General features: G+C 41.6%; 47 protein-coding genes (1 of these 47 only partly in view). 27 read left to right on the top strand and 20 right to left on the bottom strand.

The window, feature by feature from the left end; all coding sequences use genetic code 11:
- Positions 1 to 208: 208 nt before the first annotated feature.
- The 6 genes from G603_RS0109115 to G603_RS0109090 form a co-directional block, all read right to left on the bottom strand.
- On the bottom strand, positions 209 to 475 hold the full coding sequence (locus G603_RS0109115) for a hypothetical protein (protein WP_026670032.1): 267 nt from the start codon (positions 473 to 475) through the stop codon (positions 209 to 211).
- Positions 476 to 582: 107 nt separating this feature from the next.
- A complete protein-coding gene (locus G603_RS0109110) occupies positions 583 to 2,610 on the bottom strand; it encodes a lysozyme inhibitor LprI family protein (protein WP_081669876.1) in 2,028 nt (675 codons plus the stop codon).
- An 81-nt stretch (positions 2,611 to 2,691) separates the two neighbouring features.
- Positions 2,692 to 3,483, bottom strand: coding sequence for a class I SAM-dependent methyltransferase (locus tag G603_RS0109105; protein WP_026670030.1), 792 nt, complete (start codon positions 3,481 to 3,483; stop codon positions 2,692 to 2,694).
- 313 nt (positions 3,484 to 3,796) lie between these two features.
- Positions 3,797 to 5,224 carry a rhamnulokinase gene (rhaB, locus tag G603_RS0109100; protein WP_026670029.1) on the bottom strand — a complete coding sequence of 476 codons (1,428 nt, stop codon included), beginning with the start codon at positions 5,222 to 5,224 and terminating at the stop codon, positions 3,797 to 3,799.
- Entirely contained in the window at positions 5,224 to 6,072 is an 849-nt protein-coding gene (gene rhaD / locus G603_RS0109095; protein WP_026670028.1) for a rhamnulose-1-phosphate aldolase, read from the bottom strand. Before rhaD ends, rhaB begins: the two co-directional genes overlap by 1 nt.
- A gap of 90 nt (positions 6,073 to 6,162) precedes the next feature.
- Positions 6,163 to 7,413 (bottom strand): L-rhamnose isomerase, encoded by a 1,251-nt coding sequence (locus tag G603_RS0109090; RefSeq protein WP_026670027.1) that lies wholly within the window; start codon positions 7,411 to 7,413, stop codon positions 6,163 to 6,165.
- A 218-nt stretch (positions 7,414 to 7,631) separates the two neighbouring features.
- Here G603_RS0109090 and G603_RS0109080 point away from each other — a divergent pair, with 218 nt between their 5' ends.
- From G603_RS0109080 to G603_RS0109060, 5 genes are all read left to right on the top strand, one after another.
- Positions 7,632 to 8,633: an AraC family transcriptional regulator gene (locus G603_RS0109080; protein WP_026670025.1), complete on the top strand. Its 1,002-nt coding sequence runs from the start codon at positions 7,632 to 7,634 to the stop codon at positions 8,631 to 8,633.
- A 52-nt stretch (positions 8,634 to 8,685) separates the two neighbouring features.
- Positions 8,686 to 9,564 carry a helix-turn-helix transcriptional regulator gene (locus G603_RS0109075; RefSeq protein WP_026670024.1) on the top strand — a complete coding sequence of 293 codons (879 nt, stop codon included), beginning with the start codon at positions 8,686 to 8,688 and terminating at the stop codon, positions 9,562 to 9,564.
- Between the two features lie 103 nt (positions 9,565 to 9,667).
- The gene (locus G603_RS0109070) at positions 9,668 to 10,342 is read left to right on the top strand and encodes an amino acid ABC transporter permease (RefSeq protein WP_035792635.1); all 675 of its coding nucleotides are present in this window, start codon (positions 9,668 to 9,670) and stop codon (positions 10,340 to 10,342) included.
- A gap of 12 nt (positions 10,343 to 10,354) precedes the next feature.
- Entirely contained in the window at positions 10,355 to 11,095 is a 741-nt protein-coding gene (locus G603_RS0109065; RefSeq protein WP_026670022.1) for an amino acid ABC transporter ATP-binding protein, read from the top strand.
- Between the two features lie 33 nt (positions 11,096 to 11,128).
- Positions 11,129 to 11,920 (top strand): transporter substrate-binding domain-containing protein, encoded by a 792-nt coding sequence (locus tag G603_RS0109060; RefSeq protein WP_026670021.1) that lies wholly within the window; start codon positions 11,129 to 11,131, stop codon positions 11,918 to 11,920.
- Between the two features lie 44 nt (positions 11,921 to 11,964).
- Here G603_RS0109060 and G603_RS19820 read toward each other — a convergent pair whose 3' ends face one another.
- Positions 11,965 to 14,427, bottom strand: coding sequence for an adenosine deaminase (locus tag G603_RS19820; RefSeq protein WP_035792632.1), 2,463 nt, complete (start codon positions 14,425 to 14,427; stop codon positions 11,965 to 11,967).
- 192 nt (positions 14,428 to 14,619) lie between these two features.
- On the opposite strand from G603_RS19820, the gene G603_RS19815 reads away from it, so the two are divergent.
- Positions 14,620 to 16,113, top strand: coding sequence for a glycosyltransferase (locus tag G603_RS19815; protein WP_051207674.1), 1,494 nt, complete (start codon positions 14,620 to 14,622; stop codon positions 16,111 to 16,113).
- A gap of 60 nt (positions 16,114 to 16,173) precedes the next feature.
- The gene (locus G603_RS0109045; protein WP_026670020.1) at positions 16,174 to 17,826 is read left to right on the top strand and encodes an alpha-glucosidase; all 1,653 of its coding nucleotides are present in this window, start codon (positions 16,174 to 16,176) and stop codon (positions 17,824 to 17,826) included.
- Positions 17,827 to 17,917: 91 nt separating this feature from the next.
- On the opposite strand, the gene G603_RS0109040 is transcribed toward G603_RS0109045, so the two are convergent.
- Positions 17,918 to 18,523, bottom strand: coding sequence for an ECF transporter S component (locus G603_RS0109040; RefSeq protein ID WP_026523945.1), 606 nt, complete (start codon positions 18,521 to 18,523; stop codon positions 17,918 to 17,920).
- A gap of 111 nt (positions 18,524 to 18,634) precedes the next feature.
- Between G603_RS0109040 and pdxR the strand changes: the two genes are divergently transcribed.
- The gene (gene pdxR, locus G603_RS0109035; RefSeq protein ID WP_026670019.1) at positions 18,635 to 19,720 is read left to right on the top strand and encodes a MocR-like pyridoxine biosynthesis transcription factor PdxR; all 1,086 of its coding nucleotides are present in this window, start codon (positions 18,635 to 18,637) and stop codon (positions 19,718 to 19,720) included.
- Here pdxR and G603_RS0109030 read toward each other — a convergent pair.
- The gene (locus G603_RS0109030) at positions 19,717 to 21,390 is read right to left on the bottom strand and encodes a M3 family oligoendopeptidase (protein WP_026670018.1); all 1,674 of its coding nucleotides are present in this window, start codon (positions 21,388 to 21,390) and stop codon (positions 19,717 to 19,719) included. The two genes, pdxR and G603_RS0109030, sit on opposite strands and share 4 nt — an antisense overlap.
- Positions 21,391 to 21,682: 292 nt before the next feature.
- Between G603_RS0109030 and G603_RS0109025 the strand changes: the two genes are divergently transcribed.
- Positions 21,683 to 22,987: an ABC transporter substrate-binding protein gene (locus G603_RS0109025; protein WP_026670017.1), complete on the top strand. Its 1,305-nt coding sequence runs from the start codon at positions 21,683 to 21,685 to the stop codon at positions 22,985 to 22,987.
- Between the two features lie 15 nt (positions 22,988 to 23,002).
- Positions 23,003 to 24,766 (top strand): methyl-accepting chemotaxis protein, encoded by a 1,764-nt coding sequence (locus G603_RS0109020; protein WP_026670016.1) that lies wholly within the window; start codon positions 23,003 to 23,005, stop codon positions 24,764 to 24,766.
- Positions 24,767 to 24,855: 89 nt separating this feature from the next.
- On the opposite strand, the gene G603_RS0109015 is transcribed toward G603_RS0109020, so the two are convergent.
- The 3 genes from G603_RS0109015 to G603_RS0109005 form a co-directional block, all read right to left on the bottom strand.
- The gene (locus tag G603_RS0109015; RefSeq protein WP_026670015.1) at positions 24,856 to 25,722 is read right to left on the bottom strand and encodes a methylenetetrahydrofolate reductase; all 867 of its coding nucleotides are present in this window, start codon (positions 25,720 to 25,722) and stop codon (positions 24,856 to 24,858) included.
- A 526-nt stretch (positions 25,723 to 26,248) separates the two neighbouring features.
- Entirely contained in the window at positions 26,249 to 26,611 is a 363-nt protein-coding gene (locus tag G603_RS0109010) for a response regulator (RefSeq protein WP_026495631.1), read from the bottom strand.
- A gap of 406 nt (positions 26,612 to 27,017) precedes the next feature.
- Positions 27,018 to 27,383: a hydrogenase maturation nickel metallochaperone HypA/HybF gene (locus G603_RS0109005; protein ID WP_035792628.1), complete on the bottom strand. Its 366-nt coding sequence runs from the start codon at positions 27,381 to 27,383 to the stop codon at positions 27,018 to 27,020.
- A gap of 1,756 nt (positions 27,384 to 29,139) precedes the next feature.
- Between G603_RS0109005 and G603_RS0109000 the strand changes: the two genes are divergently transcribed.
- From G603_RS0109000 to G603_RS0108990, 3 genes are all read left to right on the top strand, one after another.
- Complete coding sequence (locus tag G603_RS0109000; protein ID WP_026523952.1) at positions 29,140 to 29,925, top strand: ParA family protein; 786 nt, start codon at positions 29,140 to 29,142, stop codon at positions 29,923 to 29,925.
- Entirely contained in the window at positions 29,925 to 30,521 is a 597-nt protein-coding gene (locus tag G603_RS0108995) for a hypothetical protein (RefSeq protein WP_026670013.1), read from the top strand. Before G603_RS0109000 ends, G603_RS0108995 begins: the two co-directional genes overlap by 1 nt.
- Positions 30,522 to 31,401: 880 nt before the next feature.
- A complete protein-coding gene (locus G603_RS0108990) occupies positions 31,402 to 32,607 on the top strand; it encodes a replication initiation protein (protein WP_026670012.1) in 1,206 nt (401 codons plus the stop codon).
- Here G603_RS0108990 and G603_RS19810 read toward each other — a convergent pair whose 3' ends face one another.
- Positions 32,608 to 32,853 (bottom strand): hypothetical protein, encoded by a 246-nt coding sequence (locus G603_RS19810; protein ID WP_035792625.1) that lies wholly within the window; start codon positions 32,851 to 32,853, stop codon positions 32,608 to 32,610.
- Positions 32,854 to 33,083: 230 nt separating this feature from the next.
- Here G603_RS19810 and G603_RS19805 point away from each other — a divergent pair, with 230 nt between their 5' ends.
- Both G603_RS19805 and G603_RS0108975 read left to right on the top strand, forming a co-directional pair.
- Positions 33,084 to 33,737 carry a GDSL-type esterase/lipase family protein gene (locus G603_RS19805; protein ID WP_051197674.1) on the top strand — a complete coding sequence of 218 codons (654 nt, stop codon included), beginning with the start codon at positions 33,084 to 33,086 and terminating at the stop codon, positions 33,735 to 33,737.
- A 324-nt stretch (positions 33,738 to 34,061) separates the two neighbouring features.
- Entirely contained in the window at positions 34,062 to 34,619 is a 558-nt protein-coding gene (locus G603_RS0108975; RefSeq protein ID WP_026523955.1) for a GNAT family N-acetyltransferase, read from the top strand.
- On the opposite strand, the gene G603_RS0108970 is transcribed toward G603_RS0108975, so the two are convergent.
- Complete coding sequence (locus G603_RS0108970) at positions 34,616 to 35,986, bottom strand: MATE family efflux transporter (protein ID WP_026670011.1); 1,371 nt, start codon at positions 35,984 to 35,986, stop codon at positions 34,616 to 34,618. The genes G603_RS0108975 and G603_RS0108970 overlap by 4 nt on opposite strands.
- 118 nt (positions 35,987 to 36,104) lie before the next feature.
- Here G603_RS0108970 and G603_RS0108965 point away from each other — a divergent pair, with 118 nt between their 5' ends.
- Positions 36,105 to 37,070, top strand: a complete 966-nt coding sequence (locus tag G603_RS0108965; RefSeq protein WP_026670010.1) for a tRNA-dihydrouridine synthase family protein — start codon at positions 36,105 to 36,107, stop codon at positions 37,068 to 37,070.
- 101 nt (positions 37,071 to 37,171) lie between these two features.
- On the opposite strand, the gene G603_RS22335 is transcribed toward G603_RS0108965, so the two are convergent.
- Entirely contained in the window at positions 37,172 to 37,324 is a 153-nt protein-coding gene (locus G603_RS22335) for a hypothetical protein (protein WP_155830962.1), read from the bottom strand.
- A gap of 173 nt (positions 37,325 to 37,497) precedes the next feature.
- Between G603_RS22335 and G603_RS0108955 the strand changes: the two genes are divergently transcribed.
- From G603_RS0108955 to G603_RS0108940, 4 genes are all read left to right on the top strand, one after another.
- Positions 37,498 to 37,776 carry an HU family DNA-binding protein gene (locus G603_RS0108955; RefSeq protein WP_026495623.1) on the top strand — a complete coding sequence of 93 codons (279 nt, stop codon included), beginning with the start codon at positions 37,498 to 37,500 and terminating at the stop codon, positions 37,774 to 37,776.
- Positions 37,777 to 37,923: 147 nt separating this feature from the next.
- Complete coding sequence (locus G603_RS0108950) at positions 37,924 to 38,436, top strand: hypothetical protein (RefSeq protein ID WP_026670009.1); 513 nt, start codon at positions 37,924 to 37,926, stop codon at positions 38,434 to 38,436.
- 73 nt (positions 38,437 to 38,509) lie between these two features.
- Complete coding sequence (locus tag G603_RS0108945) at positions 38,510 to 39,934, top strand: MATE family efflux transporter (protein WP_035792621.1); 1,425 nt, start codon at positions 38,510 to 38,512, stop codon at positions 39,932 to 39,934.
- A 162-nt stretch (positions 39,935 to 40,096) separates the two neighbouring features.
- On the top strand, positions 40,097 to 40,753 hold the full coding sequence (locus G603_RS0108940; protein ID WP_026523960.1) for a hypothetical protein: 657 nt from the start codon (positions 40,097 to 40,099) through the stop codon (positions 40,751 to 40,753).
- Positions 40,754 to 40,906: 153 nt separating this feature from the next.
- Here the strand turns inward: G603_RS0108940 and G603_RS0108935 are convergent, their stop codons facing one another.
- Positions 40,907 to 43,339, bottom strand: coding sequence for a GH36-type glycosyl hydrolase domain-containing protein (locus G603_RS0108935; RefSeq protein WP_026670007.1), 2,433 nt, complete (start codon positions 43,337 to 43,339; stop codon positions 40,907 to 40,909).
- A 329-nt stretch (positions 43,340 to 43,668) separates the two neighbouring features.
- On the opposite strand from G603_RS0108935, the gene G603_RS0108930 reads away from it, so the two are divergent.
- The 5 genes from G603_RS0108930 (at position 43,669) to pap (ending at position 50,013) form a co-directional block, all read left to right on the top strand.
- Positions 43,669 to 44,694, top strand: a complete 1,026-nt coding sequence (locus G603_RS0108930) for a LacI family DNA-binding transcriptional regulator (protein ID WP_026670006.1) — start codon at positions 43,669 to 43,671, stop codon at positions 44,692 to 44,694.
- A 22-nt stretch (positions 44,695 to 44,716) separates the two neighbouring features.
- Positions 44,717 to 45,622 carry an ABC transporter permease gene (locus tag G603_RS0108925; RefSeq protein ID WP_026523963.1) on the top strand — a complete coding sequence of 302 codons (906 nt, stop codon included), beginning with the start codon at positions 44,717 to 44,719 and terminating at the stop codon, positions 45,620 to 45,622.
- Positions 45,623 to 45,647: 25 nt separating this feature from the next.
- Positions 45,648 to 46,571, top strand: coding sequence for a carbohydrate ABC transporter permease (locus G603_RS0108920; RefSeq protein WP_026523964.1), 924 nt, complete (start codon positions 45,648 to 45,650; stop codon positions 46,569 to 46,571).
- Between the two features lie 68 nt (positions 46,572 to 46,639).
- The gene (locus G603_RS0108915) at positions 46,640 to 48,253 is read left to right on the top strand and encodes an ABC transporter substrate-binding protein (RefSeq protein WP_026523965.1); all 1,614 of its coding nucleotides are present in this window, start codon (positions 46,640 to 46,642) and stop codon (positions 48,251 to 48,253) included.
- A 275-nt stretch (positions 48,254 to 48,528) separates the two neighbouring features.
- Positions 48,529 to 50,013: a polyphosphate:AMP phosphotransferase gene (gene pap, locus G603_RS0108910; protein ID WP_026523966.1), complete on the top strand. Its 1,485-nt coding sequence runs from the start codon at positions 48,529 to 48,531 to the stop codon at positions 50,011 to 50,013.
- Between the two features lie 152 nt (positions 50,014 to 50,165).
- Here the strand turns inward: pap and G603_RS0108905 are convergent, their stop codons facing one another.
- The 4 genes from G603_RS0108905 to G603_RS0108890 all read right to left on the bottom strand — a co-directional run bounded on the left by G603_RS0108905 (position 50,166) and on the right by G603_RS0108890 (position 55,120).
- The gene (locus G603_RS0108905; protein ID WP_026523967.1) at positions 50,166 to 51,992 is read right to left on the bottom strand and encodes a sugar ABC transporter substrate-binding protein; all 1,827 of its coding nucleotides are present in this window, start codon (positions 51,990 to 51,992) and stop codon (positions 50,166 to 50,168) included.
- A gap of 216 nt (positions 51,993 to 52,208) precedes the next feature.
- Positions 52,209 to 53,132: a carbohydrate ABC transporter permease gene (locus G603_RS0108900; RefSeq protein WP_026523968.1), complete on the bottom strand. Its 924-nt coding sequence runs from the start codon at positions 53,130 to 53,132 to the stop codon at positions 52,209 to 52,211.
- A gap of 13 nt (positions 53,133 to 53,145) precedes the next feature.
- Positions 53,146 to 54,054 carry an ABC transporter permease subunit gene (locus tag G603_RS0108895; protein WP_026523969.1) on the bottom strand — a complete coding sequence of 303 codons (909 nt, stop codon included), beginning with the start codon at positions 54,052 to 54,054 and terminating at the stop codon, positions 53,146 to 53,148.
- Between the two features lie 16 nt (positions 54,055 to 54,070).
- On the bottom strand, positions 54,071 to 55,120 hold the full coding sequence (locus G603_RS0108890) for a LacI family DNA-binding transcriptional regulator (RefSeq protein WP_026670005.1): 1,050 nt from the start codon (positions 55,118 to 55,120) through the stop codon (positions 54,071 to 54,073).
- Between the two features lie 258 nt (positions 55,121 to 55,378).
- Here G603_RS0108890 and G603_RS0108885 point away from each other — a divergent pair, with 258 nt between their 5' ends.
- The gene (locus G603_RS0108885) at positions 55,379 to 57,379 is read left to right on the top strand and encodes a right-handed parallel beta-helix repeat-containing protein (protein ID WP_026670004.1); all 2,001 of its coding nucleotides are present in this window, start codon (positions 55,379 to 55,381) and stop codon (positions 57,377 to 57,379) included.
- Positions 57,380 to 57,524: 145 nt separating this feature from the next.
- Positions 57,525 to 57,671 carry the 5' portion of a DUF3160 domain-containing protein gene (locus G603_RS19800; protein ID WP_051207670.1) on the top strand. It continues 2,202 nt past the right edge of the window, so 147 of the gene's 2,349 nt are visible here — the first part of the coding sequence; the start codon lies at positions 57,525 to 57,527; its stop codon lies beyond the right edge, outside the window.

The raw sequence follows: 57,671 nt of genomic DNA, 5'->3' as shown, positions 1-57,671 counted from the left end.
AAACACTGGGTTTGTTCATATTCTGTTTACATGATTGCTGTGGATTACTGTGTTTTACTTCACTTTTAACTTAAATGTGTACAGAGCGGAAGATCCGCTCTTATTTGCTGTCCAGAAGATGGTTTTGCCTGAAAGCTTTGGCATTTCGCATGGATTGAGGCAGGCATCCCCGGCAAATCCGGTGATCGTCTTGCCGATTTTGCCGTTCTTATCCTGTGTATGATGCTCTTGCCTCATCAATCGGTTCGTATGCAGGATATTCGCCCCAGTAATTCATCCGGTCCTCATAGCTCTGGTAATAAGCTTCATACTCTTCTTCAGTCATCTTATCCTCTGTAGGAGTAATAAAAGACACAGAAAATGCACGCTGATAGGCATCTCCCTCGCTGGCAAAAATAAATCCATCCTGATAGGGAATCGCCCTCTGGGCAAAGGAATGCGAGTTGTAGTAGTCATCCATCTGCATAAGCTGCATGGGCAGATATCCCGACGGAAAGTGTCATTGCAAAAGCAACAGCTGTTATTTTGCAAAAAGCTCTTAATACCGAACAAAACCTACTCTTCATAAATAAGTCCCCCTAATCACTGGGATACGGACACCTCATTCATGGAATCGAGGGATTGACCGTACGCCAACTCTACATTCCCTGCAATGTTGAAGCGAAGCTGATAATAAGCATCAAAACTTCCATAAGGTAGTTTAAAAGTTATGGTTGTATCCGTAAAATCTATGACATTCAGGTCTGAAAGCGTATCGCCTCTGGTCTCCCATACTGTCCAGGTACTGCCTTCCACACCATAATCACATTCAGATGATCTCTCAACGCCGATGCAGGCACCATTTTCAGGATTTGTTATCCACTGACCTTCGAACTTTTTAAATACTTCGTCAAGACTTACGTCCACATCTGCCAAATCCTCTGCAACGGACACAGGAATCTGGAATTTCTCGCCTCTTATATCTGCAAGAATTTCAGCAAGCTGATAAGCTCTTTTTCTCGTATAGCGCTCGGCTGTGCCGTTTTCAAGCTGTGGCTGAAGTGAGCCACCCTCTGCTTCTTTTCCGGCAGCCTTGATGGCAGCTTCTTTTCTCTTAATCCAGGCTCTCTGCTCTGAAACAAGCTCGTCCTTCTTTTCAGGATCTATCTCTTCGATAATTCTTTTCCAGAGTATGTTCAGTTCATCATCCCAGAACTTGTACCACTCCCCGGTCTGGTAGTTCATGTCCTGCTGACCCATCATTGCCCAGTCCATTGAAACGAACGCCTCATGCATTATCTCTGCACCTGCCAGCTCATCCTGAATAGTTTCATAGTCTGCAGGGTTGATGAAGCTAATGAAAACTTCGGTTGAAGGGTCATAATTCGAAACAGGCTTATATTCAAGATATCCGCCGTTCATTATTCTGCTTGTGAGACCGATCTCTTTAAGATGCTCGTCCTTCAGGCTTTCAAGGTCTTTCATGGACATGAATTCAACATCCTCGAAGCTGTCCATAATATCTTTGTACTCACTGTCAGTATAAAGGTTAGGAATCTTCTTTTGTTCATAGGTCTCTTTGTCAAAAACATCATAAGTGTAGTAGAACTGCTTATAATCGTCGGAAAGTGCCACTTTGTAGACGTTTACAGCGTCATTCAGGTTCTGAAAATCTATGCTGCCATGCTTTTTACCATAAGCAAAGGCCTCCAGCTCAGACTCCTCTTCTTCATAGTATCCAAAGTGATATTTTGCATCGCCATCAAGGTATGCTGCATCCCATGCGTGATTAGAAGCTCCATTGCTGCCACCGCCGGATATGTATCCGTATTTGTTTATAAGCGTATAGCTTCTGGACCAGCTGGGAAATACATATACCACCTGAGGCTGATTATCGATGACCTTTACTATGAAAGTAAGCATGCTTGCTTCTTCAACAAAGGGTCCAACTGAGCGAAGCGCCAGCTCCAGCTCACCATCCATACCAAGGTCCAGAAAGGCATATTCGAAGGGTTCCACATCCCCCTTCTGATAGTAATAATCTTCTGTATCAATTATTTTCTGGAAGGTATCCTGCAGTTCAGTCAGAGTGTAGGTCTTTTCTGTATCGATATGGTTAATAAACTCATCCTGATAAGACAGATACTCTTCGAACACAAAGAGATTCTTCTTGTAGTAATCAAAACTCAGGGTGCCGGTCCCCTTAAGAAGGTCCCCAAGGATATTATTGTGCTTTTTGGCTTCATCACTTGTAGGCGTTGGATTATCCAGTCTTTCGTCTGAGGTCTCAAGGATATCTTCGCTATCGCCTGTGGCGGAATCCCCGTTGTCTGTGGCTTCGGAATCACCTGAGTTTCCAGCTTCGGAATCACTGGTGCTTCCGGCATCAGCTTCTGTTTCCTCTGAAGTGGTTGTGGTGGTCTCAGCATCTGCTTCCGCGCTTACTTCTGCGTCAGCTTCTTCGGTCACATCTCCTTCGCTGCTGTTTCCTTCAGCGTTTCCGCTATCAGTTATTTTGCTAAAAAAAGAGGATGAACCGCTCTCGTCAGCATTATTTTTCCCGGAAGAACCGCAGCCTGCAAGCATTACGGCCATCCCCAAGGCCAATATCATTACTTTTCTTTTCTTCACTTTTTTCTACCTTTCCTGATTTGTATCATTACGATTTACGAAATCATTATACAACGGAGTATTGGTAGATACGAGTAAATATCACTTCTTTCTACAAATGTAAAGAAGGTGGTTTGTGTTGCCAAGGAGCTCTCTCTTTTCAGAAAAGGCAAGGTACCACTTAGCCAGTTTCTCAAAATCTTCGTCTGTGACCGCAAATTCAGGATTTTTCTCTACAGGTTCGATAAGACCGTCAACACCTGTTGTTGTAATCCACTCTACATCTTTTTCTTTAAAAAGTTCTTCGAACTCTGTTATGTCATAGCCTGTGAAGAGCTGCTCCTTAAAATGGCGGATCTTGTAGTCTTCTGTGAAGTTCTCTTCCTCACCAAATCCCCAGTTTCCCTGAAAATAGTTGGAATACATGATTGCGAAAACAGAAATAAATGCAAAGAGCAATGTTCCGCCGGGTTTGGTCACTCGAATGGCTTCATCGATGGCTTTGTTAACCTCTTTTTCCTCATAGAGATGATACAAAGGTCCAAATACAAGGGTGGTATCGAAGCTGTTGTCTTCAAACCTGCTAAGATCTGTGCCATCGCCCTGATATGCGTGGAGCTTGTCTATTCCTTCGCCGTTTTCTTTTAATTTTGCAAAGTTGCTGTCTGTAAGCTCTACTGCAGTAACGTCATAGCCTTCTTTTGCCAATGCCACAGAATATCTGCCTGTTCCTGCACCAACCTCAATTACTTTTGAGTCCTTATCAAGATAACGATGGATATAATTCATGGTTGTGGCATATTCAAGACGTCCGTGAATGGACCTCTCCAACCTGATATCCTCGTCGTACTGCCCGTAAAAATCGCTGATAATGCTTACTCTGTCCTGCCCCATAGCTTTTTCCTCCTTGGTTTTAAAAAATAGGATTTTTAGAAATCCTCGCGCGAGCGAATTTAGCGTATAAAAAAGCCTCATCAAACTCAGTTTGATGAGGCTTCGCTATCTCAATGATATGCAAGTCTTAATCATGCATCTGCACTTAACCCCATCAATATAACACTAATAAGCCCCTGAGGATCATCCACGGGCTTATTTGATGGTGTTGAATTGTCGACGAGGTAATTGTATATCATATTGTCACCGCTTTCTGAAAATTATTAGTTGTTAGTATAATTGTCGCTCAATTATATGTCAACTCTTTTTTCAGTTATTTGTATTCCGTCACGCCAAAGGACTTAAATACATTATCTCTAAACTCTGCAAGGTCCTTAAATACGCCGTCTGCTATCATTTGGGCACCAATATTGCCGATGGCTGTAGCCTCAGAAGGTCCTGCGTAGACGGTTTTGCCTGTTCTCGCTGCAGTGAGCTTATTAAGGTACTCAGCGTTGGAACCGCCGCCCACGATGTTTATCTTATCGAAGTGTTTTCCTGTGATATCTTCAAGTTCTTCTGCCGCCTGCTTGTAGCACTCAGCAAGGGACCTATAGATAACACGTGCTATTTCCCAAGGAGTTTCGGGAATCTGCTGTCCGCTCTTTTCGCAGGCGCCCTTAACTGCTGCGATCATGGAATCAGGAGCAAGGAAAACATCGGAATTTGCATCCACAAGAGAATCTATGGTCTCCTCTTCCGCTCTGGCACAGAGATTACCAAAGGAGTAATCATCATCTGCCTTTTTGCCGGGATAGTCATAGCCTGCTTCAAATTCCTTTTTAACGGACTGTATCATCCAAAGGCCCATGATGTTTTTAAGGAACCTGTATCTGTAGTTGTAGCCGCCCTCATTAGTAAAATTGGCGCTTCTTGCCTTATCTGAGCAGTCGGCTGCTTCAAGCTCGCAGCCAAAAAGTGACCATGTGCCTGATGAAATATAAAGGACATTGTCTGATGTGTCCGGAACTGACATAACAGCAGAGCCGGTGTCATGGGTTGCAGGAAGGATTACTTTGCAGTTATATCCTACTTTTGCCTGTACTTCGGGAGTCAGATCGCCCACCTCAGTGCAGGGAAGGGAGAGCTTCCCAAAGAGCTTTGAGGGAAGCCCTAATTTTTCAATAAGCTCAAGATCCCACTCCTTTGTCACAGGGTTCACCAGCTGACTTGTGGTAGCGTTGGTGTACTCCTGCTTTTTTACTCCTGTGAGAAGAAAATGCAGGTAATCGGGGATCATCAAAAATGTATCCGCTTTTTCAAGCGTATCTGGCTCTCTGAGCCTAGCATCCATCAATTGGTATATTGTGTTGAAAATCGCTTTCTGAATGCCTGTGCGGGCATATAATGCGTTTTCAGGTATGATCTTGTATACCTCAGTATCCATGCCCTCTGTTCTGGCATCTCTGTAGGCATAGCTTTTTGCTGTTTTATTGCCGTCCTTATCAAGAAGAACGTAGTCCACGCCCCAGGTGTCAATGCCCATGGATACAGGGATTTTGCCAAGATCAGAGCATTTTTTCATGCCGGCAAGGATCTCTTCAAAGAGCCTGTCGGTATTCCAGACCTTGTGTCCATCCTCGTCATCCATGCCGTTATAGAATCTGTGGATCTCTTCGTACTGTATTTTGCCATTTTCAAAGCTTGCCAGTATATGGCGTCCGGAAGATGCGCCTATATCAACAGCCAGATAATAATTCATCACTTTTCTCCTATTTTATCGCTCTTTTTCTCATAAAGGCAGTCTTCGTTAACCTTGATGCCAAAAGGTCCGTTGAGGGCTCTGAACATGTCAGGCTCGATGGTCTGGCGCTTTCTGTCTGTCATGGACATTACTTTTACAAGGACTTCAGCAGCCTTTTCTACTGTATGCATAAGGCCGAAGGTGATATCAAAGTCTGTTCCGCAGGCGAACATGCCATGATGTGCCCAGATTGCAACGTCCTGCTTTTTCATGATCTCGGAAGTTGCAACAGCGATTTCGCGGCCACCGGGTACCATCCACGGTACTACGCCGATTCCGTCAGGGAATACAACGGGGCACTCTGTAGCCATCTCCCAAATCTCTCTTGTGAAAACATCGCCGTCAAGAGGAAGTACAAATGTAAGAGCGATGGTGTTAGCGGGATGGCAGTGATATACCACTCTGATCTCGGGATTTCTCTTTTTGCAAACCTCCAGGTTCATAAGGTGTGAAGGAAGTTCGGATGTAGGTCTTCCGCCATTTACAAGGCCCCACTGGATCTGATAATTCTCGCCCTTATCATCAACCTTGATAATGCAGATGTTTGCTGCAGGATCGATCTCAACGTTTCTGAAATACTTGCCGGAACCTGTTACCATGAAGTACTCGCCTGCAAGCGCAGGAACTGAGGTACCGATTTCCTTCCACTCACCGTCTTCTTTAAGGTCCTCTTTTACGGAAGCGATCTCTTCGTCCTTTATTCTATAGCTTAAGTTACCGCCGTTTCTCTCATGCCAGCCCTGATAGAAGCCGTCAACACACATGCGGCAAAATCCCTTAGCAAATTCTGAATCCAATACTCTCATTTTCTTAATCCTTTCCTAAATCAAATTAAAATGATTTAAGGCAAAGAGCCTGTTTAAAGGCCCTCTGCCACATATTTTCTTATTTTTGTCTTATGCTCTCTTGCTGAGAACCTCGTCCTCGTACTTTTTGCATACGTCGAACCACTCGTCCTCTGTGGGAACTCCCTGCTTCTCGCAGTAGTAATCCCATACATCACCTACGGGCATCATCTTGATGCGCTCCTGGAGGGACATAAGCTCTGTGAAGTTGCGGTCATTCTGAAGCTTGCAAAGCTTTTCATTGGGCTGAAGCTCAGCGTTCAGAAGTGCCTTTAAGAAGTTTCTCATGCCGTTTGTCCAAGCGGATACGCGGTTTATGCTGGCATCAAAGTAATCCATTCCGATGAAGAAGCGGTCGGGACCGTTTTTAACGATCTCCTGAGCGATCTCTTTTGCATCATCATTGTAAATAACAACGTGGTCTGAATCCCAGCGAACAGGTCTTGTAACGTGAAGTGCCATCTTATCGTTGAACAGAAGCATGGATGAAAGCTTGTCTGCAACGTTCTCTGTGGGATGGAAATGTCCTGAGTCGATGAGGCACATGATGTTGTTCTTAGCAGCGTAGCTAAGGTAAAATTCCTGAGAACCTACAGTTACTGACTCAACACCGATTCCGAATACCTTGGACTCAACAGCTACGTAAACCTTGCTCTTGTCGTAGGGTGTTGCAAGGATCTGATCCAGGGAATCCTTAAGTCTCTTTCTGGGAGAGATTCTGTCGGGGATAACATCCTTAAATCCATCGGGGATCCAGATGTTCATCATGCAGGGAACACCTGTCTCTGTGGCAAAATACTCTGAAATCTTAAGGCATGCGATGCAGTGATCGATCCAGAATTTTCTGATGCTCTCATCCTCTGATGAAAGTGTTGCATTGTCAGCCTTGGGATGTGAGAACATTGTGGGATTGAAATCAAGGCCAATGCCGTGCTTTTTAGCGAAATCAACCCATGCCTTGAAGTGCTTAGGCTCCAATTTATCTCTGTCTACCCACTCATCACCCTCAAATACTGCGTAGCAAGCGTGGAGATTGAGTTTGTGCTTGCCGGGAATAAGTGAAAATACCTCATCTATATCCTGCATGAGCTGCTCAGGAGTTGTAGCCTTGTAAGGATAATTACCTGTAGTCTGGATTCCTCCGCTAAGAGGTCCCTTCTGGTCAAAACCAACTACGTCATCGCCTTGCCAGCAGTGCATTGAGAGACTGATCTTGGAGAGCTCATCTATTGCCTTATCTACATCTACGCCAAGCTTTGAATAGCGCTCTTTTGCTGCTTCATATCTTTCTTTTACTGTCATTTTGTAACCTTCCCTTCTCTATATAATTTCTATTTTGGCTAAAACACGGGTTATATGCGTCATCTGCCTGTGTTTTATGCTCATTTTCTTCGCTGATTTTAATATTAAATGATGGCGCCCATATTTTTAAGGTCGAAAAAAGAATAAAAAAGCGTCCTTTCTTGCAGCGTGTAAAATAACATGTTATTTTTATGTAATAGAGCAGAAAGGAAGCCCCTATGAACAAGGATTTACTCCAAAAACTCAGCACAATAACTGAGGAAGAACAGTCCATTTTAAATGGTGAAAAGGTGATAAACCGCGCCCTTTATTACAGCGCAGAAACGTCCAAAGATGCAGATGAAATTGACTCAGCAAGAGTCCTTAAAAACGGACGTCTTATAGATATGCGCCCCCATGTGCGCTTTATTCATTTTCCCAAACATACCCATAACTATGTGGAATTTATCTATATGTGCAGCGGCTCTACCAGGCATATAGTGGACGGTCAGGAGATAACCCTTAAGGAAGGGGACCTGCTTTTCCTTAATCAGCACGCTACTCAGGAGATTTTTCCCGCAGGAGAAAAGGATATAGCCGTGAATTTCATGATCCTGCCTGAGTTTTTCGATGTGGTTCTTCCAATGATGGGGGCTAAGCCCAGCGCACTACGAGAATTCATCGTAAGCTGCCTTACAAGGAAGGACATGCAGAGCAATTTCCTGTATTTTAGCGTGTCAGACGTTGTTCCCGTGCAAAATCTCATGGAAAACCTCATCTGGAACATGCTGAATGCAGATAAAAACAGCCGCACAATAAATCAGGCCACAGTGGGACTGCTTTTCCTGAATCTGACAAATCACGCAGAGCTTATTCATGTGCCCTCTAATTCCTTTGAGCAGGAGATAACCCTCAAGGTGCTCTCCTACATAGATACTTCCTACAAAACGGCATCCCTGCAGGATTTTGCAAAGGCTGAAGGGGCCGATGTTTACACGGTAAGCCGTATCATCAAAAAAGAGACCGGAGAGACCTTCAAAGCATTGCTGCAGCAAAAGCGCTTGGAGCGAGCCTGCAATCTTTTAAGCCGCTCTGCTGCTCCTATTTCTGACATCGCAGTGTCTGTAGGCTACGACAACACCAGCTTTTTCCACAGACTCTTCCGCAGAGTCTACGGCTGCAGTCCCAGGGATTACAGGTTGCAAAACCCCACTTCTACAGGACTTTCCCACGAGAATTAACGTGATTTGATGGCGCATTGTAAATCTTGCGGCTTTGTGCTACATTTTTTCTATGAAAAAAGATCTGAAAACCAAGTTCAGTACAAGACAATATATGCTTTCCAGGGATTTTGAAGTCTATTACTACAGTGATAGCGTTATTCCCGACGTAGAACATCATGCCCACGACTACTATGAGTTCTACTTTTTTCTGGAGGGCAATATTACCATGCATATAGGGGATGCATCTTTTTCACTGCGCCCGGGGACAATGGTCATAATCCCTCCCGGAATCCCGCATCACGCAACTCTCCTTGACAGCAACCATCCCTACAGACGCTTTGTGTTCTGGATAAGCGAGAGCTTCCTTAGTTCCCTTATTGGAATTTCCGAGGATTACAGATATCTCCCTGATCTGGCGCTGAAAAACACCTTTTTTACCCACAAATTCACAGAAATCGAATTCAATACCCTTCAGGGCAAGCTTTTTTCTCTGATTGATGAGATTCACTCTGACAGATTTGCTAAAAGCGCTAAGATTCTTATATCCGTCAGCGATTTCATGATATCCATAAACCGCATGGTATATGAGGCTCAGAATCCCGGGAATACTGAGGCAGAATCAGATTCTCTTTACCAGAGCATCATCCATTATATAGAGACCCATATCGATGAAAATCTGTCACTGGATATAATCGCTGAAAAGCTGTACATAAGTAAATTCCACATCTCTCATGTTTTTACCGAGACAAACGGCCTGCCGCTGCATAAATACATAACCAAAAAAAGGCTGGAAATGTGCAGAGACGCCATTTTAAGCGGCCAGGATATATCCGTTGTGGCATCATCCTACGGTTTTTCGGATTATTCCACCTTCTACCGGGCTTTCGTGAAGGAATACGGAGTATCTCCCAAAAAATACAAGGATGAGATCATCAGAAAAGCGCATTAACGCTCGCTTTTCAAAAAAGGTATTGACTTCTTAATACAGTTAGGGATTAATATATTTTTTATGAAGAAATTGTGCAAAATTTTTTGCCGGAATTGGAAATATTATGTTTGATCAGAATACATTATCGCTGCTTATTGACTCTTTTCCGAAAATACTTGTTTACGGACTGAAGGTCACACTGCCGCTGGCAACCGCAGCATTCATTTTATCAACTATACTGTCAGTATTTGTGGCAATGGTTCAGTACGCTAATGTACCGGTTCTGCGACAGATCTGCAGATTTTACATTTGGATAATACGAGGAACGCCTCTTTTGGTTCAGTTAATGGTGGCTTTTTACGGACTTCCGCTCCTTGGAATACATTCAAATCCATTCGTAATGGCTGTTATTGTATTTACCATAAATGAAGGTGCCTACAGTGCTGAGACCATGCGTGCCGCTATGGAAGCGGTTCCCGCCGGGCAGCTCGAAGCCGGCTACTGCGTAGGTATGAACTACATGCAGATTATGTGGCATATTATCCTGCCACAGGCATTCAGAACGGCTTTCCCTTCGCTGTTTAACGCACTTATCAGCATGGTTAAGGACACCTCTCTGGCATCCAGCATCACAGTTGTTGAGATGTTCACCAGAACCAAGCAGATCGCCGGGCAGTCCTATAATTACCTGCCGCTTTATATCGAAGTTGCAATCGTTTATCTGATGTTTTGTACAGTTCTCACCTATCTGCAAAAGAGAGGCGAGGTGCGACTTGGAAGCTACGGCGTAAGAAAATAATCGAGGAAAAATATGTCTTTACTTAAGGTTAACAATATACACAAAGCCTTTGGGACGAACGAAGTTCTGAAGGGCATAAATATTGAAGTTGAAAAAGGTGATGTGGTATCTGTCCTTGGCCCGTCAGGTTCCGGAAAGACTACCCTTCTTCGCTGTATCAACTTTTTGGAAAGCGCTGATGAGGGAGAGCTTACTTTCGACGGCAAAACCTATCCTTTTTCCAAAATAAGTCATGCCGAGATCTCGGATGTTCGTAAGAGAACCGGCTTTGTTTTTCAAAATTACAATCTCTTTGCCAATAAAACAGTTCTGCACAACGTAACCCTGGGACTGACTTCAGCAAGACACATTCCCATGGCGCAGGCAGAAGCCAAGGCAAGAGACGTGTTGCAAAAAGTCGGCATGCTGGAACAAATAAACATGTATCCCAGCCAGCTTTCAGGCGGTCAGCAGCAAAGAGTTGCCATAGCGAGAGCTCTTGCAACTGATCCCGCCATATTATATTTTGATGAGCCCACTTCCGCTCTTGATCCCCAGCTTACCGCAGAGGTTCTGGAAGTTATGAAAAAACTGGCAGATGATGGAATGACCATGATCGTAGTAACTCACGAGCTTGGTTTTGCCAGAGATGTATCTACAAAAGTGGTTTTTATGGCTGATGGTGTTATAGTGGAAGAAGGAGATGCAAAGACCTTTTTCAATGATCCTAAACAGCCCAGAACAAAGGAATTCCTGAGACTTACGAATTCCTAATACAAAATACTCTTTACAGAATGGAGGAACACTATGAAAAAATTATTGTCTTTACTGTTAACAGGCGTTCTTGTCGCAGGAACCATCGCAGGCTGCGGCTCAAAGAGCAACGATCACCTTGCAAGAATCAAGTCTGCAGGTAAAATAACAATTGCTACCGAAGGTGTATGGGCACCTTTCACCTATCATGATGAAAACACTGATGAGCTTGTGGGCTTTGATGTAGAGGTAGCTGCTGCGATCGCTGAAAAGCTCGGCGTTGAAGCAGAGTTCCAGGAGGTTGCGTTTGACGGAGGTCTTACTGGCGTTTCCACAGGCACCTTTGATATGATGGCAAACGGCGTTGATGTTACAGACGACCGCAAAAACACTTATGATTTCACAGATCCCTACGCTTACGACCACGCAGTAGTTGTTACTCTTGCTTCTAATGACAGCATCAGCTCCTTTGAGGACTTAAACGGCCTTACAACAGCTAATTCCGCAGGATCAACCTACGAAGCTATGGGCATTCAGTACGGCGCTACAGTTAAAAACGTTGATACTCTCGGCGAGACCATGACCCTTGTTCAAAACGGCACTGTTGATGCTACAATCAACGCTAACACTTCTGCTCAGGACTATTTCAACACCACAGGTACTACAGATCTTAAGGTTGCTGCAGTAGATCCCGAGGTTACAATGTATGCTGTTCCCCTTGCAAAGGGCACAGACAACGATTCTCTCCGCGCTGCAATCAATGACGCCATTAAGGCACTGAGAGAAGAAGGAAAGCTTTCCGAAATCTCAATCAAGTATTTCGGTGCTGATATCACAGCTGAATAAAAACAAAGAATACGCTCCGCGAGTTTACTCGCGGAGCGATTTTTTTACGATTTTTTGAGGGTTTTATCACTAAGTTCCTTTATTTTCTGCGTTATAGGGGCGTCCCCATCGAAAAAGTACACATATCCGTGGAGAGAAGTTGCTTTTTGCAGCAGGGTCTTGGACTTACTGAAAATAAGAATCGCAGACTGCCCCTTTCCGTTCTTGGCTTCCTGAATAAGATTGGCAGCCGCGCTGTTTCCGTCAAAGGCAACAACCATGGAAGGACGCCTCTCAAATATCTCGTAGTTGAAGCTCTTATAAATACCCATTCCTTCAGCTTCTGTGGAAACCCTTATATAAACTCCCGCTTCCTTAAGCTTAACCGCTTCCTGCTTGGTGATAAGAGCAGGTACCACAGCGTAAATCCTGAATCCTTTTTTGTTGTGCTCTACAAGATATTTTTCATAACCTGAGAGCTTGTGACCTATTACAAAGCAGACTTCATCGGGATTTAAGTATTTCATAAGCATATCCAGCTGTTTTTCTCCCTCGGGAGTAACTCTGGTTGCTCTCTTTTCGGTATTAAAGCTTCCTCCAAGGAGAACTACCGGCACTCTGTCCCATGTAATCTCCTTTATCTGGCCCTTAAGCTCAGTGTTGGCATCAAGTCTTTTTACGCCGCCGGAAAGCCCTTTGCCAATTTTTACGGTCTTCATCTTCTCCAGAAGCACATCTTCCATGTCCCTCTTTCCTACAAGAGAGAGAAAAGCTGCTTTTTTATCTGAGTATGCCTTCTGACCTTCCTCGATAATACCGGTCTCAGCTTCCTTCATGAGCCTTAGGTCGTTTTCAGACAGCTCCAGCATCTTAGCAAGAGACAGCTGCTCATCTACAGAATCTGTTCCGTAAAGCGCTGCTCCGTCGGTTCCCTGAACGCACCTTATTCCCTGCTTCAGGTATGCTTTTAGAGGGTGCTTGTCCAAGGAATTTAGATTATTTAGGCGCACATTACTGGTAAGCTGGAATTCCAGCACAATATTATTCTCTTTTAGTTGTTTTAGCACTTCGCGGCCCTTTTTCGATCTGGGGCTGTAGGTATATAAGCCGTGACCAAGACGCATCTTAGGCATGGCCTGTCCCGGTGCAAGACAATCTTTCACACAGGCTATGCTATGGGAAATATTGTCCTTCAGGCTGTCATTTTCTCCTGCGTGAACCCTTATTACGAAGGATGGATCCGCAGCAGCAATCTTCACCAGCTCTTTGAAAACAGGCTTCAGGGTGATTATGTCATTTATCTCTTCGCCTACAAAATCGCAGCCGGCCACATAAGGATCCAGAGCTGTAGCCCTTAAGACCTCAAGATTCTGCTCAAGATAATTGGCCGGAGTGATGGCGTCCTTGACGATGGTAAGAGGAATCCTTCGCATGGCTGCAAGGAACCTTATCATAACACCTGTTTCTCCATAAATGCTTGGCATTACTGCATGTACCTGTTTTAGCATCTCGAGAGATTCGTATTTTTTTACAAGAGTTGTATCGCTTATTTCGGCGTAGCACACACCCTGACGCTTATAATTTCTTGCTATCCACAGTAGCTTATCCTGGAAAATTGTGTTGTTGCAGTAATCCGGATTTTCTCTGTCACGAAGCATCTGCATAAGAGCCTTTTTTACATCCTCATCAGGGATCAGATAAGCGGTATTTAACGGAATCTTATCTTCGCTCTCAGCTCCCTTTGTGAAAACATATCTGTAGAGGTAAACCTTCTCAAGATTGGTAAATACGGCCTGTCCATCCTTTATTACAGCAAGAGACCCTCTGATTTTTACGATATTCATCTCAGCGTTATCGAGATTATTAAGAATCAGATCTGCGAAATTTATGAAGGTATTATCGTTAATCCTTCGATCCAGGTATTTTCCTTTAAGATCCGATGACACAAACTGCCTTGCAACCTTGGCTCTCTGCCTTTCAAGCTTATCCCACTGGGCCTCAGTGAGTTTAAGCTCCAGTTTTTTCACATAATACAGGGGATATCTAATCTGGTGATAGATTCCAAGGGCTATAAGGATATCTCCCGGTAAATTTCCGTTCATGTGGGTGTGGAGATCTGAATTAAATTTATATTCCTTTCGAACTCTGGTCTTGAAAATGGTCTTAGGAAGCCCAAGCTGATAGTCCTTTGTCTGGCTCATAAGGGTCTTTGCGATAGCCGGTATGGCCGCCTTCATAAGCACATTTCCATCCTTGTCGATATTAGCTATTTCCACATCGCCAAGCCTAAATATATAACTCTCGTTATTGTATGAATCCACATAACAAGGCACTTCTCCGCGTATCTCCAGCATTCCTTCTCTGTTTTGAGAAAGGGGAAGATCGCATATTCTTGCAAGATTCCGTATGAGATTTCCTGTGTGGTGATTGGGCGTCGAGAGCACGTAGAATACCTTATCAAGCTCCTTATACAGGCTGACTATGATATCTTTTTCAGTATCCAGAAAAAGGCAGGTAAAATATGTCATTTATAGACCCTCCTTAAGATAAACGGCAGGTTTGGGATCATGAATGCATCCTTGTACGTTATATTTTACCAAAACTATCATATATTTGAACTTAATTCTAATATTGATTTATAATAGCTAAGGAATTAAACGCGATTTCGATTTTTGTGCGTCTCCGGTACGCAAATACTATGAGTTAGGGGAGATATATTTATGGACATCTGTCTTTTGAACGATTCGTTTCCGCCCGTTATCGATGGCGTGGCTAACGTAGTAATGAACTACGGCAAACTTCTTACGGAAAATCACGGAGCAAATGTAATAGTGGGGACTCCTAAGTATCCCAATGCCAATTATGAAGGCTATCCCTATAAGGTAATCCCTTATAAAAGTCTTGATACCACTGATCTTGTGGCAGGCTACAGAGCAGGTAACCCCTTAGCTATGCGCGAGATTAATCAGATGGCTGAATTTGCGCCTGATATCATCCACACTCACTGCCCCGCTTCTTCAACCATAATGGCGAGAATTCTGCAAAATGAGACCGGAGCTCCCATTGTTTTCACATATCACACTAAATTTGATGTGGATATTGCAAGGGCTGTGGGCGAAGGCTTTTTGAAAACAGAGACCATCAAGGCTATGGTAAGCAATATTTCGGCCTGTGACGAGGTTTGGGTTGTTTCTGAGGGTGCAGGTCAAAATCTTCGTTCTCTTGGCTATGAAGGGGATTACAGGGTTGTTTCCAACGGTGTGGACTTTGCTAAGGGCCGAGTTGAGAAGTCCGCCGTGGATGAGATCAGCAAAACTTACGGTCTTCCCGATGATATCCCGGTTTATCTTTTTGTAGGAAGAATGATGAAATATAAGGGTCTTCCCATCATTATTGACGCTCTTTCTGACCTGTCCGCCAAGGGTATCGACTATCGCATGCTTTTTGTGGGCGGCGGCGCTGATGTGGAAGAAATGCAGCAAAAAGCCAGAATGCATGGCATTGCTCTTGATATTTACGATGCAGAGGGGAATCTTACCCATGAAGACGGCGATTCCGACAACACAGGAAAAATCATCTTCACAGGTCCCGTGCACGACAGAGAAAAGCTCAGAGCCTTCAATACAAGAGCTGATCTTTTCCTTTTCCCTTCCGTATATGACACCAACGGCATCGTAGTCCGCGAAGCAGCGGCCTGTGGTCTTGCCAGTGTACTGATAAAGGGCTCCTGCGCTGCAGAGGGCATAACTGATGGCAGAAATGGCTTCCTTATTGACGAAACCGCCAAATCCATGGCTGAACTCCTTATAAGAACAGCTAAAGATCTGCCCTATCTTCGTGATGCAGGCACTCATGCCATGGATGAAATCTATATTTCCTGGGATGACAGCGTAAAAGCTGCATACGAACGCTACGGCGAGATTCGCGAACTTGTGGCAAACGGTACAATTACCCGCCGCAAGAAGCATGGCTCTGATTACTTCCTGGAGTCCGCTTCTCTTATTGTAAACGGCACAGAGCATGTTTTTGACATCCCCAGAAATATCTACGGCGGCATGAAGGAGAACTTCGAAGATTTCAAGGGCGAGCTCAAGGGAAATATCGAAGATTTCAAGGACAACATGGATGATCTGAGAGATGACATCAAAGAAAACATCGAAGAAATGAGAGACAATATCGAGGATTTTTTCTCTAAAAAAGATAGCGAAGAATGATATTTGCCCGCTTTATGCCTGTTTTGGGTGTTGCGGGGACTAAATTCGGAGGTAGCTTAAATGGGAGAAACTGAAGGATATAAAAAAGACTGGTATAAGCAAATGAGTTTCTATCAGATCTGGGTTCGAAGCTTCGCTGATGGAAACGGCGATGGTATCGGTGATCTGTATGGAGTTTATGACAAGCTTGAATACGTAAAATCACTTGGAGTGGATGGAATCTGGTTTTCACCGGTTTATCCATCCCCCAATGCTGACTACGGCTACGATATTTCAGATTACAAGGATATTCATCCTGATTTCGGAACCCTGGATCAGTTCAAAAAGGTTCTCGAAAAAGCCCATTCTCTGGGCCTTAAGATTATCATGGATCTTGTGGTAAATCACACCTCTGACGAACATCCATGGTTTAAGGAGAGCAGAAAGGGCAAAGATAACCCCTATAGCGATTATTATATCTGGCGCGATGAGCCAAATAACTGGGATAGTCTTTTCGAGGGAAAAGCCTGGGAATATGACGAGCAGCGTGGCCAGTACTATCTGCATATTTTTGCTAAAAAGCAGCCGGATCTTAACATGGATAACCCAAAGGTGCGTGAGGAAGTTGAATCCATAATGCGCTTCTGGCTTGATATGGGTGTGGACGGCTTCAGAGAAGACGTCATCAACTTTATCTCCAAAAAAGAGGGGCTTCCCAACGGCCTGCCCTTTATCCCTGCAGTAAACGGTATGCCCCACTACAAGGATGGCCCTCATATTCACGAATATATGGCGCAGTTCCGCAAGGTTTGCAACGAATACGACTGTTTCCAGATCGGTGAAGGGCCCATGACCACGGTGAATTCTGCCCTGAAATACCTTACAGGTCCCACAAAATCCCTGGATATGATGATATCCTTCGATCACATGATGGCGGACTGTGTATATACCGAATACGTGCACCGTCCTTTTTCCCTGGTTAAGCTGAAAAAGGCCTTTTCAAAGTGGCAATACGCCCTTGCAGGAAAAGCCTGGAACTCTCTTTACCTGGAAAATCACGACCATCCCAGGATTATCAGCAGATATGGCAGTGAAAAATACTGGAGAGAAAGCGGAACCATGCTGGCAGCAAGCTTCCTATTCCAGCGAGGAACGCCCTTTATCTATCAGGGCCAGGAAATCGGCATGACAAATATACGTCTTAGATCTATCCATCAGTACGTGGATGTTTCCTCTAAAACCAACTATCATACCTATCACCTGAAGGAAAAGACCTCTAAGCGCATGCACCGTATTCATCTATCCAGCAGAGATTCTGCCAGGACGCCCATGCAGTGGAATGACCATAAATATGCCGGTTTTTCCACGGTAAGACCCTGGTTTTACGTAAATCCCAACTATAAAATGGTGAATGTGGCCGCTGAAGAAAATGATAAACTGAGCATTCTGAATTTCTACAGGAAATGCCTTAACCTTAGAAAGCACTCAAAAGCACTGCTATATGGCAGCTATAAAGAGTATTATCCCAAGGATAAATTCATCTATGTGTACGAGCGCGCATATAAAAACATCCGATATTTAATCATATGCTCATTTACCAGTTTGACTTTAACCGTGCGGATTCCCACGGAATACGAAGGTAAAAAGGGTGAGCTTGTATTGTGTAATTACCGCGGCCATGCAGGAGAGTTATACAGACCCTACGAATGCAGAGTGTATAGATATAAAGTGTGAGATTAATTACAAAAAAGCTGATAGAACTTGGTCCTGTCAGCTTTTATTTGTTTTCTCAAATGATAATTTTATTAGCACTGCTTTTCCGTTTTCAGCCTGCCTTTTTTACCTGTTTGGGTGCTGCAACGGGAAGTATGTCTGCTTTATTGAGAGCAGGACGAAGTGCATTGTAAAGCACAACTGCGATTACTGAGTTAATTACTGCATTTATGATAGTAGCATAAGTAGTGATCGCTACAAGTGCGCTTATTGCAGATGCAGCCTTCTCAGCGTTGGGTGTAAGAAGTGTGTACCATACATACTTAAGAGCGGGCTCAAATACACAGTTGAAGCCAAGTCCTGCTATTGCTGCAATTATTGACCACTTAAATACATAGGATTTCTTCTTTTCTTCAGAAATATGTGCAATCTTATGTGCTACAAGGCCTACCACAAGTCCGATAACCAGCTTGCAGATGAACGTTCTGGGCGCGGAGGCTGCAAAACCACCGAGTATATCAGCAACTGACAGTCCTACAGCCCCGGCAAGTCCGCCGTATAAGCCGCCCAGAAGTAATGCGCCGAGTACAACAAAAGCATTACCTACATGAACCTTTGTGCCTGATGCGTTAATCGCAGGAAAAATGGCATATCCCACATAGCAAAGTGCAGCCATGAGTCCTGCGTATGTGATTTTTAATACCTTTTCGTTCTTCATAATCTCCTCCTTAGGGTATTCTTCTCTCTTGACTAATAAATTGAACCTAATATATCATCAAACTGGTAGCATTAAAAATATCAGTTTTGGAAAATTTTATATAACCAGATTATGAAAAAAGAAAAACGTTATCTAACTATTTACGAACAGGTCAAAGATGATATCATTGAGGGACGCTTCACAAAAGGCTCAAAACTGCCCTCTAAACGAGTAATGGCTGAAAACCACGGAGTAAGCGTTATCACTGTGGAACATGCTTATGAACTTCTTACTGAAGAGGGTTATATCATGCCCCAGGAAAAAAGCGGTTATTTTGTCACTTTTGATGATAAGGACATCTATGTGGGTGCTTCTTCCGGCTCCGGAAGGTCTTTTTTTCCTCAAAATATTCCGCCGGTAAGCTCTACAGAAGATAATCCTCTTAGTTTTTCCTACTCTATTTATGCCAAGACCGTTCGCCGCGTTCTGAGTGAATACGGTCCTTATATCATGGAAAAATCCCCCAAAACAGGCCTACCGCAGCTTCGCACAGCCATAGCTGATTATCTTGAAAGAAGCCGACGTGTAGAGGTTTCACCTGATCAGATCATCATAGGCGCCGGCGCAGAATATCTCTACAGCCTTATTGTTCAGACCTTTGGCAGAGACATTGTTTATGGTGTAGAAAGCCCTTCATATCAGAAAATTGCCAAGGTTTACACAGCAGGCGGAGCAAATATCAGAATGCTTAAGCTTGGCTCAGACGGAATAGAAAGTGACGAATTATGGTCAGGAGACATGAAAATCCTTCATATTACTCCTTACAGAAGCTTTCCCAGCGGTGTAACTGCTTCTGCCTCCAAAAAGAGAGAATACCTCAAATGGAGCAAAAAATGTGACGGGACAATAATTGAAGATGACTTTGAATCGGAATTTACCCCCAGCAGAAAGCCTGAGGAAACGATATTTTCATTGGACGAAAATGGCCGCGTGATATACATAAATACTTTTACAAGAACTATCGGAAGCTATATCCGATGCGCCTATATGGTCCTTCCCCAAAAACTACTAAGTTTGTTTGGGGAAAGGACAGGCTTCTACGAATGCCCCGTTCCTACATTGGAACAGCTGGCAATCGCAAATCTTTTGGATAGTGGTGATTTTGAGCGTCATATAAACAAAGTCAGACGTCAAAATCGTAAAAATCGTGCAGATTAGTCAAGTTTTGACTCCATCATCTCTGCAAGTTCAGCTATGGTGCCATCCTTGAAGGGGCTCTTTAAGTTAACTTTTTCAAGCTCTGTCTCGTAGAAGTCGCTTACAGACAGCTTACAAAGCTCAAGATAATGGTTCCATGCATCTTTGTAATCCTTATCCATCCATACCTTGAACTGCATTGCTACTACGCTTGCAAGTACATAATCGATGTAATAGAAAGGATTCCAGAAGATGTGGCCCTGCTTCTGCCAGAAACCGCCTTCATCGAAGAACTCGTCTCCGTCGAAGTCAAGCCAGGGTCTGTAGGTCTTCTCCAGCTCCTTCCATACAGCTTTTCTCTCAACGGGAGTCATCTCCGGCTTTTCATAAACTATGTGCTGGAACTCATCAACCATGCATCCGTAAGGAATGAAGGTTATTGAATCCTGAAGGTGCATCTTGAGATAATCCTCTGATCTGTCGCCAAAGAACTTATCCATCCAGCCATAGGTGAAGTATTCCATGGACATGGAGTGAATCTCTGCTGTCTCCATTGTAAGGTCATTATGCTCGATAATCTCGTCATTTCTGGTCACATAGCCCTGGAATGCATGTCCGCACTCATGTGTAATAACATCAACGTCACCGCTTGTTCCGTTGAAATTAGCAAAAATAATGGGCGCCTTGTACTTAGGAAGATAATTCATATAACCGCCCTGCTTCTTGGTCTTTCTGCCAAGAACATCAAAAAGCTCGTTTTCAGTCATGAAATCGAAGAATTCTGCTGTCTCAGGTGAAAGCTCCCTATACATCTTAAGTCCGGCTTCCATGATCTCCTCAGGTGTTCCTGTGGGTTCCGGATTACCGTTTTTGAAAAATACGTCATTATCGTAGTATTTAAGCTCATCTACACCGATCTGACCCTTTCTCTTTTCCTGGATCTTTTTAACAAGAGGTACGAAGGATTCCTTAACCTGCTTTCTGAAATTCTCAACCTCAGGTCTTCTGTAGGAGTTTCTGGTCATTCTGTTGTAGCCAAGCTCGATGAAATTGTCATAACCCAGCTCTTTTGCCTGTTTTGTTCTGTTTTTTACAAGCTGATCATAGATGTCATCAATCTCGTCTGTAACAGATAAAAAGTACTCACTGAGTGCCTTCCATGCACGTTTTCTGGTATCTCTGTCGCTGTTTGTCAGGAATTTGCGAAGCAGGGATATATTGTACTCCTCTCCGTCAAAAGGAATCTTTGCGGATGCAATGATCTTGTCGTATCTGGAAATAAGTGCATTTTCCTCCTGCATAAGGGGAAGGATCTTCTCATCAATGGATTTCATTGATAACTCCATGTTTTTGAATGCTACCTTGCCAATCTTTGACTCCAGATAATCTCTGTAAGGTGATGCGTAAAGCACTTTTTTATACTCATTTACATACTGTGATATTACAGGAGAAATCTCGTCGATATAGTCGTTTTCTTTTGCATAAAACTCCTCTGTAGTATCGATATCATGTCTGAAAACACCGATGATGATGTTAGTATAAACATCTCCGGTAAATTCATAGTATTTTCTGTGAAGTTCAAACTGCTCTTCTCCGCTTTTTGCAGCCTTGCTGTCAGCGATCAGTTTATCAAAAAAGCTTTTCACTTCATCCATATCCACACGTTTGTATGGCATCTCTGATAATTTCATATTCAGGTCCTCAACTTTCTAATACACTTTCTATTTTGCCACTCTGCAAAACAAGTCTAATTATAGTATTTATGCGGATTAGACACAAGTGTTGATTGGATTTTTCAATTGCGATTTGTTTTTATTTTTTGTGTTGTTTTGATGTAATGACATCATTATATTTTTGTATCTCGTCATCATTTTATTCACGCTATATTATTTATTTATAAACTTTTTATTAGGTGGTACGACTACACGACACCTATAATAATTATGTAGGCGTAGTATATTCATGAATCGGAGGTTTGTGAAAATGAAGTTTAATAAACTAATTGCTCTGATTACCGCTATTTTACTATGTTTTATGGCTTCTGGCTGCGGAAAAGGAGCAGAGTCAGAAGTATCAGAAGAAGTAGATAATTCAGGTCAGGAGATAACTCTCCTAAACATCAAAAGCGAAGTTTCTTCTCAGCTGGAGGAACTTGCTGCTCAATATAAGGCAGAAACCGGGATTACAGTCAATGTGATCAGCGTTCAGTCAGGCGTAGACGCTCAAGCTACTCTGAAGGGATACTACCTCTCAGATCAGATGCCTGACATTATAGCCTGTGAAGCATCAGGATTTGAAAACTGGGACGGTCTTCTGGTTGATCTCAGCGATCAGAACTGGGCTTCACGAACTGACGCAGCCTATTCCGATTCCACATACGGAGTTATTGGCTTCCCCTACACAACTGAGGCAATAGGCCTTGCTTATAACGCTGACATTCTGAATAAAGCAGGTATTGACCCTGCCACAATAACAGGCCCTGAAAGTATGAAGGCTGCTTTTGAAACTTTGGATTCAAAAAAGAGTGAGCTTGGTCTTACTGCTGTAATCGGTTACTGCGCTGAACCTACAGAGGTTGGCTGGTCCGCAGGAAACCACATTATGGGCGCATATATAGATTCAGGTCTTGCCAGAACAGATACAACATATATTGATCTTTTAAATAACGGCGGCCAGTTCGACGAAGAGCGAATAAATGCATATGCAGAAATGATTGGTCTTTTCAATCAGTATTCTGATTCTGCAGTCCTTACACAGCCTGCTTACAACGATCAGGTACTAGGATTTGCTTCAGGAAAATACGCCTTTGTCACACAGGGTTCCTGGATAGGTGCCACAATGACCGGCGATGATTCCGATGCCTACGCTGCAGCAGGTAATTTTGAAGTAGGAATGCTTCCTTACGCTTTCCAGGATGGAATGGACACAATCCTTACCAGTGCTCCTTCCTGGTGGGCTGTAATAAAGGAAGGCGATGTAGAAACCTCCAAGGCTTTCCTCCAGTGGTGCTCAGAAGACAGTGCTCAGCAGATACTTGTAGAAAAGGCGGGTTTTGTAAGTCCTTTCAAGGATTGTAAATATGTAGCATCCGATCCTTTCGCAAAGGTTATTTCCAGCTATATTTCAGCAGGGAAAACTTCTAACTGGCACTGGATGAACATGCCGGAAGGCCTGGGACAGAACGGTTTTTCCTTCGCATTTTTCAATTACGCATCCGGAACTACCGATGCTGCGGGATTTGTACAGGAACTTAAGGATATAGCTACCGAATGGTACTCAAAATTATAAGAGGAGGTGAGGATTGTGGAAAATAATACAAATGTAAAAGTCAGTAAATTCAATTCTATCTTATTTCAGCTATCCGCTCTGAATCTCCTGATGCTGGTAGCATTCATCTGTGTAATAGCACTTGTTATGACATCCATGAAAAAGTCGACAACCAGCAGTATTTCTATGTTTGACTCGATGATGGCTCTGACACAACACGAAGCGCAGCTTAAATCAGATGTAATGTCACTCTATGATCAGACAACCGGCTATATCTCTGCAGATGCAGATGAAACAAAAGAAGCTTTAAAGCCTCAGATAGATGCCGTAAAGCAGGCAGTTACTGCCGACATTGAATTGTTAAAGCAGGATTTTGCAAACAAAGATAATGAAGAGGCTACCGCTCAGATTGATGAAATAACTGTTCAGTATTCAAGACTCATAGCACTTATCGACAATGCTATAGCAAAGTGCGATGCAGGCGATAAGGATTCAGCGTACAAAGTGCTCTTTGACAAGGCTGAGATTCAGAAAATTGCTATATTCCACTCCACCAAGACTCTGGATCAGGCAATTGAAGATTCCGCATCAAATACAAAGGCTACCATGAATCAGCTGTTACAAAGCGGTAATTTACTTGCTATGGTCGGTATTATCATTACTTTGGTACTACTTATCCTCAACTTCTTAATAAGCTACAAGAATATTGTAAGAAAGATCCGCAATATTGCAGATGAAGTTAACGTAATGATTACAAATATCGAGGCCGGAAATGGTGATCTTACAGCCAGAATCAAGACTAAGACCAAGTCAGAATTGCTTTTCATAACAACCGGTATCAATCATTTTATCGAGACATTGCAGCTAATCATGCGCGATGTGCGAAATGGTTCCGAGATTCTGACATCGTCTTCAGAAGAAGTTGCTTCTCAGCTTCAGGTTGCTGATGATAACGTAACAAGCACATCCGCCGCTCTTGAAGAGCTTTCCGCAAATATGGAGACTCTTGCCGATACAGTAAGATCAATCAACGGAAAGGTTGACTCTGTTAAAGACGCAGTACAGGCAATCACTGATGAGGCTGCAGAAGGTACTGAAACCGCCATTACAATTAAACAGGAGGCTAACGAGCTAAAGCTTCGCGTAACCAACAAAAAATCCGATGCAGGCGAGCAGATGTCGCAACTCTCTGAGACTCTTACCAAATCTGTTAAGGATTCTGAAAAAGTTGGTCAGATCAATGAGCTTACTAAGGTTATCCTGGATATCGCATCGCAGACCAATCTTCTTGCTCTTAACGCTTCAATCGAGGCTGCAAGAGCCGGTGAAGCCGGCAAGGGATTCGCTGTTGTTGCTACAGAGATCAGCTCCCTGGCAGATAACAGCAGACAGACAGCTGCAAATATTCAGGATATCAGTAATGAAGTTACAGATGCCGTTAATGCCCTTGCGAAAAACGCTCAGGATGCCCTTGATTACATCAACGGAACTGTCCTTGATGATTATGATGAATTCGTTAATACAGGAGAAAAATATGAGCATACAGCGGATATTATGGATGATATGCTGACATCCTTCTCATCTAAGGCAGACAACCTTAACGAGATTATGACTGAGATGGTAGAATCCATCGAAGCTATTACTAATTCCATCGGTGAGAGTTCAAAAGCCATCTCAATGTCCGCAGAAAGTTCCAACGAAATTGTTGGTGGTATCAAAAAAATATCACAAGCTATCAATAAAAACACCGAAGTTACTGAGCAGCTTAATGATACTACTGAGAAATTCACAAATCTGTAAATACGATTTAATTCGACCCGACAGAGTATTGATTTAATAATTAATTAACGCCATTCTCTATAGCAGTTATAGAGAATGGCGTTCGTTTTTTATCTGAGTGCTGCAAACATCTCTTCAGCAAGCTCGGGCTTATTCATGATATACAGATGTATACCGTCTACGCCTCTCTCTTTAAGGTCCTGTGCCTGTCTGATTGCGTAGTCTACACCGTATTTTCTCATTTCTGCAGGATTTTCACCATATTTGGAAATAATTGATGATAATTCCTCAGGTACGGTTGTTCCTGATAATGTTACTGTGGTACCAAGCTGTTTTGCGCTTGTAATTGGCATTATTCCGGCCGATACAGGCGCTTTTACACCAAGGTCATGTAATTTATCAATAAGCCTTAAAAAGTAGCTATTATCGAAGAATAACTGCGATATAAGTACCTGACATCCACAGTCAACTTTTATTTTGGTGTTCATTACATCAATCTCATCAGAAGCTGCTTCCGGATGTCTGTGGGGATAGCATGCACCAACCATGGTAAAATCCATGCCTGCCGATTTGATGTACTGTGCCATGTCGCTTGCGTGAAGGAAATCCCTCTGAGCGAACTCTTCATCGGTCATGGCCTTAGGTCTGTCTCCTCGAAGTACAAGCACATTATCTATACCGATTTCTTTAAATTTGGCCAATCCGGCGTCTAATTTCTCTTTTGTGAATCCAACACTGGTTATATGAGAAACAACCTCTAATTTGGCCGAATTTTTAGCATAATTAGCAATCTCAACTGCCTTACCGGCATTAGAACCTCCGGCTCCATATGTAATACTTATGAAATCAGGTCTGATCTCACTGATTTTGTCTAATTTACTTTGTATATTAAGGAATTCTTCCTCTTTTTTCGGCGGAAAAATTTCACAGGATAATACTGTTTTTCCGGGTTGATACTTGTCTAATATACTGCCCATTATCTGACTCCTCCTTTTTTCTTAAAGGATATTCTATCATAGTTTCTGAAAAATGCACTATTTATGCGATTTTTCCATGAAAACAACACTTAACATTCTGTATCATTCCTTGGTTTTCGCCATCTAATTAATTATAAACGTGAAGACTGCCAGGGGGCAGCCTGGCAGTCTTCTCTATGGTTATCAAGCTTGCGATCCATCCTTTGATCACTGCAACGGCCCTAAAAAAGGGCAAAAAAATCCTGTTTCCATGTCGTTTCCCATCCATGGAAACAGGAGCTTTCCGTTGCTAATTATTATATCGGTGTATACATAAAAAATATTAGTGCTATTTTCTTGAACATATTTAACATCTGACAAAAAGCCCTTTGTTAAGCCATTTTGTTTCAAAAATATTTTTTCACAAGATATTGCATAGATGCTAATTAACTATATGTTTATATTGTGTTTATGTAATATTTATAACATGACAAAAAGCCTAGAATCACAAGGATCCTAGGCTCTTAATCTTCACTTGGTTTTGTACTCAGCCTATAGCCTTCTTAACAGCCTCGAGTACACGGTCTGCCTGGAACGGCTTAACAATAAAGTCCTTCGCACCGGCCTGAATTGATTCAATAACCATTGCCTGCTGACCCATTGCAGAGCACATAATGCAGCAAGCATTGGGATCAGCTGCCTTAATTCCTTTAAGAGCACCGATTCCATCAAGCTCCGGCATGGTAATATCAAGAGTTACAAGATCAGGCTTAAGCTCATTATACTTGTCGATTGCTATTTTGCCATTCTCGGCCTCACCAGCAATCTCGTATCCGCCCTTAGTCAGAATGTCTTTCAGCATCATGCGCATAAAAGCGGCATCATCTGTAATAAGTATTCTCTTAGCCATTTTGAACCTCCATATTTTCTATTCCGGATTAGATTTAGGTAATTTCCGTCTCCGGTAATTCTCTTAAATACATTTTCTATTTTATCATACAATTCGGAAAAGAAAACGCCTTATCGTCGTTCAAACAATTAAAAAATGATAAAATTTCGTTGCATTTCATAAATATTTCTAAACTATGATGCCTTTGTAACTATATATAATGACATCAATACATCATGTAATCATGATACATATGTAACAATATACCAATCAATATTTTCATATGTACATCTATTCATCGTTCTCTATTGTCATATCGATGTATTTATATTCTGTCTGATTATTATTATCACCTTTTCCTGCTGTTTCTTTATATTATCTTTGTCATTTACCACAATTATTTCATATTAAATAATGTCTTTTACTTCTATTGATGCATGTTATCGTCGTCTTCTACTACTATTTCTTTAATTATAATACCCTTACCTTGGATCAACTTACCTTTTCGTTCACCACAGGCGGGACATCTATATCGATTTTCTTTGTCAGGAGTATACTCTTTTCCACAGCTTTCACATAATATTTTTACTTCTACTTCATTAGTAATTAGCTCTGTATGCTCCAAAAAGGTCCCTTTTATGGCCTCATCATAGTATTTATTTAAATAAAACGGCACCACGCCGCTCATTTGTCCTACATCGACTACGATTTTCTTTATTTCTAATAAATTCTCTTTTTCTTTCACTTCCTGGACAGAATTTATGATATCCAGGATGTAGCTAAGCTCATGCATCACTAATCCCCTTTTGTACAATATTTGCATAAAAAAATCCAATGACTATTAAAGTCAATGGAATATACTGTTCATTTATGTATGCATTAATACTTATTATAGTACTCTTTTCTTATGATTATATCTATGTATAAATAATATCATACGATATTATTACTCATTGTCTGATATAGTCAATATTATTCATAGTTAAGTAAAACACAATACAATAATTTTGATACTTATATAATTTTCAAGCTAAATGTAATTATAACTAACGTTATTCAAAGCAAAGTGTTTAAATTGTATGCAATTATGAAAATATTGAATACTGTTTTTTCTTAAATTTCTGGGCAAAATTCACGATTTTTTTCTAAATTTTCTCTATGAATTTCACTCCCCTGGATCTAACTCACCCGGTCCCAGAAATCTTATTTAAAAATCAGGGCAAATCCTGTGATTTTTTTTCAGGATTTTTCCGCAGATTTTATCCTGTTTTTACAGCCAAATAATTAACTCATATAAATGATAAATTTATATATTTATATTATATCATCACGTTGTTTAAACCGCAATATATTTATTCATTTTGTTATACAAATATATTTATATTTTGAATTAATACTATATAAATACATTTATATTTTGATAACAAAATATCTATTTATAATTATATTTTGATATTTTTATTTACTTATATATTTTTATTTTGAAATATTACTATATTTATATTTTTATATAATAATATTATTATATATTTTCATTTATATACTAATTTATCATGCTATTATGTTTTATATATGTATTTATATACTTTTATATTTATATCATTAAATAATAATATCATTTTACATTTATATTGCTACATCATTTATTTCTGACTTATTAATATATTGATATATGTATATATCCACTTCATTATATCATGATGTATATATTTAGCTGTTGTGATAGCATAATTACATCATGGTATATTGATGTCATGATGTATTTGAGCATTATATTTTATATGCACATCATTACAGCATGACATCATTATGTAAAGTTATTTCTATGTTTATATATCAATTTTGCTCCTTTATAGCGTCCGGATGGACCACTGATCTCTTTATTTATCTCAAAACAGCAAAGCGGCAAATATGTACAATTTATGCTCGTTTATAACTTATTGAATCCATTTTGACGTTTATATTGTATCTATCATGATGTCATTACATCATGATTATGGCGTATTTTTGCTTTGTTTACTGTCTCATTCATGTCAATTTTGCCCATTTATTTTATTGTGCTATAATCGTTACATCTATACATCATGATGTCATTATACATTCGCTCCCCTTAGAAACCTGATGTCGAAGCACAATGATGTTATGTTGTTTTGATGTATTTATACTCAGTATCATTACATCATTTTATATCGCTATATTATTATATATGTATATTTATATTATGATATTTCGCCATCATTATTTAATTGATGTCTTTATATCATTATATTTTTGTAGTATTATATTATTGTACTATTGTCAATATATATCATTATCTATGTTTATATTTTTATCGTGATAGATTATTATCATATTATATTTATATCTTTATTTACTAATATATTTATACATAAATACACTTATCCATTTTTATAAATATATTTGTGTACTTATATATAATGAACCTTTTTTACAATGTTTTCTTGTTATCATGATATAAATATCTTTACACAGCTTTTCATCAATGTTACTATGTAACAGGACAATATTTAGTTTTTATGGGAGGAAGTATGAAAATAATTGCATTTTGCAACCAAAAGGGTGGAGTTGCAAAAACCACATCTACTTATGCGTTATCGGCCGGATTGGCTAAAAGAGGCTATAAAGTCCTTATGATTGACTCAGATCCGCAGGAAAATCTTAGCCAGGCAGCCGGAATTGATCTTTATAATATACCTGCAGCTACACTTTCTGACGTATTTAAGACAGAAAAGGGCGAGGCAGGCGCAGATATCAACGAAACACTCATTCCTGTAGGCGACAATATAGACCTTATTATAGGTGGTATTGAGTTTACATCAGCAGATCTTGACTATTCTGGCGTTACATCACGTGAATTCATGCTTAAAAGGGCATTAAACAAGCTTAATAAGACTTATGACTTCTGTATTATCGATTGTAGCCCTACGTTGGCTTTAATCACTCAGAATGTCCTTGCTATTACAGATAAAATAGTAGTTCCCATGACACCTGAAGCTTTTGCTACAAACGGTGCAAATATGCTGTTTTCATGGATTTCAGTAATGTCTGAGAGATTAAACAATCCTGAACTGGATGTTGCAGGTATTCTTGTAACTAATACCAGAAATACCAACAATGCGAATATTTGGCTCGAAGGTATCGAAATGCTGGCCAAAGAGTACGAAATTAAGGTATATGAGACCAAAATTCATCAGAATGTAGCAGTAGAAGAGTCTCAGACACTTAATCAGTCATTGTTTGATTATGCACCAACAGCACGTGCAACCAAGGATTATGATGAATTTGTAGATGAATTTCTGAAAGGAGAAGCATAATGAAAAAGAATCTTCAGAATGCAATGGCAAGAAATTTTCAGAATATGGTAGGTGCAACACCGTCGACCGAAGAGGTCAATGAACCCAAGCCAGTAGTTGAGAAGGCACCTGCAAAGCCAGCATCTAAGCCGACTTCTACAAATACACCTGTTATTGAAACGCCTGTTGAAGCAGCTCCTGTAGCACCACAGCCTCAGGTAGTTGAGCAGCCAGCTCCGGCTCCGGTAGTAGAGCAACCTCAGCAAGTACAGACAGCGCCTCAGGTTGTAGCAGAACCGGAACCTCAGGAACAGATTATTAATACACCCGTTAATATTGTTGAAGAGCCTGTAGTTATTGCTGAGGAACCTGTTCAGGAACAGCCTGCACCGGTTAAACATACAAGCAAAAAGGCAATCCCGCTTGTACCTGATGAAAAGAGCAGTGGTGTTCTTCATATCAGACTGGGAGAGCTTAGATCATACGTCGATTTTATGACACAATCAGGTAAGATTTCTTATCAGCAATATATTAGTAACCTTATTGAACAGGATTACGAGAAAAATAAAGAATTATACCTTAAATATAAGTCCTTTATGGATCAATTAAATTTTTAACAGACATTGTTGTTTAAACAGTATTAATTAATTAACAACATATTATTAATTATTATTAGAGGATCTAAAAACGTGATAAATACGCGGTTTTTAGGTCCTTTTTATATAGCAATTGTGTATAAGTTATCTAGTTTTGGGGTTAAATTTCAGCATAGATATGGGGAAAGATATTAGAAAAATGGTTCCTAAAAGGATAATTATTTTTTCAGAAATGGTGTTAGAAAGTAGAAAAAGGGGTATTTTTAGCGTTTTTCTTAGTAGTTTTTGGGATTATAAGTAAGAAATCTGGTATTAAATGATAGAAATTGGGTACTTTTCAGCGAAAGTAGTTCAACGAGGGAAGCCGCATAAATACTGAGGAAATAGAATATCCAGAATTTTTTAAGGTAGAAAAAGGGAATCATTTTTTTATTTTAGTAGTTTTTGGGAACGTAAATTGGCAAGATATATCCTTCCAGGTAACTAATAGGCATGAATACGCATATTCTCATTGACCGGAAAACGTACAATAAAGGCAAAGATAGTAGTAATTGGGTACGAAAAAGCCATTACTTAGTAGAAAAAGGGAATATTTTTGATTTAGTTAGTAGTAAATAGGGAGATTACAATGTTACTTAGTAGTTTTTGGGGATAGAATAATGACAGTACTGCATCGGTCAATTTGCCATTTGACTTAAATAGTCAACGCAAAATTACGTTATTACAATAATATAACATACAATATTACATTACTTATTAGTTCCGGGGGACATATTATAAATAATTAGGTATAATTTATATAAAACGAGGGATTTTTGTTTACTTTGTGCCTGAATGGACTTATAATAAGTTAGTACTAATTAGGTATGAATAATTGTTTATTAGGGAGAAGGAGATAGTTTTGGGGCGTAAATCTAAGCAGCAGATGGAAGAAGAAACAACTGCTATTCAAAGTTTTTTATCCACACAACAGTACAGAAAAGCAAATACACTTATTAATTCCAAGGGAAGATCAACACTTCTTGTTCAGAAGCTTTTTGCTGTCAGTATAGCGAAAGCGGAGCATAATCCCGATGATAATACCCTGGAAGCTAATATATATGGTACAGATCTTAAGAAAATCTTCGGAGTTAAGGGTGGTTCTTTCTATGAACATATTAAGTCCGCCATAGAACCGGCGAAGAATAAACCATCTATATTGGATTGGCGAATCATTTATTCCAATGATGAGACCCAGGAGATCGAAGCAATCAACGTAATTACGGATGCTTCCTTCAAAAATGGTGTTCTTAACGTAAGATATAACAATAAAATAACCCCATATCTTACCAATCTTCAGAGTAATTATACAGTTTTGAGCCTTGCAGAGGCTGTACAGCTTAATAGTGTATATTCATTTAGATTATATGAGATTCTTAAGGCTGAAATGGATAGGCAGAGAGCCATTACGAAGAGGCCCGGCCCCTATTATGTTCAGTATCATCTTACTGATCTTAAGCTTAGACTTGGAATTATCGATTCACAGGCAGATCCTGAGATTATCAGTGCTTTGAAGAAGGGTAATCCTGATTACGACAAGATTGAGAAGCAGGCAGATAAGCTTGACGGCGCCGGAAAATTGAAAACATTTGGAAATTTTAAGAAATTCGCCCTGGACAAAGCGCAAAAAGAGCTTAATGAGACCACCAGTATCTGGTTTGATTATGAACCCGTTAAAGCAGGAAGAGGTGGAAAAGTAGTCAATATTAGATTCATTATTGATGTTAATCCTAAAGTTAAGAAATCTAATATAGTCGAAGAAAAGGCAAATAAAACAACTGTTATTGATTCAATGGAAGTAATGGATCAGATTCAGGATATTATCGATCAGAAGATTAAATTCTCTGAGATAAGAGCTATAGCAGAAGCTGCAGATTACGATATAGATAAGGTAAAAGCAGCCTATGAATTATCCAAAAAATCCAAAAATATCGATAATTTTGTTGGCTGGATGATTTCAGCAATAAAAAACGACTATAAAGCTGCCGGTTTGGGCAATAGCTCTATAGTCGGTAAGTACGTTCAAAGCTCCTTCAATTATAGTGAAGAAGACTTACTTGATAATTGATCAGCCTGCTAATAAATGGCACTCTTCGTAGCGGTGTATAAGAGCAGTGATCTTTTTAGAATCTCCAATAAGAGAAACATTAAGCGGTTTCAGTAGATTGAGTGAGAGAAGGCCGATAATAGACTTTCCATCAATGTAGCTGTGACCGCTTCTTACATCTACCTGACAGTTTGATGATGTGTTCATCTGGATAAAATTGCGGATCTGATCTGCATCCTCGAGACTTACTGTAATATCTTTAGTCATAGTTCTATTGCGCTTAGCGCATCCCCCTTGTAAAAATTTTTTTCTTAAAAAAAGAAAAATTCGAAGTCAACGATATCACACTTGATTGTATAAATCAATAAATCCACGAAAAATTTCGGAAAAAACACTGAAAACCATAAAAAAACTATTAAAATACGGATTATTTATAGCTTTTATGATATATTGTTTGTGTGGAATAGGACAAACACTGAGAGAAAGAGGTGAGCAGAATGAAAAAAGTACTATTTTATGGCGATTCTAACACCTATGGATTTGATCCTCGCGGAATGATGGGTGGCCGCCTACCGGAAAATGAAAGATGGACAGATATCCTTTCAAAGAAGATGTATGGTGAATGGAGAGTCTATGCTGATGGTATGAATGGTAGAGTAGTTCCCGATAATCCGTATTCGCTTCTTTCACTGGATAAATCGGTATTAGAGTACAGTCCGTTAGATTTATTCGCTGTAATGCTTGGTACCAATGATCTTCTCAATATGTCAGAACCGGACGCAGATGTTGTTGCCGGAAAAATCAGAGATTTTATCGAGAGACAGCTGGGCAGAACAGAATTTGTTGATAATAAGACAGGATTTCTTCTTATAGCACCTCCTGCAATACTTCCTCATATGGAAGAAAACTTGGAAGAAGCAGAGGCACAGCGCAAGAGACTCAGTACAGAGCTTGATATAATTGCTCAGGAATTTGGAATATTCTTCGCAGATGCCAGTGAATGGGATCTTGATCTTGCATTCGACGGAGTACATCTATCAGCTGAGGGACATGCACAGTTTGCTGAACATATGGCAGATATCCTGACAGGAATCGATCTTTCAGCAGAGAGAGTTGAAGCAGACGATTATGTATTTGCAAGCCTCGCATAAAAAATTGAATTCTAGGGGTTGTCGCTTTAGATGATTCAATCATCTGGGCGACGCCCCTTTTTCTATGCTATAATATGAAAAGAGTAACAAAAGCCTTAAATAAGCCATTTTAACCGATTTGGTCAGCGAAAAAACAAGAAAAATCATCGAAAACAGGTCGATTTTTTCAGGTAGTTTTTGGGGATGCGTGAAAAATGCTTATTTTATGCACTGTTACAAATACAATTAAGTCATACATGAATCAAAAACACTATTTGAGGTAGCAAATAGGGACAATGCAAATAGCAAAAAGGACTTTCTTAGTAGTTTTTGGGGAGAAATATAATGCGTGTTGAGGAAGAGAAAATCACAACAAAAAATGAGCAGGAATATGTCTTAAGATCTCCTGAGAGGGAAGATGCAGAAGCAGTTCTTGCTTTTAGAAGGGATGTGGCAGGTGAAACCATCTACCTTACAAGATATCCCTATGAAATAGAGAATTCACCGGAAAAAGAGGGAGAAATCATCGGAAATTACTTAAGAGCTGAACACCTTATAATGATTGGGATATTCGACGGTGACAGAGTGATCGGCATAACTTCGGTAAGCCCGGTAGGATTAACCTTTAAAACAAGGCACAGGGCATCAGCAGAGATAGTTGTTCGAAAAGAATACTGGAATCTTGGACTCGGCGCTCATCTCCTTGATAAGGCCATACGGTGTGCAGGAGATCTTGGATATGAGAGACTAGAATTAAGTGTTTTCGCAGATAATGCCAGAGCCCTGAGGTTGTACAAAAATAAAGGATTTGTCGATTGTGGACAAATCCCTCAGGCATTTAAAACTATGGATGGTAATTATCATGATGAAATCATGATGACCAAAAACTTGTGGAGATTTTAAACGGCGTTTTGCGGTTTTGCGCGATTGCTAAATCTTCTTTGAATATCTTTGATAACGTAGATATAACATACGCAGGTGAATACTGCGGCTGCCATCCAGGCGATGGGATCACAGGCTACGGCAAGAGGATAACTCTTGATATTCATAGCTATGATTGCGGATATCATGCGAGCAAATAATTCTATTACTCCGCCCATCATTGGAAGGAAGCCATAACCGCATCCCTGCATGGCATTTCTGAATATGAATATAAAGCTGAGCGGAACATAAAATACTGACGAAATTTGTATGTATGGTCTCGCCCAGGGCAAAAGTTCAGTCACGGATGTATTTCCTGAGAAGAACAGTCCCAGTGCTGTAGGCAGCAATAAATTAGCGGCTACTGCAGCTATAAGAGCGTAAACGGTGTTGGCTATCATAGATGAGCGAACACCCTTTTTTATTCTGGCGTAGTCGCAATTACCGTAATTTTGGCCGGCAAAAGTTGACATTGCGGCACCCATTGCAGGCATTTCCTGTGTAAGAAGACCGCTGAGCTTGGATGCGGCTGTAAATGAAGCCACGGCTGTTGATCCAAAGAGATTGATGGCGGATTGCATTATCATGGTTCCTGCAGCAGTTATTGCAAACTGAAGGGCCATTGGAAGACCTACGCGAAGCTGATGCCTTGTATCCTGAGATACAAGATGCCAGTCGTTTTTATCAGGTGCGAGAGAGGGAATGTGCTTATATATGTAATAAATACACATTACAGCGGATATTCCCTGTGAAATATTGGTGGCAAGAGCAGCTCCAACTACGCCCATTTTGAAGACCACTATAAGAAGAAGGTCCAGTACTATGTTCAGACAGGCTGAAAATATGAGGAAATAGAGCGGAGTTTTGCTGTTTCCAACTGCGCGCATATAGGCAGAGAAAAGGTTGTAAAATACGCTGGCTACAATACCATAACAGATGGTTGTTATATACGCTGAAGCATCGGCAAAAATGTCATCAGGGGTATTCATGATGCGAAGAAGCGGATTAATTGCAATAACACTTAACAAAGTAGTTAGCACTATCACAATTGCTGAAAGTATGATACCATTAGCAACACTGTGCTTAACTCGTCTGGAATCACCGGCGCCATAGCTCTGTGATGTAAGCACAGTAAATCCTGTAGTAAGGCCTTGAGCAAAGCCCAGAACCAGGAACATAATCGTACCGGTGGAGCCTACGGCAGCCAGAGCATTAGCACCGACAAAACGGCCTACAATGATAGTATCTACCATATTGTAGAATTGCTGGAAAATATTTCCTAAAAAGATAGGCAGCATGAATTTAAGTATAATAGGGAGCGGGCGTCCCTTGGTCATATCAAGTTCCATAAATCCTCCGAGATTTGTGTCGTTGAATGCCTATTATAATGTATTGTTTATTACTTGCAAGAGGGTAAGTTTCGAAATAATAATTTTTTAATAATTTATCGTTAATGAGAGGAAAAAAATGCGAATTTCTTATGCGCCCATGGAGGGCATTACCATATATTGTTACAGAAATGCACACAGCAGATTGTTCCCTGAGGGGATAGACAGGTATTATACGCCTTTTTTATCCGTATATAAGCAGCATGCCATTAAAAAGCGCGATATGCGAGAAATTGCCCCGGAAAACAATGCTTTGGTGGAAGGAAGACTTATTCCTCAGATAATGACAAACAAGGCGGATGAAATCATCTGGGCGCTTTCTGAGATGCATGAGAGAGGCTTTGAAGAAGTCAATCTGAATATGGGATGTCCTGTTGGAACAGTTGTAAGTAAACACAAGGGATCCGGAATGCTTGAAGAACCCGCAGCCCTTGATGAGCTTTTTGCGCAGGTTTTTGAAAGCGAGGAGATAAAACATACTGCTTTATCTGTAAAAACAAGAATCGGATTAAAGGACCCAAAGGAATATCTTGAGATTTTTTCTGTTTTAAATAAATATCCGTTTTGTAATGTGATAGTTCATCCAAGAGTCAGGACTCAGATGTACCAGGGGGAACCTGATATGGAGATTTTCAAGTGGGCTTATGAAAACAGCAAAAATCCAATAAGCTACAACGGAAATATTTTCACTAAAGATGATTATGACAGGATAGTTTCTGAATTTCCGGATCTCAAGGAAGTGATGATTGGAAGAGGACTGGTTGCAAATCCGGGACTTGCAAGAGAGATAGTCACAGGACAAGCAATGGGTCAGGATGAGCTCAGAAGCTTCATAGAGACCATGGAAAAGGAATATAAGGTAGAAATACCTGCAGAAGAGTCTATAATGCACAAAATGAAGGAGATTTGGTTCTATGTGGGCGGAAACTTCAAAACTACAGATGGAAGCGAAATCGAGCCATATATTCACAAAATAAGGGTATCAAAAAATCCTTCGGAATATCGCAATGCGGTAAGGAATCTATATAGAAGTTGTGGAGTGTAAATCAGACAACATAACATCAGCACATCATGACATCATGATGTGCTGATGTGTTATGGGCTTAAATATAAAACTGCTCAAATAGCAGTAAGAAAGAGGATATTTCACTCTTCCGGGTGATCTTTCATCATCATTTCATGTACTGCCTTTGCGATTATTTCATCGGGAGCAGCACGTAATTTTTTCTCTTTTGTAGCTTCCTCGGGATGAGCCGGAATATCCGGAAGCGGATCCCTTTTTTTCTTATCTGTAGCCATATTTTGTCCCCCATAAGTGTTTTACTAATACAATAATAGCAGAATTAAGGCAAAAATTACAAAATAATTACAAAAAAGTAGCAGAATTCCGATAAAAACGTTGCGCATAATAATACATAGTGGTAGAATTGCTTTAGTTTCATAATAAACCTAGAATAAAGGGGGAATAAAAAATGAATAAAACAGAACTCGTTGAAGCTATTGCTAAGGAAACAGGTCTTTCCAAGAAGGATTCTGAGAAGGCTGTAAAGGCTTTCGTAGACGTTGTTTCTAAGACACTTAAGAAGAAGGACAAGGTTCAGCTTGTTGGCTTTGGTACATTTGAGACCACAAAGAGAGCAGCTAGAACTGGTAAGAACCCTCAGACTGGTGCTACCATCAAGATTCCTGCTTCTATCGCTCCGAAGTTCAAGGCTGGTAAGGCTCTGAAGGATCTTGTAAACAAGAAATAATTAAGATCATGAACTTAACGCCCCGGAGTACTTTGTATTCCGGGGTTTTTCAATGCCTTGAAACGGTTTATTATGGATATTTGGTAAGAATATGGCGTGACATTCACCGGATTTTCGCGCAGATCAAGAGAAACAGAGGAGAACATTATGAAAATCGTCAAAACTTTTGTGGCAACCCTGGCAGTAGTTCTGGCCATAGGTGGCATATATCTCTACAGAGCTGATATTGCGAAAAAGGCATCAGCGCTGATAAATGGCCAAGAGAGTACAGAGGCGACCACAGATGCTTCAGAAGAAAAAATAGCCAATCCTTTGACCGAGATTGGAAATGACATTAAGAAAAAAGCAGTTGCCGGTATAGCTGAGACCATAGTTGAACAGGCTGTTAAACAGTACGGCGGCGATAAAGCTGAGGATGTTCAGAAGATAATGGACAGCGTATCCGAAGAGGATAAGGAAAAGGTAACTGAGATCATTATTGATAATATGTCCTTGGATTCAATAGGCGATGTTCAGTCTTATGTTGACAATAAAGACGTAGAAGGACTTATGGAGTATGCCCAGGATAAGCTCACAGCTGAGGACTATTCAGAGCTTACGGGTATTTTTGAGAAGTATTCCGAAGACGCTTTAAAAGAGCTTAAGGGAGACGGAAATTAATATATACGAATAAGCTGAGAGCTATAGGCCTCTACTTATCGGATATGTGTGGATATAGATATTAGGAGGAATAATGCTTACAGCAGAAGAATCATTAAAGGTAAAGCTCTCATTTAAAGAGTGTGTGATGGGAGAGCCTTCATTTTATCGTAAAGTAGCCATGGTTGTGGTTCCAATGATCATTCAGAACACACTCTCTAATGTAGTTGGACTTCTTGATAACATAATGGTAGGACAGGTCGGTACGCTGGCCATGTCATCCGTGGCTATTGTAAATCAGCTTATGTTTGTTCAGATGCTCTGCATCTGGGGAGCCCTTGCCGGTGCCGGCATATACGGCACACAGTTTTTTGGACGCCGGGATTATGAAGGTGTTCGCTATACCATGCGTTTTAAGACAATAATAGCACTTGTTATTACTGTGATAGCGCTGATAGTCTTCATTACAGCAGGGGAGCCGCTTATTAAGCTTTATATAGCAGCGGACACTACGCCTGATGATGCGATACATACATTAAGTCTTGCTAAAAACTACCTGCATATTATGCTGATTGGACTTTTGCCCTTTGGAATTACGCAGGTTTATTCCGGAACACTCAGGGAATCAGGTAAAACAACACTTCCCATGATCGCAAGTATGTCAGCCATGGCGGTAAATTTTGTGTTCAACCTGCTTCTGATCTTCGGTTATCTCGGTTTTCCCAAGTTGGGCGTAGCAGGTGCAGCCATAGCAACGGTGATTTCCAGATTCGTTGAGATGGGAATAGTTACCATCGTGGCACACAGGAAAAAGAGCGATTATGCATTTTTAGAGGGATTATACAGTCATTTTGTTATTCCCCTTGAACTTATATGGCCAATAGTTACGAAATCACTGCCGCTGCTTGCAAATGAATTCCTATGGAGTATGGGGCAGGCAGTGCTGATGCAGTGCTATTCCATCAGAGGTATCGAGGTAATTGCTGCACTAAACATAGCAAACACCATTGCTCAGATATTTAACGAAGTATTCCTGTCCCTTGGTAATTCCACATCGATCGTGGTCGGACAGGAGCTTGGCGCGGAGCACTTTGTAAATGCCAGAAGAGATGCCTGGAGAATGGCTACGCTGAGTGTTTTAAGCTGTTTTGTAATGGGCGGGCTTTTATTCCTGGTATCGCCCATTGTTCCCAGGTTCTATAACACAGAGCCTGCCATTAAAGAGCTGGCAACACAGTTTATCCGCGTAGTTGCGATAGTAATGCCCCTTAATGCTTTCGCAAACGTAGCTTACTTTACACTGAGATCCGGCGGAAAGACACTGGTGACTTTCCTTTTTGACAGCTGTTATGTATGGACTGTTTCCGTAGTAGTTGCAAGAATACTTGCATACCACACAAAAATGCCGGTAGTTGAAGTATATTTCACGGTTTGCGCATTGGAAGTTATCAAGAGTGCAATAGGATTTGTTCTTGTTAAAAAAGGAATTTGGGTTCGAAATATCGTCAAAAAAGTATAAACAAAACGGTGATAATAACGACTGTGATTTTATAAAATTGAAAAAACAGCCCTGAGATAATAAAGATTTAATAAAAGCATACCGCACAAATTTCTACAATGTGTGGTATGCTTTTTCTGTACCCTTTAAGCAGATTATCTGATGTTTATAGAGGTGAAAAATATGGATTCAGAAAAGCCGGCATGGATCCTCAAAGAGAAGATTTTTTCTGAGGATCACATGTTTACACGTCTTATGGGAAATGCTATTGAAGAGAACCTCACAGAGACTTATGAGGCACTCTATTATGCCAGGGACAGGCATGCAGGACAGTCCCGTAAAACGAGTCCTTTTACCCAGGAACATATCCCATATATCACCCATCCTCTTATGATGGCGTGTCATGCCCATGCTATGGGTATCAAAAACGATCAGGTTCTGGCTACGGTTCTTTTGCACGATGTATGCGAAGATTGTGGTGTAAAACCTGAAAATCTGCCCTTTTCAGAGCCTGTAAGGCACTCTGTGGCACTTCTTACCAAACCCGAGAATTACAGCGGTACTGACGCCGAAAAGAAGCGTTATTACGTCGGTATTTCTTCTGATAGTACGGCTTCCATAGTTAAAGCTCTCGACAGATGTAACAACGTTAGCCTGATGTCACTGGCGTTTTCAAGAGAAAAGATAATTTCTTATGTTGAAGAAACCGAAGAATATGTGTATCCATTACTTGAGCACATTAAGTATGGTGACAAGATCTACAACGACGCTGTTTTTCTGATAAAATACCAGTTAAAAAGCACCATGGAGACTATAAAGGCGTTTATTATAAACGGATAAAGTAAAAATACACACGGAAAAAATAAGAATCCCCGCAAGCATGGGCAGCTTGCGGGGATTGCTTAATAGAAGGAATTGAAAAAGAAAGTATTTAGCAATTATTTCACAACCGATCGTAAAATCGGATGTAAACGTAAGTTATTGGGGCTTTGTTTAGCCCATGATTGCTTCAACGGTGTACTCTTTTACGGAAGGATCGTAAGGAATTACTGTTCCGTTTATTTCGTTGCCGTTGACAATCAGCTTCTGGATGCCCTTCTGAGCGCCATTTGTCTTAACGCTGATATTGTAAGTAGCACCTCTGTATTTTCTTACAAGTTCGAAGTCACCGAATCCTGCAGGTACACAAGGATCAACTGATAATCCCTTGTGTGTAGGATAAATTCCCAGGATATACTGAGAAATATTAACAAATGTCCAGGCAGCTGTACCTGTAAGCCAGCTGTTCTTGCCCTGTCCGAAGAATTTAGCATCTTTTCCGGCTACCATCTGTGAGTAAACATAAGGCTCTGTGCAGTGAATATCACTGATCTCCTCAACGTAAGCAGGGCAGGTCTTCTTATAAATCTCGAAAGCTCTGTCACCGTGTCCAAGTACTGTCTCAGCAATTGAAACCCAAGGATTGTTATGGCAGAAGATGCCTGCATTCTCCTTGTATCCCGGAGGATATGAGCTAACTTCACCAAGTTCAAGATGATACTCTGTGTAAGCGGGCTGAAGGATCATTACACCGTATTTGGTATCAAGACGCTCTTTTACGCTCTTAAGAGCCTTCGCAGCGAGACCTTCCTTTACACCGATGCCTGCAAGAACGCAGAAGCCCTGAGGCTCAATGTAGATCTGACCTTCCTTACACTCGTGTGAACCAACCTTGTTGGAATGTGCGTCATAAGCACGGACGAACCATTCGCCGTCCCAACCTGCTGTGCAAACAGCGTCATACATTTTCTTTACTTCGGCGCGGGCACGCTCTGCTTCTGCAGAATCGCCCTTAAGCTCACAGAGCTGAGCATATTCTTCACCGTATTTTACAAACATACCTGCGATAAATACTGACTCAGCAACGGGGCCTTCACTGGGACCAAAGGTCTGGAAGGATTCACCGGGATGAGCTGAGAAGCAGTTAAGGTTCAGGCAGTCATTCCAGTCTGCACGACCGATAAGAGGAAGATCGTGAGGACCCTTGTGATTTACGATGTAGTCGAAGCTTCTCTTTAAGTGGTTCATAAGAGGAGTAGCAACGCTCATATCGTTATCAAAAGGAACTGTTTCATCGAGAATGGACATATCGCCTGTCTCTCTGATATATGCGCTTGTACCTGCGATCAGCCACAGAGGATCATCATTGAATCCTGAACCGATGTCGGAGTTACCCTTCTTGGTAAGGGGCTGATACTGGTGGTATGCGCTACCATCCTGGAACTGAGTAGAAGCGATATCAATGATACGCTCTCTTGCTCTGTCCGGAATGAGATGTACGAAACCAAGCAAATCCTGACAGGAATCTCTAAAGCCCATTCCACGGCCGATTCCTGACTCATAATAAGAAGCAGAACGTGACATGTTGAAGGTAACCATGCACTGATACTGATTCCAGATATTTACCATGCGATCAACCTTCTCATTGGAAGACTTGACATGATATATAGAAAGAAGGTTATCCCAATAAGCAGAAAGCTCAGCAAAAGCCTTGTCTACATCAGCATCTGACTGATATCTTGCAAGCATCTCGTTTGCAGGCTTCTTGTTGATGATGCCGTGGGACTCCCACTTCTGATCCTCAGGATTCTCTACATATCCAAGGATAAAGTTGAAGGTCTTTGTCTCGCCGGGAGCGAGAGTAATATCAATCTGATGAGCTGCGATGGGAGACCATCCGCTTGCTACAGAATTGGTAAGCTTTCCTGCGAAAACAGCGTCCGGATGATCCGGCCCGTTGTATGCACCAAGGAATGCGTCACGGCTTGTATCGACAGCATCTACCTTAGTATTAACAGAATATATAGCGTAGTGATTACGTCTCTCGCGATACTCGGTCTTATGGAAAATAGTAGAATCAACAATCTCAACTTCACCGGTACTTAAGTTACGCTGGAAGTTCTTCATGTCGTCATCTGCGTTCCAGAGACACCATTCAACGTAAGAAAACAGCTGTAATTTTTTCTCAGAAGAGCTGTTGTTAGTGAGTTCTACGTGTGAAATCTCGCATGTATCGCTCATAGGAACGAATGTAAGAACTGAAGCCTTAACATCGTTCTTAACGGATGTGAATTTACTATATCCTATACCGTGACGGCACTCATAGGAATCAAGCTCAGTCTTTACAGGCTGCCAGCCGGGATTCCAAACGGTCTCACCATCCTTAATATAGAAATATTTACCATTATTGTCATAAGGTACATTGTTGTAGCGGTATCTTGTAAGTCTTAAGAGCTTAGCATCCTTATAAAAGGAATATCCGCCACAGGTGTTAGAAACAAGCGAAAAGAAATCCTTGTTGCCAAGGTAATTGATCCAGGGCAAAGGAGTCTTGGGCGTTGTTATAACATACTCGCGATTTTTATCATCGAAAAAACCGTACTGCATTCTGCGTTCCTCCCAATATTAGCGTGATAATCTTAAACGATTAAGTCATTAGATAAAACTGATTATAAGGGGTAACCTCGCTTTTTTCAAGAAAAATATTATTCACGCTATCACTGAGTTTTAAGGAAACGTTTTCGTAAAACCTCAGTAAAATTAACGTTTTTAAGTAGATTTATGAAAATTACTAAAATTTTCGTGATAAAAATTGTAAAAATAATACAAAAAATGACAAAATGCACAATAATTTTAAAAAATGTACTTGATTTCGTGAAAAATGTGATATATATTTAAACCACGAAAACGTTTTAGTAGTTTCGAGGGGAGCATTTATGGCACGTAGAATTTCACTTAAAGACATTGCAACAGCTTGTAATGTGTCGGTGGCTACGGTTTCCAAGGCCCTCAATGATCAGGATGATATTGGTGAGAAGACCAAAGAACACATCCGCGAAACTGCTGCAGAGATGGGATATTTTCCGAATTTCGCAGCGAAAGCTCTTAAGACAAACAGAACCTACAATATAGGAGTACTGTTCGTCGATGAAGCGCAAAGCGGACTTACACACGATTACTTTTCGAGCGTATTGGACAGTTTTAAGAGAACTGTTGAGGCTGGTGGATACGATGTGACGTTTATAAGTGGTGGCGTGATGGCCAACCGAAATATGTCATATTTAGAGCATGCTCGATATAGGAATTTCGATGGTGTGATGATAGCCTGCGTAGATTTCATGGATCCGCAGGTAGGGGAACTTGCCAGAAGCGCAATTCCGCTGGTGACGATCGATTACGTGTTCAATGATCGTTCGGCTATCATTTCTGATAATGTACAGGGAATAAGTGATCTGCTTACATATGTATATAAGCAGGGTCACAGAAAAATAGCATATATTCACGGAGCTGATTCGTCAGTAACCCAGGCCAGATTGAAGAGCTTTTACAAGACGGCTATGGAGCTGGGGCTTGAGATTCCCGAGGAATATATACTGGAAGCCGATTATCGAGACACAGTTGGCGCATTTAACGCAACAAACAAATTATTGGAGCTTAAAGATAGGCCCACATGTATCTTATATCCTGATGATTTTGCCGCATTTGGTGGAGTTAATGCTATAAGAGGCAAAGGCCTCCGAGTTCCGGATGACATTTCGATTGCCGGATACGACGGAATTGAGATTGCTATGAGATACAGTCCGCAGCTGACTACCATAGTCCAGGACACAGAGAGTCTTGGAAGAAAAGCTGCAGAGAAATTGATCGATTCTATTGAAAATCCGATGACAACCTTCAGCGAACAGGTTGTTGTGAGCGGTAAGCTTAATGAAGGTGAATCAGTAGGAGAGATCAGAGAGTAACCATAAAGGTGGGAGGTTAGATATGAAAGGTTTTTGGGAAAACACATGGAAACACAGAGCACATGTCGTTATGGCATTGCCGGTATTCCTGATTTTGTTCTTTATTATGTATGTGCCTATGGCAGGTCTTGTCATGGCGTTTAAGAATTTCAATTACGCAGACGGAATATGGAAGAGTCCCTGGAATGGTTTGGAGAACTTCAAATTCCTGATAGCGTCTAAGGCAACATTCATTTCCATAACAAGAAATACAATTCTGTATTACCTGTTGTTTACAGTTATAGGAACACTTCTTAACGTAACACTTGCTATCATGATTGACAGACTTGTGTTCAAGAAGATGGCTAAGACAATGCAGACACTGATGATCATTCCTGTTTTCATTTCATATGCAGCAGTTCAGTTCATCGTATATGCATTCATCAGTTCAGACACAGGTATCATTAACCACATGTTCGGTACTTCAACAAGATTTTACTCAAGCGCAGGACTCTGGCCATGGATACTTCTTGTAGTAAAAATCTGGAAGGATACAGGTTACGGTTCAGTTCTTTATATGTCAGTTCTTGCAGGAATTGATTCAGAGCTCTATGAAGCTGCTGATATCGACGGTGCAAACGGATGGCAGAAGATATGGCACATCACCATTCCTTCACTTATACCTATGATCACAGTAATGCTTCTTCTTTCAGTAGGAACAGTAATGCACTCTGACACAGGTCTTTTCTATCAGGTAACACGTAACAGCGGAACGCTTTACAGCACAACTCAGGTTATTGACTCATATGTACTTAATGCTATTTTCAAGAATTCAAACTTTGGATTCGTTGCAGCTACATCTTTCTTCCAGTCAGTTGTTGGACTTTTACTTATGCTTGTAGCTAACTTTTCCGTTCGTAAGATCGCACCGGAAAATGCATTGTTCTGATTAGAGATTTGGGAGGAAAAGAGAAATGGCAAAAAATAATAAGGACTTAGAGCCTTCTAAAAAAGAAAAAGTAACAGTTGCACAGATTATATTGGCAATAATACTTCTTGCTTACACAGTGTTTGCGTTTTTACCTGTAGAGCTTACATTTGTGGCAGCGTTCACAGATGAAAAGAGTATCACACAGAACGGTTTCAGATTCTGGCCTCTTCAGTGGTCTCTGGCAGGTATGGGAACAGTTCTTCGTTATGGTCAGCAGCTTGCAAGATCATACGGCATAACAATTCTCGTAACAGTAGCAGGTACATTCCTTGGACTTTTATTTATGAGTATGTTCGCATATTCAATCAGCCGTAAGGAATTCAGACTTGCCAAGTTTTTATCGGTATTCCTGCTTATCCCCATGCTTTTCAATGGTGGTACGCTTTCAGGATACATCATTTTTACAAGTTACTATCATTTGAAGGATAGCCTCTGGCTTCTGATTTTGCCTCTGTGCGTATCCACAATGAACGTAATCATTTTAAGAACTTACATTGTAAACAGCATTCCCGGAGAGCTTATGGAAGCAGCCAAGATCGACGGAGCGGGTGAGTACAGAACCTTCTTCCAGATCACACTTCCACTTCTTAAGCCTTCACTTGCAGCCGTTGGTTTCATGATGGCTACAGCATACTGGAATGACTGGCAGAACGCACTGCTTTACATCGACTCTGATGCTAAGAAGCCTTTGCAGCTACTTCTTATCAACATTCAGAAGAGTATTGAGTTCCTTCTTAATAACTCTAACGTTCCTGCATCCGCAAGAGCAGCTATGGGAGGAACAATACCGCAGTACTCAGCAACAATGGCAACAGTTCTCGTAGTTATTGGACCTATCATGGTAGTATATCCGTTCTTCCAGAAATACTTCATTAAAGGATTGACGGTAGGTTCTGTTAAAGGATGATATTCTAGCCCGCTACATAGTGTTTCGGGATGAATATAAATAATTTTAGCCTAAAAGGGGGGCAAAAAATGAAGAAAAAAGTTATTTCAACACTCATGGCAACAGCTATGGTAACATCATTACTTGCAGGATGTTCTTCATCTTCAAGTACACCTGATGCAGGTACAACAGAAGCTCCTGCAGCAGAGTCAACAGAAACTGCTACAGAAGAGACAGCAGAAACTGCTACAGAAGAGACAACAGAAGCTGCTGGGGACACAGCTGAGGCTGAGACTCCTGTAGAGGAGAAGGCTGCTGATGGCGCAACAACAATTAACGTTTACAGATGTACATTCAACCTTGCAAATCCTGATTCAGAGCAGGTTCAGAAGGTTGAGGATGCTATCAACGCATACATCGCAGGCAAGATTCCGGTACAGATTAAACTTACAGACGTAGGTTCTGGTGAGTACACAGACAAGGCGAACCTTGCACTTGCTAACAACGAGATCAACCTTCTTTGGACAGCTTCATGGGAAGGCACAATCGGAACAAACGATCTTGTTCCTGCAAACGCTGTATATGATCTTTCAGACATCCTTCCCGGAACAGACCTTTACAATTCAATGGATGAAGGTCAGTGGGAAGCAGCTAAGTATGATGGAAAAATGTATTTCGTACCTGTATACAAGGATAACGTAGAAGGTTACGACTTCATGTTCCGTCAGGATCTTATCGATCAGCACAATTGGGATATCAGTTCTGTAAAAGAGCTTAAGGACCTCGAGCCCATGCTCGCAGATGCTAAGGCTGATGGCCTCAAGTATCCTTTCCTTACTCAGAAGACAGCAATGTTCTACAGATGGTACATCGATAACTTCGATTTCTTCACAGCTGATTCTGCTACAAACTTCGTAGCTGTAGACAGAAAGACTGATGAAGTAGTAGACACAATTCTTACTCCTGAGTATAAAGAGTTCTGCACACTTATGGGTGAGTGGGCTGATAAGGGCTACATCTCAGAAGATGACTACACAAAGGTTACAACAGATACAACAACTCAGACACAGGATTGGGCTGTTTCATGGTGGACAGATATCCCGGTTAACGACGAAGCAGATGCTCGTTATGGCCAGGATGTAACAATGCAGCCTGCTACAAACAGATGGGCACATTCAACATCAGCTCTTGGTTCATGCTACTGCGTAACAGCTAATTCAACACCTGAGCAGGCTAAGGCTTGTGTAGACTTCCTTGGTCTCCTTTACACAGATTCAACACTTGCTGATATGTACACATTTGGTATCGAGGGTGAGGACTTCACATACGATGCTAACCACCAGGTTACACAGACATCTGAGAAGTACAACCACTCAATGTGGGAGTCTGCTAGTGCTACAATCGTAACACCTCTTGACAACGAGCCTGCAAACAAGGCTGAGCTTTACAAGGACTTCAACGGTGGTGCTAACACATCTAGCGCAGCTGGATTCCGTTTTGACAAGAGCCCTGTAGAGAGCCAGTATGCAGCATGTGCTAACGTATCCGGTGAGTACGGATTCAACCTTGAGAACGGTGGCGTTCCTGCAGCTGATGTAGAATCTACAATCGAAGCTTATCAGGCAGCTCTTGACGAAGCAGGTTACCAGGACGTTCTTGCTGAGTTCCAGAAGCAGTATGACGAGTGGAAGGCTTCCAAGTAATTTGGAAAATTTCTCTAATAACTAAAACAACCGGGAAAGGCTTCGGCGAAATTAGTCGCCGGAGCTTTTTCCTTTTTATGGCAATTTTCAGCCTCGTCCAAATTCTTTGTTGTGACGAGGCTGTTTTATACATTTTTTCTAAAAATATAATTTTCGGGTAATACCTATAATAGACGAATTTAGGTATGATTATATTAGTGAAATTGCGTATATTTTTATGGATTAAGTCATATCTATTGTGAGTTGGGACATGCCGGTTGAAAGGAGTCTATGCCATGCTTAAAGATTTCGTTAAAACAGATATACCTGAGGAAGAGGAGCTTACAGCTAAGCTTAAGGAGGAAAGGGCCAGATTATCGGCTTTTCAGATGAAAATAAAGGAGGCGGGACTTCCCGTAATGGTGCTGTTTGAGGGCTGGAATGCAGCGGGAAAAGGCGCTATTATCGGAAAAGTCATAAGGAACATAGATCCAAGGTTTTTCCGTGTGGCAACCATGGACAGAGAGCCCAGCGAAGAGGAAAAGCGTTATCCTTTCCTTTATCGCTTTATTAAGGAAATCCCGGAGGCAGGAAAATTCAGGTTTTTCGACACCTGCTGGATGGAAGAGGTGGTTGATGGCGTATTGGATGGCAAATTGACCGAGGAAGTCTATCAGAAGAGAGTCCATTCCATTAACGTAATCGAGAGGCAGCTTTGCGATAACGGATACCTGGTGGTTAAGCTGTTTTTCCATATATCCAAAAAAGAGCAGAAAAAGCGTCACGATGCCTTGAGAGATAACAAGAATACCAGCTGGCGTGTTCAGGAGGATGACCTTCTTCAGAATAAACAATATGACAAGTGCATGGATGTTTTCGACAGATATTTAAGTGATACGAACCAGTCCAGGGCACCCTGGTACATCATTGATGCCACCGATAAAAAGTGGGCTGAGCTGCAGGTTTTGCAGTTCCTTAATCAGGGAATTGATACGGCTCTTAAGAATCACGCCATGAATGTTCCGATCTTACAGAATACTTTTCCTATGCATAAGCTTCCGAAGCTTTCGGAGATATCGCTCACGGATAAGGTTATGTCGGATGAAGAGTATGATATAGAGCTTAAGGCACTTCAGAAGGAGCTCAAAGAATTAAATAACAAGGTTTATCGAAAGAAAATTCCTGTAATTATCGCATACGAGGGATGGGATGCCGCAGGAAAAGGCGGAAATATCAAGCGAATCACAGCGGCCCTTGATCCAAGAGACTATGTTGTTGAGCCTATAGCAAGTCCTGAGCCCCATGAAAAGGCCAGGCATTATCTGTGGCGCTTCTGGACAAGACTTCCAAAGACCGGCCATATAACCATATTTGACCGTACCTGGTATGGAAGAGTAATGGTTGAGAGGTTAGAGGGGTTCTGCTCTGAAAACGACTGGCAAAGGGCATATAACGAGATTAACGAGTTTGAGAAAGAACTCAGTGACTGGGGCGCCGTTATAATCAAATTCTGGGTACAGATTGATAACGGAACACAGCTTGAGCGATTCACAGACAGGCAGAATACCCCTGAAAAGCAGTGGAAGATTACCGATGAAGACTGGAGAAATCGTGAAAAATGGGATCTCTATGAGACGGCCATTGACGAGATGATTGCCAAAACCAGTACTGAGTTTGCACCATGGCATATTTTGGAATCTGTTGATAAGAAGTATGCCAGAGTAAAAGCACTGAAAATCGTCATTAAAGAGCTTAAGAAGGCTCTTGATGAGAAAAAGTAGGGATTTGTCCGATAATATACAAAAAGCGCTTAAAACGCGAAATAGGAGATTTTTTTACATAGAAAATCCGGAGACAGATTTGATTCTGCTCCGGATTTTCGTTATTTACGCCTTACGACGATTATTTAGCTTTTCTGAAGGATCAGTTCAGATTACTGAGCTGCCTTTCTAGCCTCGATCATAGGCTGATACTTATCTGTATCAAATGCAGTAAGATCTGCCCATCCAAGACCTTCGAGCTGTGTTACCATGTCATCCCACTGAGCATCGAAGTCAGCGTCGTCAGCTGCGAATACCATTCTCCAGGAAGAATCCTTGATGAGGTCGCCGCACTGCTTACGGATAAGGCTGATATCTGTTGTATCGATTGCAAGAGCTTTGTTGATGCTGGGAACAACTGTCATCATGCCGTTCTTGTTGAGGTACTCAACGTCGTCAGCTGCACCAAACTTCTCAGACCACTCCTTGGTTGTCTTTGTCTGGTTCATCTCGATTGTTGTTGACCACATATCAGAAGCATAAGGCTCGCCTGTTTCAGGGTTAATATCACAAGAAGCTACAATCCACTGGTTGATCTGGTTGTTACCATCATTCCAGTTGCCGCCGCCGAGTTCATCGGGAACGATAACTTCTGCTGAGAATCTGTTAAGACCATCTTCTGTAAGTGTGTACTTGCCGTTTTCAACTGTGTATGTAAGGCCTTCTGTACCGGCGTGCTGAATCTGAACACCCTCGGGTGAAGCATACCAGTCAAGGAACTCCATAAGTCTTGCAAAGTTCTCGTCGCTAACCTGAGAACCAACTGCAAGAACACGACCGTCGCCGTAGTAAGTATCAGATGCCTGATAAAGGTTTGTATCAGCAACAGGAATTTCTACGTAGTTTGTGCCTTCCTCGCCTCTTGCAGGGCTGTTCCAGAAACCATACTGCCAGCTATACCAGTAGAGGTATACTCTCTTGTCCTGCATCTTGGAAACGATTGCGTTCCAGTCCTGAGTAGCAGAATCGGGATCTACAAGACCCATCTGATTTGCCTGATAGAGGAACTTAAGCATCTTGTAGTAAGCACCGTCCTTCTCTGTAAGAGGAGCGATGGAGTTGTCTGTTCCGATAAGTACGGAACCATTAACTTCCTGGCCATACCACTTTGTAAGCTGAGCTACGTTCTCCATGTACTGGCTATCCCAGTCTTTCCAAAGGCTGATAGCGTAAGCCGGATCACCATTGTCGTTTGTAGGATGAGCATCCTGGATTGACTTTAAGCAAGCAAGAAGGTCATCGAGGTTCTGAAGGTCAGGAGCACCAACTTCGTTGTACATATCCCATCCCATACGAGGGTATGAGTATACGTGAAGCTGCTTGTACTCTGTAGGACCATTGTTGTTCATTTCAAGCGGAATAGCATAGATCTTAGATCCGTCACCCATCATGGAGTTGAATTCTTTGATCTGCTTTTCATATTTCATGAGGTTAGGATACTGTGAGATAACATCTGTGAGGTCATGGATAAGTCCTGACTCTACACATTCCTGCATATCTGCATTGTCGAGGATGATGAGATCTCCAAGTGCGCCTGCTGCGCAGCGTGTCTGGTAAAGAGCAGCGCCATCACCTGCAACCTGAGGTGCGATGATGTTGAGTTCCATGTTGAACTTGTCCTTAACGATTTTGCCGTACCATCCGGGCTGAATACCCTGGAAGTTAGCAGCTACATTGTAGAAATCAACGGTGTAAGTCTCGTCGTGGCTTGCTGCGGGAGCCTCGCCAGCGTCTGAAGCCTCTGCTGTGTCAGTAGCTTCTGTTGTTTCTGTTGCGTCAGATGATGTTTCTTCTGCGGGAGCCTCTGTCTGGGCTGCCTCAGTAGATCCGCCGTCAGTGGTTTCAGGGGCTGATCCGCCTGTACTTCCGCCACAACCGGCAAGCATGCTCACTGTCATCAGTGTAGTGAGTGCCAATGATGTAACTTTTTTCAGTTTCATTTTCATTCCTCCTTTTTGGATTTGAAGTTCTATATTCACCCCTTAAGGGGGTATTTACGTGAGTTTTTCACAAGGAAGTTCCGCTCTCGTTACGAGATTTATAAGGAAGTTCCGCTCTCGCTTTCGCTGAGCTTTTCACAAGGAAGTTCTGCTCTCGGGCAAGCCCTCGCCAGAACACGTTCGGGCTAAGCTCGTGTAATACCTCGCTAAGCCCTCTCAGCCTTTTACCGCACCAATCATAATTCCCTTTACGAAGTATTTCTGGAAGATCGGGTAAACCAGCATAATCGGCAGAACGACAATAACTGTTATAGTCATTCGTACACTTGTGGTGGTCTGTGTTGTAGCAGCAGCGGCTGCAAGAGACGCTGTACTTGATGTGCTCTGTGCCAGAGATGCCAGAGAGCTCGCCTGATTCAGATACTGATAAAGCACGAACTGAAGAGGATAGAGCTTGGTGTCTGTCATAAGGAGTAGTGTATCCTGGAATGCATTCCACTGGCTGACTGCAGAGAAAATAGCTACTGTAGCCATGATGGGCTTGATTACAGGGATAATTACACGGAAGAATACGGTAAGCACGCCTGCGCCGTCCATCTCGGCTGCTTCCTGGAGCTCCTTTGGAACGGATTCTACGAAGGTTTTGGTAAGTATCAGGTTAAAGGGTGATACTATCGCAGGAAGTATATATCCCCAGAAGTTATTTGTGAGGTGCATGGTCTTCATAACCAGGTACCAGGGAATGATTCCGGCGTTGAAATACATTGTTGCAACAACCAGCCTGTACCAGAACTTACGAGCCCACATTTTTTCCTGTGTAAACATGAAGCCCAGGAAAGCGGAAGCGAAAACCGTAAGGGCAGTTCCAAGAACAGTTCTCATAAGAGAGATCTTGAATGCCTGAGGAAGGCCTTCAATCCTGAATGCAGAGATGTAATTGTGAAAATGTATATTCTGCGGAAGGAAGAGAATATCACCTCTGGCACTTATGTCATTAGCACTGATTGTATTGATCATTATGTAGTAGAACGGGTACAGGCAGAGAAAAGCAGCTATTGTAAAGATGATATAGCACACAATCTCTACGGCTCTGTCACCGGCACTTACATGCATTTTGTGTTTTGTTTTTACCTGACTCATAGCTCTCCTCCAATTACAAAATACTTTCGCCGCGAATTACCTTGGACGCTTTGTTAACGATGAACAGAAGCACAAGGCTTACCAGACTCTTAAGCATACTGATTGCAACTGAAACTGAGTAACCACCGCTACCCATAGCCATGTTGTAAACATACAGGTCAAGAACCTGGATATAATCTTTGTTAAATGCGTTCTGGAATACGTAGTACTGCTCCATACCATTATTAAGGAAGTTCGCTACGTTAAGTACCAGAAGTACAAAGTAGGTAGGAAGAAGGCTTGGAATTGTGATGTGCCAGATGATCTGCATTCTGGTGGCACCATCAACTCTTGCAGCCTGGATCATTTCGTCATCGATACTGGAAATAGCAGCGATATACATGATAGCTGCCCATCCCAGGTTCTTCCATGTAAGCCATAACCACTGTGTAAACCAAACATGGGTTGAAGCCTGCAGGAAAAGAATAGGTGTATCGATTAATCCAACCTTCATAAGCAGGGAGTTAAGCATTCCGGTGCTGTTGAAGAGAGAAAATGCTATTGAATAAACCATAACCCAGCTCACGAAATTCGGAAGGGTTGTAACAGTCTGAACAAATTTACGGAATTTAACTCCGTGAATTTCATTGAGAAATACTGCGAATAACATAGGAAGCCAGCTGGTTCCGAGGGTAAGTCCGCTCATAGCAAATGTATTTTTAAGAACCTGAATGAGCTGCTTGATCTTTACGTCACTGCTTACCAGGGATGCGAACCATTTGCCTCCGACAAAAGCGCAATCGGCAAGGTCCTTCGGTGGTTTATAATCGTAGAATGCATACATCCATCCATAAAGCGGGTAGTAACAGAAGAGAAGCACCAGCACTATGAAAGGAACTACCAGAAGAAAAAGTTTGAATGAATATAACTTCTTTTTAGACAAGGGACACCTCCAAATTTCATCGTTTAGATACAGATTTCCTGAAAACCATTGAACAGGGAACGCTTATTACCTGAGGTTCATCAGGTATATTTTCAGTTGGATCTTCCTGCTCAAGCATATCAATGAGAAGATCAGCGGATATTCGCCCTATTTCTGTAAGCGGCAAAGCGGTTGTTGTGAGGGGCGGATAGAAATATTCCGAGATGCTCTCATTATCAAAACCTGCAACTGCGATATCTTCACCAATCTTAAGCCCGCATTCCATCAGATAATCATAGATGCCACCGGACATCTTATCTGAAATTCCGAAAAATGCGGTTACGCCCTGAGGTAAAAGGGCTTTTGCACCTTCATAACCGGATTCACGACTCCAGTCTCCGTAGTATACAAGGTTCGGATCAAACAAAAGACCATTCTCGAACAGTGCTCTCTGATACCCCAGAAGTCTTTGACCTGTATGGATGTTCTCTGAACGTCCACCCACAAAACCGATCCGCTTGTGTCCATTCTTAATCAGATGGGTAACTACTTCACATGCGCTCTTTTCATCCTCAATCACAACAGATGGTATTGATGGAGAATTGGAAAATGCATAGCACATGACTGCCGGCATAGCAAAATCATCGTTGAAGCAATTGATGATCCTTGTGTGTCCTGCGAGATATATTACGCCATCGACACGGGCTGATAAAACATCCTGAAGAACCGGATCCAGTACTGAGTGATAGGCTTCATCCTGGTTGTACCAGGTATCCGACCATCTGTCATAGAGACGAAGGTTATGTACAAAAACATGGTAGTCACGCTTTTCACATTGGGCCATTATGCTTTCGATAATAGCGGGACATGTAAATTGTGCTATGTCTTCTGCTACGATTGAGATAACTTTTGTACGTTTTGCACGAAGACCTTGTGCCATGTAGTTTGGTTTATAACCGGTTTCCTTGATAACCGTGAGAATTCGATTTTTGGTTTCTTCGCTTGTTTTCGCCTTTCCATTTATAACATTTGACACTGTAGTCGCTGAAACATTGCATATTTCTGCGATTTCTTTAAGAGTAACCATTTTAGCTCCTAATTTATGGACTATACGTCAAACTTGCCAATGTATTAAGTAAATCGATAAACTATATGTTGAATTTTATAACCGAGAGGTTTACGTGTCAACAACAATTATTGACAATTTGTATAAAAATATTGCTATATACTTTATTTTATTGTGCAAATGGCATTGACATTGAGGTTGACCAATCGTAACATGAAATAGATTAGTAAAACGATTCACAGCTAACTTTGTTTAAACCTAAGAAAGAGAGGAATTGTCATGATTTATTACGTTGATGCCAATGCTTTCCGTGATGGTGACGGAAGTGAAAACAGACCCTTCAGATATATAAATGACGCTGCCAGAGTGGCAGTAGCCGGGGACGAGGTAATCGTTAAGCCCGGTATATACAGGGAGCGAGTTGTTCCTAAGAATGCGGGTACCGCAGATAAGAGGATTGTATATCGCTCAGAAGAGCCCCTTGGAGCAGTTATTACAGGTGCAGAGCTTGTAACCGGTTGGACTAAGGTTAAGGGCAATGTATGGAAGGTTACTGTTAAGAACAGTATGTTTGGCGATTATAACCCTTACACCACAAGAGTTTACGGTGACTGGTATTTCTCTCCCGAGATTAGACATACAGGTGCGGTATTCCTCAATGACCATATGATGTATGAGACCACATCCCTGGTTGAATGTCAGAAGGGAAAAGCTGATCCTTTAGCTTGGAACAAGGATGATGCTATGTACCTTTGGTACACCGAGCAGGATGGAGAAACAACTGTTATTTATGGAAATTTCCAGAAGCTTGATCCTAATAAGGAAAAGGTTGAGATTACAGTAAGAAGAAACTGCTTCATGCCTGACGAAAATTACAGAGATTATATTACTGTAAGCGGCTTTAATATCAACAAGGCTGCTACAACCTGGGCGCCTCCGGCAGCTTATCAGGACGGAATGATCGGCCCCCACTGGAGTAAGGGCTGGATCATAGAGGATTGTGAGATCTGGGGCAGCAAGTGCTGCGGTATTTCTCTTGGAAAATACTGTGACCCTGAGAATGATATGTATTTCACAGTTAAAAAGGTAAAGAGCCCTACACAGATGGAAAGAGATGCCGTATGCCGCGGTCAGTACCACGGATGGCTCAAAGAAAAGGTAGGTCATCATTTGATCCGTCGCTGCCATGTGCATCACTGTGAGCAGACCGGTATCGTAGGCAGAATGGGCGGTGTTTTCTCAACAATTGAGGACTGCGAGATTCATGATGTATGTACATCTCAGCAGCTTGGCGGCGCTGAGACAGCAGGAATCAAGCTTCATGCAGCAATTGATGTAACTATCAGAAGAAACCATATCCATCACAGCATCATGGGTGTATGGCTTGACTGGCAGGCTCAGGGAGCAAGAGTTACCCAGAACTTCATGCATGACAATACAAGGCCTGAAGGCGTTGAACAGGCTAGAGGCGCAATGTTCAATACCGACGTGTTTATAGAGGTAGGTCACGGCCCCACACTTATTGACAACAATATCCTGCTTTCACCTGTGGCTATCACAATTCCCAGTGAGGGCATAGCTGTTATCCACAACCTGATTCTTGGTGGCTTCAGCCTTATCAATTCAGGTGTAGACAGCATTATAAACGGACAAAGAGAGCCCAGATACACACCTTACCATATTCGTCACCGCACAGAGGTTGCAGGCTTTATGACCATCCTTCACGGTGATGACAGGATTTACAACAACATTTTCCTGCAGCAGCACAAGATCAATGATAAAAAGAAGACCGCAGCAGATGCTGATTACATGGTTGTAGGTACCGCTCCCTTTGATATTTTCCCGACTTATGAGGAGTGGAGTGCTCAGTTCGAGTCAGATAAGGATCCCGATATGGGAGCACTTGCAACTGCACACTTTGGACACCTTCCTGTATGGGTATCTGGAAATGCATATTTTGGTGGAGCTACGGTTTGCAAGCATGAAAAAGAAAAGCTCGTAGACAAGAAATCCAAGGTCTCAGTGAAGGTTAAAGAAAAGGATGGAAGCTGGTACATCCAGAGTGACCTCTTTGGAAAGCTCGGTGATTTCACAGATGGAATCATTACAACGGATACCCTGGGAACAGCCTTTGAGCCTGAGCAGAGATTCGAGAATACGGATGGAACGCCAATTACCTTTGATAAGGACTACTTTGGCGGACACAGAAGTAATGCACCGATTCCCGGACCTTTTGCTGAATTTAAGGGAAAAGAGCTGCTTGTTTGGAAAATGGCATAAGATTTTTGTATATGAAGTAGCGTAATAAAAAATACAAAATAACATTAATAAAGAGGTTTCGATATCTATGCGAAACCTCTTTATTTATTGTATAATGTTTATTGGGCAAATTTCTTTTTGTGGATAAAAGAGAGGGGGACTTAAGATGAAACGAAAGGTTCTGTCGTTGATTCTCGTCATTTCTATGACCATATCTGGTTGCGCATTAGGTGGTAATGGCAACGATTCTAGCTCTTCAGGCAATCTTATCAAAAAAGCGACCGAAAAAGTCAATCAGGCAAATTCTGCGGAG

It is taken from the genome of Butyrivibrio sp. AE3006 (genome assembly GCF_000424165.1).
In the GTDB taxonomy this organism is placed as follows: domain Bacteria; phylum Bacillota; class Clostridia; order Lachnospirales; family Lachnospiraceae; genus Butyrivibrio.
The sequence above is the reverse complement of the archived record's forward strand: the minus strand, read 5'-3'. Positions and strand labels throughout refer to the sequence as shown.

What these genes read in the sequence shown, in the direction of transcription:
- G603_RS0109115 (WP_026670032.1), bottom strand. Translation starts at nt 475, where the DNA reads ATGCAGCTTATGCAGATGGATGACTACTACAACTCGCATTCCTTTGCC.
- G603_RS0109105 (WP_026670030.1), bottom strand. Translation starts at nt 3,483, where the DNA reads ATGGGGCAGGACAGAGTAAGCATTATCAGCGATTTTTACGGGCAGTAC.
- rhaB (WP_026670029.1), bottom strand. Translation starts at nt 5,224, where the DNA reads ATGAATTATTATCTGGCTGTTGATATAGGCGCATCTTCCGGACGCCAT.
- rhaD (WP_026670028.1), bottom strand. Translation starts at nt 6,072, where the DNA reads ATGAGAGTATTGGATTCAGAATTTGCTAAGGGATTTTGCCGCATGTGT.
- G603_RS0109090 (WP_026670027.1), bottom strand. Translation starts at nt 7,413, where the DNA reads ATGACAGTAAAAGAAAGATATGAAGCAGCAAAAGAGCGCTATTCAAAG.
- G603_RS0109080 (WP_026670025.1), top strand. Translation starts at nt 7,632, where the DNA reads ATGAACAAGGATTTACTCCAAAAACTCAGCACAATAACTGAGGAAGAA.
- G603_RS0109075 (WP_026670024.1), top strand. Translation starts at nt 8,686, where the DNA reads ATGAAAAAAGATCTGAAAACCAAGTTCAGTACAAGACAATATATGCTT.
- G603_RS0109070 (WP_035792635.1), top strand. Translation starts at nt 9,668, where the DNA reads ATGTTTGATCAGAATACATTATCGCTGCTTATTGACTCTTTTCCGAAA.
- G603_RS0109065 (WP_026670022.1), top strand. Translation starts at nt 10,355, where the DNA reads ATGTCTTTACTTAAGGTTAACAATATACACAAAGCCTTTGGGACGAAC.
- G603_RS0109060 (WP_026670021.1), top strand. Translation starts at nt 11,129, where the DNA reads ATGAAAAAATTATTGTCTTTACTGTTAACAGGCGTTCTTGTCGCAGGA.
- G603_RS19820 (WP_035792632.1), bottom strand. Translation starts at nt 14,427, where the DNA reads ATGACATATTTTACCTGCCTTTTTCTGGATACTGAAAAAGATATCATA.
- G603_RS19815 (WP_051207674.1), top strand. Translation starts at nt 14,620, where the DNA reads ATGGACATCTGTCTTTTGAACGATTCGTTTCCGCCCGTTATCGATGGC.
- G603_RS0109045 (WP_026670020.1), top strand. Translation starts at nt 16,174, where the DNA reads ATGGGAGAAACTGAAGGATATAAAAAAGACTGGTATAAGCAAATGAGT.
- G603_RS0109040 (WP_026523945.1), bottom strand. Translation starts at nt 18,523, where the DNA reads ATGAAGAACGAAAAGGTATTAAAAATCACATACGCAGGACTCATGGCT.
- pdxR (WP_026670019.1), top strand. Translation starts at nt 18,635, where the DNA reads ATGAAAAAAGAAAAACGTTATCTAACTATTTACGAACAGGTCAAAGAT.
- G603_RS0109030 (WP_026670018.1), bottom strand. Translation starts at nt 21,390, where the DNA reads ATGAAATTATCAGAGATGCCATACAAACGTGTGGATATGGATGAAGTG.
- G603_RS0109025 (WP_026670017.1), top strand. Translation starts at nt 21,683, where the DNA reads ATGAAGTTTAATAAACTAATTGCTCTGATTACCGCTATTTTACTATGT.
- G603_RS0109015 (WP_026670015.1), bottom strand. Translation starts at nt 25,722, where the DNA reads ATGGGCAGTATATTAGACAAGTATCAACCCGGAAAAACAGTATTATCC.
- G603_RS0109010 (WP_026495631.1), bottom strand. Translation starts at nt 26,611, where the DNA reads ATGGCTAAGAGAATACTTATTACAGATGATGCCGCTTTTATGCGCATG.
- G603_RS0109005 (WP_035792628.1), bottom strand. Translation starts at nt 27,383, where the DNA reads ATGCATGAGCTTAGCTACATCCTGGATATCATAAATTCTGTCCAGGAA.
- G603_RS0109000 (WP_026523952.1), top strand. Translation starts at nt 29,140, where the DNA reads ATGAAAATAATTGCATTTTGCAACCAAAAGGGTGGAGTTGCAAAAACC.
- G603_RS0108995 (WP_026670013.1), top strand. Translation starts at nt 29,925, where the DNA reads ATGAAAAAGAATCTTCAGAATGCAATGGCAAGAAATTTTCAGAATATG.
- G603_RS19810 (WP_035792625.1), bottom strand. Translation starts at nt 32,853, where the DNA reads ATGACTAAAGATATTACAGTAAGTCTCGAGGATGCAGATCAGATCCGC.
- G603_RS19805 (WP_051197674.1), top strand. Translation starts at nt 33,084, where the DNA reads ATGAAAAAAGTACTATTTTATGGCGATTCTAACACCTATGGATTTGAT.
- G603_RS0108975 (WP_026523955.1), top strand. Translation starts at nt 34,062, where the DNA reads ATGCGTGTTGAGGAAGAGAAAATCACAACAAAAAATGAGCAGGAATAT.
- G603_RS0108970 (WP_026670011.1), bottom strand. Translation starts at nt 35,986, where the DNA reads ATGGAACTTGATATGACCAAGGGACGCCCGCTCCCTATTATACTTAAA.
- G603_RS0108965 (WP_026670010.1), top strand. Translation starts at nt 36,105, where the DNA reads ATGCGAATTTCTTATGCGCCCATGGAGGGCATTACCATATATTGTTAC.
- G603_RS22335 (WP_155830962.1), bottom strand. Translation starts at nt 37,324, where the DNA reads ATGGCTACAGATAAGAAAAAAAGGGATCCGCTTCCGGATATTCCGGCT.
- G603_RS0108955 (WP_026495623.1), top strand. Translation starts at nt 37,498, where the DNA reads ATGAATAAAACAGAACTCGTTGAAGCTATTGCTAAGGAAACAGGTCTT.
- G603_RS0108950 (WP_026670009.1), top strand. Translation starts at nt 37,924, where the DNA reads ATGAAAATCGTCAAAACTTTTGTGGCAACCCTGGCAGTAGTTCTGGCC.
- G603_RS0108945 (WP_035792621.1), top strand. Translation starts at nt 38,510, where the DNA reads ATGCTTACAGCAGAAGAATCATTAAAGGTAAAGCTCTCATTTAAAGAG.
- G603_RS0108940 (WP_026523960.1), top strand. Translation starts at nt 40,097, where the DNA reads ATGGATTCAGAAAAGCCGGCATGGATCCTCAAAGAGAAGATTTTTTCT.
- G603_RS0108935 (WP_026670007.1), bottom strand. Translation starts at nt 43,339, where the DNA reads ATGCAGTACGGTTTTTTCGATGATAAAAATCGCGAGTATGTTATAACA.
- G603_RS0108930 (WP_026670006.1), top strand. Translation starts at nt 43,669, where the DNA reads ATGGCACGTAGAATTTCACTTAAAGACATTGCAACAGCTTGTAATGTG.
- G603_RS0108925 (WP_026523963.1), top strand. Translation starts at nt 44,717, where the DNA reads ATGAAAGGTTTTTGGGAAAACACATGGAAACACAGAGCACATGTCGTT.
- G603_RS0108920 (WP_026523964.1), top strand. Translation starts at nt 45,648, where the DNA reads ATGGCAAAAAATAATAAGGACTTAGAGCCTTCTAAAAAAGAAAAAGTA.
- G603_RS0108915 (WP_026523965.1), top strand. Translation starts at nt 46,640, where the DNA reads ATGAAGAAAAAAGTTATTTCAACACTCATGGCAACAGCTATGGTAACA.
- pap (WP_026523966.1), top strand. Translation starts at nt 48,529, where the DNA reads ATGCTTAAAGATTTCGTTAAAACAGATATACCTGAGGAAGAGGAGCTT.
- G603_RS0108905 (WP_026523967.1), bottom strand. Translation starts at nt 51,992, where the DNA reads ATGAAACTGAAAAAAGTTACATCATTGGCACTCACTACACTGATGACA.
- G603_RS0108900 (WP_026523968.1), bottom strand. Translation starts at nt 53,132, where the DNA reads ATGAGTCAGGTAAAAACAAAACACAAAATGCATGTAAGTGCCGGTGAC.
- G603_RS0108890 (WP_026670005.1), bottom strand. Translation starts at nt 55,120, where the DNA reads ATGGTTACTCTTAAAGAAATCGCAGAAATATGCAATGTTTCAGCGACT.
- G603_RS0108885 (WP_026670004.1), top strand. Translation starts at nt 55,379, where the DNA reads ATGATTTATTACGTTGATGCCAATGCTTTCCGTGATGGTGACGGAAGT.